This window comes from Amycolatopsis sp. NPDC051371 (assembly GCF_040682155.1).
Lineage (GTDB): Bacteria > Actinomycetota > Actinomycetes > Mycobacteriales > Pseudonocardiaceae > Amycolatopsis.
The window spans coordinates 1-56,940 of sequence record NZ_JBFBAG010000026.1 but is presented as its reverse complement, the minus strand read 5'-3'; the positions used below and the strand labels follow the sequence as shown (position 1 = coordinate 56,940).

The following is a 56,940-nucleotide window of genomic DNA, read 5'->3' as shown; positions in this document are numbered from 1 at the left end:
TTGTCGGCACCGGCTTCGAGGCCGACGACCACCGGGCACCCCACTGTCCCGGCGGCGGGGTCGTCGCCGCGGACGACGACGAGTGGTCGTTCGGAGTGCTGCGAGAGCCCGGCGGCCGTGGAGCCGAAGACGGCCCCGGCGAGCGGGCCCGTTCCCGGCGGGCCGACGACCAGCATCGCCGCCTCGGAGCGGGTGGCGTAGTGAGCCAGCGCCGGGCCGGGAAAGTCTTCGAGCAGGACAGTTCGCACGTCGAGGTCGGGGTAGGAGTGCCCGATCTCGCGCACGACCTCCTTCGTCTGCGTCCCGGCTTCCCGGCGCAGCCGCTCGGCTCCGCCGCTCAGCGGCGCGAACGCGACCTCCGGGTAGGCCCCGGCCGGCCAGCTCCAGTCGAGGGCACGCGCGACCACCAGGGCGCACTCCCGGCGGGCGGCCTCCGCTGCGGCCCAGAACACAGCCCGGAACGACGGCCGGGTGCCGTCGAAGCCGGCTACCACTGCGGGCGGCTCCACGATGGTCACGACCGCCCATCCCGTCCGGCGTCGCGCAGTGTACGGCCCAGGACAGCCACTCCGATCCCCCACAGTGCGAGGACTACGGCTCCGGCCGCGACATCGCTGGCGGTGGTGGCCGGCGCCGGGGTTCCGTGGTTGTAGCCGAGGGCGATCGGCGCCACCACCAGCCACGCCCCGGCGAGCGGGAGCACCGGGCGCCAGACGTGCGCGGTCGCCGGCGTCACAATCTGCGCCGCCCCGCACACCAGCACGACCGTCCCGACGAGCACGTCGTTCCAATAGCCGTTGAAACCACCGCCGCTGAACTCCTGGTCCAGCTGGAAGGGCGAAAGCGCCAGCCACAAGCCGGTCAGGAAGGTCAAGGCGTTCACCACGGCCAGCCCCAGGCTGTACGCGGCCACGCCGTGGCTCGTCCGGGTCCGGGTCCTCATGGGTCTCGGCTCCTTTCGTCACGCGTGCGGCTCCAGCCTCTCGCGGACGAGCGCCGCTGCACCTGACGATCAGCTTGCGATCCGCCTCAGCCGCGTTCGAGCACGGCTTTCAGGAATGTCCGCGTGCGCTCCTGGGTGGGTGCCGTGAACAGTTCGTCCGGCGGGGCGTCCTCGAGGATCCGGCCGTGGTCGAACATGAGGACCCGGTCGGAGACGTGCCGGGCGAACTCCATCTCGTGGGTGACGCAGAGGATCGTGATGTCGGTGCCCGCGGCGATTTCCTTGAGCACAGCCAGTACTTCGGCGACCAGCTCGGGGTCGAGCGCCGAGGTGACCTCGTCGAGCAGCAGCACCTGCGGACGCATCGCGAGGGCGCGAGCGATCGCGACCCGCTGCTGCTGGCCGCCCGACAACCGCGCCGGGTGGGCGTCCATCTTGTCGGCCAGCCCGACCAGCTGCAGCAGCTGCGCCGCCCGCGCGTCGGCCTCCTCTTTGGACAGACCGAGAACCCGCAGCGGTGCCTCGACGATGTTCTGCCGGACGTTCATGTTCGGGAACAGGTTGAAGTGCTGGAAAACCATGCCGATGCGCTTGCGCGCCGACCGGAGGTGGCGCTCGTCGGCCGGGACGAGCCTGCCCTCCTTGACCCGGTGGCTCAGGCACTCGCCGCCGACGTGGATAGTGCCGCCGTCGACCCGCTCCAGGGTCATCAGCAGCCGAAGGATGGTCGTCTTGCCCGACCCGCTCGGCCCGATCAGCGACACGAACTCACCCCGCCCGACGCGGAAGTTCAGCTCGTCCAGCACGACGAGCTCGCCGAACCGCTTGACCACCTGGTCGAACCGGATCATCTCAGAGCTGTCCGACACGGCGCTCCACCTTCCGGACCAGGATCGACGCGGGCAGGCTCACCACGAGGAACAACAGCCCGGCGAGGGTGTAGGGCTCGATGACGCGGAACGTCTCGGCCCCGACCTGTTTTGCCCGGTTGAGCACGTCGAGCACGCCGATGGCGAGCAACAGCGGAACCTCCTTGAACATCGAGATCGTGTAGTTCCCCAGCGCGGGCACCACCCGTGGGATCGCCTGCGGCAGCACGACCCCGGTCCACACCCGCCGCCGGGGCAGGTTCAGCGCCACCGCCGCTTCCCACTGACCCGCCGGGACGGCTTCGATCCCCGCGCGGTAGACGTCGGCGGTGTAGCAGGCGTAGTGCACGCCGAGCGCGATCACCCCGGTCACGAATCCGGAGAGCTTCAGCCCGATGGCCGGTTCGATCAGGTAGTAGAGGACGAAGATCTGGATGAGCAGCGGCGTGCTCCGGATGAACTCGACTACTCCGGCCGTGACCGGGCTCAGTACCGGGATGCGGGCGCGGCGCAACAGGGCGAACACGATGCCCAGCGCGTAGGCCAGCACCGAACCGAGCAGGGTGAGCTCGACGGTGACAAGCAGGCCTTCCAGCAGCAGCGGCAACGACGCAGCCGCGCTGTCCCAGTCCCAGTCCACGTCACACCCCCGCGATCCGGGCCGGCCGGCGGCCGAGCCGTCGTGCTCCGGCGTGTTCGAGCACTCGCATGCCGTACTTGATCACCAGCGCCAGCAGCAGGTACAGCACGAGCTCCGTGCCGTAGATCCAGACGATGTCGCGCCCGAACACCGGCCGCAGGAGCTCGCCGTGCTCGGTGATGTCACCGGCCGAGATGAACGACAGCAGCGCGGTGCTCTTCAGCAGCTGGATGAACAGGTTAGTGAACGGCGGCAGCGTGTCGACGACGGCCTGGGGCAGCAGCACCCGCCACATCCGCTGCGCGGGTGACAGGTTCAAGGCGACCGCGCCCTCGTACTGGGCCCGGGGGATGGAGTTCACGGCGCCGCGGACGATTTCCGCCCCGTAGGCGCCGTGGTTCAGGCCCAGCACGAGGATGCCGGCGAACAGCGGGACGAGTTTGAAGCCCACCAGGGCGGGCAGCACGAAGTAGAGCCAGAACAGCTGGACCACTTCGGACGTGCCCCGGAAGACCTCGACGTAGACCCGGCTGATCACACGGACCACCCGTGAAGGGGAGACCATCGCCAGCCCCGCGGCGAACGCCAGGACGATCGTGAGGGCGATCCCGCCGGCCGCGGCGGACACCGTCGTCGTCAAGCCCTGCAGGACCGACGGCAGGATCGTGCCGTAGGAGTCAGGCAAGGCGGTCTCGCATCACGCGGTGCACAGCTTCTCGGTGGTGACGTCCGGCTTCGGCAGGTTGCTCTCGTCGAAGCCGAACGGTGACGCGATCTTCACCCACTCGCCGCTGTCGTGCAGCTTCTTCAGCTCGGCGTCGAACGCGACGCGAAGGGTGTCGTCCTCCTTCCGGAAGACGAATCCCCCGGCCGATATCACGGGCTTTCCGTCGGCCATCGGAATGAACCCCGGCGTCACCTCGACCGCGGCACCGGGATTCTGCTTCACCAGCCACTTCAGCGAGATGTCGGTGAGCGCGGCGGCGTAGACACGACCGTCGGCGACCGCGCGCAGCATGTTGTCCTGCGTGTCGAGCGTCTGGATCTGGTCCTCGGCCACGCCGGCACCGGTCAGATAGCCCTTCTCGACCGCGGCCGAAAGCACCGCCACCTTGACCTTCTTCGCGGCAACGTCCTCGAGCTTCAGCACTCCTTGGGGGTTGCCCTTGGGCACGAGCAACGCGGTCAGGGCCGAATAGTCGGGCGCCGAGAAGTCCGCGGCCTGGCACCGCTTGGCGGTGATGTTCATCCCCGCGGCCACGACGTCGAACTGCTTCGCGGTCAGAGCCGGGATGAGCTGGTCGAACGGGACCACGCTGGCCTGCAACGCCGAGATGCCCAACTCGGTGAACGCCGCCCGCGCGACCTCCGGCGCTTCCCCGGTCGTCCGGCCGGAGCTGTCGGCGAATCCGTAGGGCGCCTCGTTCGCGATGCCGATCCTGATCACCTTGGCGTCCTTGGCGGCCTGCAACGCGTCCTTCCCGCCGGAACCGCCCGTGCTTTCACATGCCGACAGCGCCATGGCACCGCCGAGCACAGCCGCCGTCGTCAGCGCCGTCCGCCGCAACATGTCGCGACGGCTCCATCCATCGTGCGTCATTCGCACCCCTTCGCGATCCGAGTGGCCATGAACCTAGGTCGGCCGTTCGGGTGACAGCAACGGACTCCTTTGTGTCCGTTACGCGAACGTGACGCGAGAGTGGGTATTCGACAAACGGCGAACCGCTCAGTGTTGTACTTCATGGAGGGGGTGCACCTGACGATCACCTTACGATTTCCCGGACGCAAGGGTATGGTGTGCCCCGCGTTCTCTCGGGTATTCGGTCACCGTGAACGACAAACATCAGGAATGGCAGCAGTTCCCGCCTCACGTGCTGCGCGAATACGCTCTTCTCGCCGACGGCGAGCGCGGTGCCCTGTGCGGACCGCTCGGCGACATCGCCTGGCTGTGCGCACCGACTTGGGCCGACGATGCTGTGCTGTCCGCACTGATCGGCGGCCGCGGTGTCTACTCGGTCCGCCCGGCGGTCCCGTGTGTCTGGGGCGGCGCGTACGAACCCGGCACGCTGATCTGGCGCAGCCGCTGGGTGACCATCGACACGATCGTCGAGTCCCGCGACGCGCTCGCCTACCCTGCCGATCCCCACCGGGTAGTCGTGCTGCGCAGGATCGAGGCCGGTGAGCGGGATATCCCGATGCGGATCGAGCTCGACGTGCGCGGCCGCTTCGGGACCCGCTCCTTGCGGGAACTCCATCGCGCCGACGACGGGACGTGGACAGCCCGGACGGGTGAACTCCGCGTCCGGTGGCAGGGAGCCGGCGACGCCCGCCCGGACGCAACCGGACGCCTCGTCCTCGATCAGCTCGTCACCGCAGGTCGCCGGCACGACCTGGTCCTCGAGATCAGCGACGAGACCTTGCCGCCGCCCTCGGACCCCGACCGGCTGTGGACCGAAACCGCACACAGCTGGAGCACCGCTGTCCCGCACTTCACCGGCAGCGTGGCACCTCGAGACGCGCAGCACTCCTACGCGGTGCTGCGTGGCCTGACTTCCGGTGGCGGTGGCATGGTCGCCGCGGCCACTCTGGGCCTCCCCGAGCGAGCGGAAGCCGGGCGCAACTACGACTACCGCTACGTGTGGCTGCGGGACCAGTGCTACGCCGGCCTCGCGGTATCGGTCGACGAACCGCATCCGCTGCTCGACGACGCACTCGCGTTCGTGACCGCCCGCGTGCTGCAAGACGGCGACCGGCTCCTGCCCGCCTATCGGACGGACGGCCGGCCACCGCCGACGGAAACCGCATTGGGCTTGCCCGGATATCCGGGCGGCGCCGCCGTGCTGGGCAACCACGTCCGCGGCCAGTTCCAGCTCGACGCGCTGGGCGAGATCCTCCAGCTCTACGCCGCGGCGGCCGGCCACGACCGCCTGACGCCGGACGCCCGGAACGCTGTCGGCGTCGTGGTCGACCTGATCGCCCGGAAGTGGGATGAGCCGGACGCCGGTGTCTGGGAACTCGGTCGCGCCTGGTGGACCCACTCGCGGCTTGCCTGCGTTGCGGGCCTCCACAGCGTCGCCCGCCACTTTCCGGCCGGCCGGGCCGCCGAACTGGTGACGCTCGCCGACCGCCTGCTGAGCGAGACCGCCGGCCGCTGCGTCGACTCCCGCGGCGCCTGGCGGCGCAGCCCGGCGCACGACCACGTCGATGCCGCACTGCTGCTCCCGCCGGTGCGTGGTGCGCTGCCCGCCGACGACCCGCGCACGCTGGCGACGCTCGACGCAGTACGCGCGGAACTCACCCAGGACGGTTACGTCTACCGCTTCTCCCCCGACCACCGGCCGCTCGGTGATGCCGAAGGAGCCTTCTTGCTCTGCGGGTTCGTCATGGCGCTGGCCGAATGGCAGCAGGGCGACCAGGTCGCGGCGTTCCGCTGGTTCGAGCGCAACCGCGCCGCCTGCGGTCCGCCAGGCCTGCTCGCCGAAGAATACGACGTCCGCCAGCGGCAGCTCCGCGGCAACCTGCCCCAGGCCTTCGTGCACGGCCTGCTCCTCGAGACCGCCCAGCGGCTCGCCGCCCCGGCGCGTGGCGAGGCAAGCGGTGACTGACCGGGCCGGAAACCTCACCGCATCTCACCGAGAACAAAGCCGGCTGCCGACCTGAACTCAATACCCTCCGGAGCGACGATCGCAAGGCAATCGTCAGATACCCAGGTCAAAACGGCAGAACGGATAACCCCAAACGCTGTCGTACGGCAATTTTCGGCAGCAACGTCAGGCATGCATCGGTAGCCTGGTGGACGGGAACAAATGAAAATACTCTTGAACCGGGCCGACTACCAAAGAGGCCAAATGACGAAATCATGGCTTTCGGCCACGTGCGCCGCGGCAGCTGGCGCTCTTTTGCTCACCTCTTGTGGCGGGACCGGCGCCTCGCCGGCAACCACCAGTCCGTCGCCGGCTTCCCCGGCGTCGAAACCTTCAGTGACGACACCTTCAGTGACGACTTCCGAAGCCGGCAGCACGGACTCGTCCAGCACCGTTCCCGCGTCGACCACTCCCGACGGAGGCCACTTGTGCCAGGCCGGCGACGTCAAGCTGGCACTGGGCCGGGGAGACGCCGGTGCCGGATCGGTCTACCGGCCGTTGCTGATCACCAACGACAGTTCGGCGCCGTGCGAGATCCAGGGGTTCCCCGGCGTGTCGTACGTCGCCGGCGACGACGGCCACCAGGTGGGTGAAGCCGCCTACCGCGAAGGGACGGAAGGCGCCCCGGTCCGGCTGGCTCCCGGCCAGACCGCCGCCGCGGACATCCAGTTCGTCAACGTGCACAACTACCCGGAGAACGTCTGCCGGCCGAGCCCGGTCCGAGGCCTGCGGATCTATCTGCCGCAGGAGACCGAGTCGAACTTCGTTCCCATGCCGGGAACGGGCTGCGCGAACACCGACCTCCCCGGAAACCAGCTCGCGGTCAAGACGGTGCACCGGGCCTGATCACCGGCGGGCGCAGCGACCGGTTTACGCACGGCGGCGCGCCGCCGCCTTGCGGCGAGCAGCCACAGTGACCGCCGTGACCGAGAAGATCGCGACCAGGATTCCGGCCACCAGAGCATTCGTCTTCGCCGCGTCACGGTGTCCTTCGACTGGGTAGCCGAGGGCGAACGGCGAAACGATCAACCAGAATCCGACGACGACGTTGACCAGTCCCAGCCACGCGGCCGCCCGGGGAGCCACCAGCCGTACCGCGGCCACGACCGTCACGACCGCGCCGCACAGCAGCACGTTCCAGAACCCCGCGGAACCGGCCAATGTCACCGAGTAGCTGAACACGAAAGCCGCGACTACCAGCCAAACCCCCACGAGGAACTCCGCGGCGAGGGGCAGCCGGCCTTCCCGCATCTTCTGATCGCGAGCGCCCTGCTTCGTCGCGGTGCCGATCTTGGTCATCCGACCTCACCTCCATCGCTTCGATGACACCGCATACCCCCTCCACGAGGCAGGAAACACGGCACGGACAGCAGCAGATTTCGACAAGGTAACAGTTGTGTCAGCCAATGGTTGGGGCACGAGCCCCGGGTACCCGGGGCTCCGGAACAGCGGCCAGCACGAGAGGAGCCTCAGCCCGATGTCCCAGAACACACCCGTGGTCGTGGTGACCGGCGCAAGCGGCGGGGTCGGACGTGCCGTCGCCCGCGGCTTCGGGCGGCGGCCCGCTCGCGTCGCTCTCTTGTCCCGGGGCAGGAAAGGCCTGGACGGCGCCGCCGAGGACGTCCGCGCCGCGGGCGGCACGCCCCTGCCGATCCCCACCGACGTCGCCGACTATTCGCAGGTCGACGCGGCGGCGAGCAAGGTGGAAGCCGAACTCGGCCCGATCGACGTCTGGGTCAACGTCGCCTTCAGCTCGATCTTCGCACCGTTCACCGAGATCGAGCCCGACGAATTCCGGCGCGCCACCGAGGTGTGCTATTTCGGCTTCGTCCACGGCACCAAGGCCGCACTGAACCGGATGAAACCCCGCGACCACGGCACCATCGTCCAAGTGGGCTCCGCCCTGGCTTACCGGGGTATTCCGTTGCAGTCCGCGTACTGCGGAGCAAAACACGCGATCCAGGGTTTCAACGAAGCACTGCGTTGCGAACTGCTCCACGACCGCAGCAAGGTCCGCACGACCATGGTGCAGCTTCCCGGGATGAACACGCCGCAGTTCTCCTGGGTGCTGTCCCGGCTCCCCCACCACGCCAAGCCGGTTTCGCCGATCTACCAGCCGGAGATCGCGGCGCGGGCCGTATTGTACGCCGCCGACCACCCGCGTCGGCGCGAGTACTGGGCCGGAGCGAGCACGGTCGGCACCCTGCTGGCGAATGCGGTCGCTCCCGGGCTGCTCGATCGCTACCTGGCCCGTACCGGCTACCAGGGTCAGCAGACCAGCACACCGACGTCCCCCGACCGGCCGGCGAACCTCTGGCGCCCGGCCGACGACAACGACGGCCGGGACTTCGGTGCCCACGGCGAGTTCGACGACCAGGCCTTGCCGCGCAGCCCTCAGCTGTGGTTCAGCCATCACCACGGGCTTCTCGCCGTGGCCGGGGCCGCAACCGCGGCCGCCACCGGGGCCTTCGTTCACCGGCGTGGCAACCGTGGAGGACACCCGCGGTGAAGGCAATCGGAGCGACTGCTCCGATCGCCTTCACCAGCCCCACTGCCGCACCTCGCTACCGGCTCGCCGAACTCGAACTGGATCGTGCGTTTAGCCTCGCGGCCGGCGACGTTCGTTCTGACTGCTTGCCACTGCCGGTGTACCAGGCGAGCACCGCAGAAGCCAGGAGGAAGTACCCGGCAACCTCAGAATGGACGGCGCCGCAACTGGACTGAGGTTGATGTGCGTGTTCGCGCCAGAACGAGTACTTCGCTCCGTCACCACCGACGGTCGCGCCGTCGGGTGAGCCGGGTGCTTCGTGTCATCGCCTTTCTTTCCTTCCCAGGCCAGCGAAGTCGGCTACCGCGCGCGGCAGTCGCCAAGCGCTGTGAGGCGGGTCTGTTACAGGCTACGGAACGTCGCATTTGACACCGTCGAAAGCGGGTATCCGACCTTCCGCTACCACACCGACCGACGGAGGACACGTGAGCGGAATCGAGTCGTTCGGCCTGACTCTCCTGATCGTGTCCGCGGTCATTTCGCTGGCCCTGGTGTCCAACCGGATCAGCTCCGCCCTCCGCGTGCCCGCGCCGGCGATCTTCCTGGTCGCCGCGGCCGCGGCGTCGGACCTCGTGCCGTCGCTGCGGCAGGTGTCGCTCGGCGTCGTGGAAAACGTCGTGACCGTCGCCCTCGTCGTGATCCTTTTCGACGGCGGCATGACCATCGGCGTCCGGAAACTGCGCGCCGCCCTGGGCGCGGTCGTTTCGATCGGCGTGCTGGGCACCTTCCTCACCGCGGGCGCGCTGGCCGTGGCCGCTCACCTGCTGTTCGGTCTGCCATGGTTGCTCGCCCTCCTGCTCGGCGCCGCTCTCTCCCCCACCGACCCGGCCGTCGTGTTCTCCGTGCTCGGCAACCGCGAGATCACCGGCCGGGCGGGAACGACCATCCAGGGTGAGTCCGGCGCCAACGACCCGGTGGGCATCGCGTTGCTACTGAGCCTGGCCGGCGTCACCACCAGCGCCGGGTTCGGGGACGCTTTTCTCGGTGTGCTGGGGAAGTTCGCGGTGGAAATGGCGGTCGGGGCGGCCGTCGGGCTCGTGGGCGGCTGGCTGCCGCTGCAGCTGGTCCGCCGGGTCGAAATGCCCTCCGAAGGACTTTACCCTCTGCGGACCCTCGCAATTTCGTTCGTGCTCTACGGCGCCGCCACCCTCGCCCACGGCTCCGGTTTTCTCGCGGTGTTCATCGCAGGCGTCCTCGTCGGTGACGCCGCGGCCCCGTTCAAACGCGAGATCGAACGGTTCCACTCCTCGCTGGCAAGTCTCGCCGAGATCGTCGCGTTCGTGATCCTCGGGTTGACCGTCTCGTTGTCCTCACTGTTCACGACCAACGCCTGGTGGATCGGGCTGGTGCTGGCCATCTTGCTGACGTTCGTCGTCCGGCCCCTGGTGGTGGGTCCGCTGCTGCTGGCCACGCACATGCCGTGGGGCGAACGGGTGTTCGTCATCTGGTCGGGACTCAAGGGTGCCGTCCCGATCCTGCTCGGTACCTACATCCTGGCCTCCGGCCGGGGTGCGGACGTCGTGGCCTACGAGGTCATCTTCGTCGTCGTACTGTTTTCGGTCGTCGTCCAGGGTGGCCTGATGCCCATGGTCGCCGCCCGGTGCGGGATCGGGATGCGGGAGCGGCCGCCACGCCCCTGGGCACTGGGCATCCGCACGAACGAGGAGCCGGCAGGGGGTCGGCGGTTCCGAATCTCGCCGGGGGCGCCGGCGGCCGGGCGCACCGTGGACGACCTCCACCTCGGCGAAGACATTTGGGTCAGCCTGGTCGTGCGCCGTGGCAGGCAACTGCGAATTCGGGGCGACCTTACGCTCGAGCAGGACGACGAGGTGCTGGCCGACCCGGACAGCGAACGGAAAGCGGCGGCGCTGTTCACGGCACGTTCCCAGCAGTGACTCCCTCAGTGGGTCTTGCTCACCCTCGGAGTCCATGTCGGATCACGGAGACTTCCCGGCCGCACCCGGCGCCCAGCTTATGTTTTCGCCAGCGGTCATCGAGCCCGATTGTCGCCGAACTACTGCTGTGCAACTATAAATTTCTCACTACAACAGTTGCACCTGGTACGCCTGAGTGGTTCGCTCGGTAGGGTAAGCGAAACGAAGTCACCGGCCGCAGGCTCGTCACGAGCCGGGAGCTTGCCTGCCACGGGCAGCTCGCGAACGCCGCGCATCCGCGCCGCGTTGCCCCGGAGCTGGGAGGAGACCAGACGATGCACACCGAGTCCGGGGCAGCGGCCGGCCCAGCAGGCCTGGCAGCGGGGGACGACACCCGCCTGAAGAAGCACTTCGGCACCGTGGGCCTGCTCTTCACCGCCGTCGGCTCGGTGATCGGGTCGGGCTGGCTCTTCGGCGCCTTGAACGCCGCCCAGCTGGCCGGCCCGGCGGCGATCGTTTCCTGGGGCATCGGCGCGGTGATGTTCGTCCTCATCGGAATGAGCTACGCCGAGCTCGGTACGATGTTCCCGCACTCCGGCGGCGTCGCGCGCTTCCCGCACTATTCCTTCGGCTCGTTCGCGAGTTACTCGATGGGATGGGTCACCTGGATCGCCGCGGCCGCGGTTGCCCCGATCGAGGTCCTCGCGGTGGTCCAGTACGCCACCAACTACCTTCCGTGGCTGGAGCACCTCGACGCGGCCGGCGAGCCGACGCTCACCGGTGCCGGCACCGCCGTCTCCGTCGCGTTGCTCGCCCTGTTCGTGCTGGTCAACTTCTTCGGCGTACGCTGGTTCGCCCGGATCAACAACGTGCTCGTCTGGTGGAAGCTCGCGATCATCGCGCTGGTGATCGTCGTCTTCCTGGTCGTTGCCTTCGACGGCACCCATTTCTCGGGTTTCGGCGGTTTCGCGCCCTACGGGACCCACGGCATCTTTTCCGCGGTTGCGAGCGCAGGCATCGCGTTCTCGTTCTTCGGGTTCCGGCAAGGGGTCGAACTCGCCGGGGAGACCGACAACCCCCGGCGCAACGTACCTCTCACCCTCATCGGCTCTGTCGTGCTGACCGGCGTTCTGTACGTGCTCCTCCAAATCGCCTTCATCGGCGCAGTACCGTCCCGAGCCGTCGCACCGCAGGGCTGGCAAGGCGTCGGAGCCAACTTCAGCGCCGGTGCGGATGTGATGGCCACCTTTGGGCCGCTCGCCGCGATCGCGACGATCATCGGTACCGGCTGGCTGGCCGCGCTGCTCTACGCGGACGCCATCATCTCCCCCGGCGACACGGGCCTCATCTACACCGGCGTCACCGCCCGCATTTCATACGCCATGGGCCGCAATCGCAACGCCCCGGCCGGCTTGGCGAAGGTCACGCCCGGCGGGGTGCCGTGGGTCAGCCTGATCCTGGCCTTCGTCGTCGGCTGCTTCTTCTTCCTGCCATTCCCCGGCTGGAGCAAGCTGGTCGAATTCGTCACGAACAGCACCGTGCTGTCTTTCGGGTCCGGGCCTCTCGTCCTGCTCGCCATGCGTCGCCAGCTGCCCGATCGGCACCGGCCGTTCCGGCTCGGCCGCACCAGCGTGTGGATCATCGCCTTCCTCGCGTTGTTCTCGACGAATTTGATCATCTACTGGACAGGCTGGGACACCAACTGGAAGCTGCTGGTCGTCATCCTCGCGGGCTATGTCCTGCTGGGCGTGCACGAACTGGTCGCGAAGGGGCGGACCGCCCGGATGGACTTCCGGCACGGCTGGTGGGTGCTCGTATGGTTCGCCGGGCTCGCCCTGATCAGCTACCTCGGCGATTACCCGGCGCAGAACGAGCACGCCGGCAACCTCGGCGTCCTCGATCTGACCCTGGGCGCCATCGCCTCGCTGGTCCTCACTGCCGTCGTCATGGCGCTGGCGCTCACGAGTGCCCTGCCCCGCGAGCAGGTCGAGACAGCTTTCCCGACCGCAGCGCGGCCGGACGCATAACGACGGCCGGTGCGGGTAAGCGGAAGCACGACAACGGACCGGGAGGAAAGGTCATGGCCGAACCGCACCACACGGACCCCGTCGGAGGCATCGCGGACCAGATCGCCGAGCTGGTCCGGCGGGAGATTGCCCATGCGAAGGAAGAGCTGCGTGAGAGCGCGAAGTCAGCCGGGCTCGGTGGCGGCATGATCGGCGCCGCGGGCGTCGCGGGCCTCTACGGCGGCGCCTCGATCACCGCAGCAGCCGTACTGCTGCTGTCCCGTCGCCTGCCGCCCTGGGTGTCCGCGGCGATCGTCGGCGCCGGCGCTTCGGCCGCCGGGGCAGTACTGGCCAGGCGAGGCATCGGCAAGGTGCGCGAAGCATCCGCGCTTCCCCGCGAGACGATTCGCGAAACCAAGGAAACGCTCGACGGCACCGACGGTGGCCCCACGCTGTGAAGTGTTCCAGCGTGAAAGCTTCGTACTCGGCATGCGCGGCCGCAACCCGGGCGTCCCCGTCGAAGCCTGCCCTGCCGGGTGGAAGGCGTTTCCCGGCGATGAACCCCGCATGGGCGCCGCCGCTTCGCTCCCGATGTTTGTCCACCGGAGAACGAGGTAGGCGGGATCCATGATGTGGTTCTTCAGCGGCTGGGGCGTGGTCGGGGAAGCGTGCGGCAAAACCGCACTGCTCGTCCTGACCGCCTTGGCCGGTCTCCGGCTCGCTCCCCGCCGGACGCTGGCGGAGCTGCGTATCTTCGACTTCGTCGTGGCCGTCGCCGTTGGCGCGATCATCGGCCGGACCGCCACGGCGGCCGGAACGTCCTTCATGGTCGGTTTCGGCGCGCTCGTCACCTTGCTCGTCCTGCACACGCTCGTCGGACGCCTTCGGTCCGTTCCCCGACTCAAGCGCCTGCTGGACCACCCGGTCCGCAAGCTGGTGACCGACGGCCGGATCGACGAGGCCACCATGCGTGCGACCCAGCTCACGCGGGACGACCTCGACGGGGCCCTCCGGCAACAGGGCGTCGACTCGCTCAGCGAGGTCGAGTCCGTGCTGTACGAAACCCAGGGTGCTTTCACCGTCCGCCGTCGCGACCCGATCCAGGAGCAGTGATGACCGAAACCGGACACATCACCAGATCGAGAGCGCTGCTCGTGCAGCGCACCACAATGGTCGTCGGAGTCGTCTTCCTGATCGTGGGCGTGCTGGGGTTCATCCCCGGAGTCACGACGCACAACGACCAGCTGCAGGTCGCCGGCCACCATTCGATGGCACAACTGTTCGATGTGTTCACCGTGTCCGTCCTGCACAACCTCATCCACCTGCTGTTCGGGATCGTGGGGCTGGTGGCGGCGCGCTCCCCCGGCGGGTCTCGGGCCTACCTGACGATCGGCGGCCTCGTCTACCTCATCCTATGCGTCTACGGCATGGGCACCGACAGCGCCGGCGCCCCGAACTTCGCGCCGGTGAACGACGCCGACAACTGGCTGCACCTCGGGCTCGGCGTCGGCATGGTCGCGCTCGGCATCGGCGCCACCGCGCTCGACCGGCAACGCGGCGACTTCCCGCCGCAAGACGTGCGGAAGGTCTGATGTGATGGCGACCCGGCAGCAAGTACAGCAGATGACCGCGCTCGGCCTGGACTACGCCGAAATCGGGCGCCGGCTCGGCATCCCGCCGGGGCTGGCCCACCTCATCGGCACCGGGCTGCCCGCGGACGGCGGGGACGCGCCGAGCCCGGAGGAACGCCGGGCTCGCGGGCTACCGCCGTCCGGACAGGACCTGTCGAATCCGCGGCACGAGAACCCAACCGGCCGCGAGATGGTGCACCGCTGGATCGCCGAGCGGGTCCGCGCCGACGCGCAGATGCGGGCCGCGGGAAGCCAGGTTTGATCCCGGGAACACATGGGTACGCGCGGACAGAGCAACGGAGGTGAGCGATGGGGCTGAAGCGCTGGGTCTCGGAGTGGCCGGTCTACCGGCAGCTGACCGAAGGCGACCCCACCGGCCGCGGTGCCGCGGCCAAGAGCCGGATCAGCCTCGAACTCACCCCTCGCACCACGGGTGCGGACAAAGTGGTCAAATCGGTCTGCCCGTACTGCGCGGTCGGGTGCGGGCAGAACGTCTACGTCGAGAACGAAAAGGTCACCCAGATCGAGGGCGACCCCGACTCTCCCGTCAGCCGCGGCCGCCTCTGCCCCAAGGGCTCGGCGAGCCTGCAGCTGACCACCGGCTCCGCCCGGGAACACCAGGTCCTCTACCGGAAGCCCTACGGCACCGAGTGGGAGACCCTCGACCTCGAGACCGCGATGGACATGATCGCGGAGCGCACCATCGCCGCCCGGGCCGAAGGCTGGCAGTGGGAGGTCGACGGCAAGCGCACCCGGCGCACCATGGGCATCGCCAGCCTCGGCGGCGCCACCCTGGACAACGAAGAGAACTACCTGATCAAGAAGCTCTTCACAGCGCTGGGCGCGATCCAGATCGAAAACCAGGCCCGCGTTTGACACTCCGCCACCGTTCCCAGTTTGGGGACTTCCTTCGGTCGTGGCGGGGCCACGACGTTCCAGCAGGACCTGGCGAACGCCGACTGCATCGTCGTCGAGGGCTCGAACATGGCCGAGTGCCACCCGGTCGGGTTCCAATGGGTGATGGAAGCCAAGGCACGCGGCGCGAAGGTCATCCACGTCGACCCGCGGTTCACCCGAACGAGCGCACTGGCCGACATCCACGTGCCGCTGCGCGCCGGGACGGACATCGCGTTCCTCGGCGGGATCGTCAACTACGTGCTCCAGGAGGAGAAGTACTTCCGGGAGTACCTGCTGGCCTACTCGAACGCGGCCACGATCATCGCCGAAGAGTTCGCCGACACCGAGGACCTCGACGGCGTCTTCTCGGGCCTGAACCCCGAGCAGCGCAGCTACGACACGCAGACCTGGCAGTACGAAGGTTCCGACATGCAGGCGGCGTCGGGGCAGCGGGATCAGCAGTGGAAGGAGCGCACCGGCGAAGGCAGTTCGGTAAGCGAAGCGGCCCGCGGCGAGGCACACGGCTCCGGTGGCGCGGAAGTCGGCGCCGAACCTCAGACGGACCTCACCCTGCAGCACCCGCGGTGCGTGTTCCAAATTCTCAAGCGGCACTTCGCCCGCTACACCCCGGATATGGTGGAGCAGATCTGCGGCATCCCGCAGGCCACGTTCCGGCAGGTGTGCGAGCTGCTGGCGGAGAACTCCGGGCGGGATCGCACGAGCGCGTTCGCCTACGCGGTCGGCTGGACCCAGCACACCGTGGGTGTCCAGTACATCCGGACGGCGGCGATCCTGCAGACGCTGCTGGGCAACATCGGCCGTCCCGGGGGTGGGATCCTCGCGCTGCGCGGGCATGCGTCGATCCAGGGGTCGACCGACATCCCGACGTTGTTCAACCTGCTGCCCGGCTACATCCCGATGCCGCACGCACACACGAACGAGGACCTGGACACGTTCGTGGAAGCCGAAGGCACCAAGAAGGGCTATTGGGGCAACATGAGGTCGTACCTGGTGAGCCTGCTCAAGGCGTACTGGGGTCCGGCGGCCCGGCCGGACAACGACTTCTGCTTCGACCACCTGCCCCGGCTCACCGGCAGCCACAGCACCTACGAAACCGTCATGGAACAGCTGAAGGGCACGTGCAAGGGCTACTTCCTGCTCGGGGAGAACCCGGCGGTCGGGTCGGCCAACGCGAAGATGCAGCGGCTGGGCATGGCCAATTTGGACTGGCTCGTGGTGCGGGACTTCTCGCTCATCGAAAGCGCCACGTGGTGGAAGGACAGCCCGGAAATCGAAAGCGGAGAGCTGCGCACCGAGGACATCGCCACCGAGGTGTTCTTCCTGCCCGCCGCCGCCCACACCGAGAAGGACGGCAGCTTCACCAACACCCAGCGGATGCTGCAGTGGCACCACCAGGCGGTCGAACCGGCCGGGGACGCACGCAGCGACCTGTGGTTCACCTTCCACCTGGGCCGCAAGATCCGCGAGAAGCTCCTCAAAGCCACGATGGAGGCGTCCACTTCGGACGAACAGCGCGAACGCGACCAGCCGGTGCTGGAGCTGACGTGGGACTACCCCACCAAGGGGCGGCTGGCCGAGCCGGAGGCCGAGGCGGTGCTGGCCGAGATCAACGGCTGGAACGCCGACGCCGAACCACTGTCCAGCTACGAACAGCTCAAGGACGACGGCTCCACCGCCTGCGGCTGCTGGATCTACTGCGGGGTCTACCAAGACGGCGTCAACCAGGCTTCCCGGCGCAAACCGACCACCGAGCAGAACTGGGTCGCCCCTGAATGGGGCTGGGCCTGGCCGGCCAACCGCCGGATCCTCTACAACCGGGCCTCCGCCGACCCCGACGGCAAGCCGTGGAGCGAACGGAAGGCCTTGATCTGGTGGGACGCCGACGAGGGCAAGTGGACCGGCCACGACGTACCCGACTTCAAACCCACGAAGGCGCCGGACTTCCAGCCCGACGAGGACGCCACCGGCCCGGACGCGCTCACCGGCACCGACGCGTTCATCATGCAGGCCGACGGCAAGGCCTGGCTCTACGTGCCGGCCGGGCTGACCGACGGACCGCTGCCCACCCACTACGAGCCGCAGGATTCGCCGTTCCCCAACCTGCTGTACCCGCAGCAGCGCAACCCGGTCCGGCAGATGATCCGGCACAAGCACAACCGGTTCCAGCCCAGCGGCACCGAACCGGGCTCCGAGGTATTCCCCTTCGTCGTGACCACCTACCGGCTCACCGAGCACCACACCGCAGGCGGGATGAGCCGCTGGCAGCCCTACCTCGCCGAGCTGCAACCCGAGCTGTTCTGTGAGGTTTCACCGGAGCTGGCGCGGGAGCGCCACCTCGAGCACATGGGCTGGGCCACGATCGCCACCGCGCGAGGTGTCATCGAGGCTCGGGTGCTGGTCACCGAGCGCCTCACGCCGTTGAAGATCCAGGGCCAGACGCTGCACCAGGTCGGCCTCCCCTACCACTGGGGCCAGAACGGCCTGACCACCGGCGACACGGTCAACGAGCTCATCTCTCTCAGCCTCGACCCGAACAGCCACATCCAGGAGACCAAGGCCGCGGCCTGCGACATCCGGCCGGGCCGCCGTCCCCGCGGCCCGGAGCGCCTCGAGCTGGTCCGGAAGTACCAGGAGCAGGCCGGGATCACCCCGGAAACCGGAACGGAGGTGTGAGTTGACCACGACCGATCCCGCGTCGGCCACCGGCTACCGCGACCACCCGCCACGCATGGGGTTCTTCACCGATACCAGCGTGTGCATCGGCTGCAAGGCCTGCGAAGTCGCGTGCAAAGAATGGAACGCCGTCCCGGAAGACGGCATCGCACTCACCGGCATGTCCTACGACAACACCGTCGGGCTCGGTGCCGACACCTGGCGGCACGTCGCGTTTATCGAGCAGCGCAAGCCGATCGCGCAGCAGGACACCGGGCTGCACCACGACACCGACGTGCTGGCGATGGCTGCCGACGCGTCGTCCACCGACTTCCGCTGGCTGATGTCCTCGGACGTGTGCAAGCATTGCACCGAAGCCGCGTGCCTCGACGTCTGCCCGACCGGTTCGCTGTTCCGCACTGAGTTTGGCACGGTCGTCGTGCAGGAGGACATCTGCAACGGCTGCGGCTACTGCATTCCCGCCTGCCCGTACGGCGTCATCGACCAGCGCGAGGGCGACGGCCGCGCGTGGAAGTGCACGCTCTGCTACGACCGGCTCGGCCAGGGACAGGAGCCGGCCTGTGCGAAAGCGTGTCCCACCGACTCCATCCAGTTCGGCCCGCTCGACGAACTGCGCGAACGCGCCCAGCACCGCGTCGAGCAGCTGCAGGACGCCGGTGTCGCCGACGGCCGCCTCTACGGCGAGAGTCCGGACGACGGGGTCGGTGGCGACGGCGCGTTCTTCCTGCTGCTGGACGAGCCCGAGGTCTACGGCCTGCCGCCGGACCCGAAGGTCACCACCCGCGACCTGCCCGCGATGTGGCGGCACGTCGGCGCGGCCGCCGCCACCCTGGTCGGCGGCGCGCTGGCCGCGTTCGCCGCGACGGCACTCGGAAGGCGGAAATGAGCGATCAGGACGTACGCCCGGGACGCGAAGCCCTCACCGGCGTCGCCACCGGCCGCAAACGCAAGCGCAAGCGCGGCGAACAGCCGATGGTGCCCGACGCGGAGTTCGGCTCCTACTACGGTAAACCGATCATCAACGGGCCCGTCTGGCACTCACCCGACATCCCCGGCTACCTCTTCCTCGGCGGCTTGGCCGGCGCGTCGTCGCTGCTCGGCGCCGGCGCTCAGGCGACCGGGCGCACGACGCTGGCCGTCACGGCGAAGACCGGTGCGTTCGGGGCCATCGGCCTCTCGCTCGTCGCGCTGGTCCACGACCTCGGCCGTCCCGAGCGCTTCCTCAACATGCTGCGCGTGTTCAAGGTGACCTCGCCGATGAGCGTCGGCTCGTGGCTGCTGTCCGCCTACGGCCCGCTCGCCGGCGCCGCGGCGGCCTCGGCCGTCACCGGCAAGCTGCCGAAGGTCGGCGCGGCCGCCACCGCGGGTGCCGCCGCCCTCGGCCCCGCTGTCGCCGCATACACCGCCGCCCTGGTCAGCGACACGGCCGTGCCCGCCTGGCACGACGGCTACCGCGAGCTGCCCTACCTGTTCGTCGGCTCCGGCGCGAGCGCGGCCGGCGGCCTGGGGCTGCTCGCAGCGCCGGAGCGCGAATGTGCCCCGGCCCGCAACCTCGCGGTGTTCGGCTCGGCCCTCGAAATCGGCGCGCTGAAACGCATGGAGCACCGGCTCGGCATGGTCGCCGAGCCCTACCACTCCGGCGCGGGCGGCAAGTACCTGCGCGCGGCCGAGATCCTGTCCGCGGCCGGGGTGGCCGGGGCCGTGCTCGGCCGGGGGTGGGTGCGGCGACTGTCCGGCGCCGCGCTGATCGCCGCCTCCGCCGCGACCCGCTGGGGCATCTTCCACGCCGGGTTGGACTCCGCCGACGACCCGAAGTACACGGTCGTGCCGCAACGGCAGCGTGTAACCGCGGCCGCCGAGGGTAGTTCTTCCGAGTGACCGAAGACAGCGCCGACGCCGTCGTGGTGGGCGCGGGCCCGAACGGGCTCGTCGCCGCCAACCTGCTCGCCGACCAGGGGTGGGACGTCCTTGTGCTGGAAGCCACCGATCACCCCGGTGGCGCGGTCCGCACGGCCGAGCTGATCGAAGCCGGCTTCCGCAACGACGTCTGCAGCTCCTTCTACCCACTGGCCGCTGTTTCGCCGATCATCGCCGGTCTCGGCCTCGATCGCTACGGGCTGCGCTGGCGGCACGCCCCCGACGTCGTCGCCCACGTCCTGCCCGACGACCGCTGTGCCGTCCTGTCCCGCGACCTCGACCGCACGGCCACCTCGGTGGCCACGTTTTCCCCCGCCGACGGCGACGCCTGGCGAGCCGAGTTCGACTTCTGGTGCGGCATCCGCGACGACCTGATCGACGCCCTCTTCACGCCCTTTCCCCCGGTGCGGGCGGGCGCGAAATGGCTGCGGCATCAAGGGATCGCCGAGCTGCTGCGCTTCCTGCGCATGACGCTGATGCCGGCCCGCGCGCACACCAACGAACGCTTCGCCGGCGAAGGAGCGAAACTGCTGTTCGCGGGCAACGCCTTCCACGCCGACCTCGGGCCGGGCCACGCGGGCAGCGCCGTGTTCGGCTGGCTGATGGGCATGGTCGGCCAGGAGGTCGGCTTCCCGGTGCCGGAGGGCGGCGCGAGTGCGATCACCGACGCCCTCGTGCAGCGGCTCACCGACCGCGGCGGCCGCATCGCCTGCGGCCGGGAAGTGGCGCGGGTGGTGGTGGCCGACGGTCGCGCGCTCGGCGTCGCGGACACCGAAGGCGGTCTCGTACGAGCCCGGCGGGCTGTGCTCGCCGCCGTTCCCGCCCCGACGCTCTACCTGAACCTGGTCGGTGCCGACCACCTCCCGCGCCGCTTCCTGCAGGACGTCCAGCGGTTCCACTGGGACGACGCGACCGTGAAGGTCGACTGGGCGCTCTCTGGGCCGATCCCCTGGCGCAACCCCGACGCCGCCGGCGCCGGAACCCTGCACCTCGACCACGACCTCGCCGGACTCGGCCGCTACAGCGCGGAACTCGGCGGCGGAACGGTGCCCGACCGCCCGTTCCTCATCGCCGGGCAGATGACCACGAGCGACCCCAGCCGCTCCCCGGCGGGCACCGAGTCGGCGTGGGCCTACACCCACGTTCCCCGCGGCCACGACTGGTCCGGTGACAAGCTGCGGCACTTCACTGACCGCGTCGAAGCTGTCATCGAACGGCACGCCCCGGGTTTCACCACCCGCATCCGCGGCCGGTCGATCTACGGACCGCACGACCTCGAGGAGCACAACCACAACCTCGTCGAAGGCGCCATCAACGCGGGCAGCGCCGCGGCCCACCAGCAGCTGGTCTTCCGGCCCGTGCCGAGCCTCGGCCGGGCCGACACACCCGTCGACCGCCTCTACCTGGCCGGTGCGTCCGCCCACCCCGGCGGAGCCGTCCACGGCGGCCCTGGCGCCAACGCCGCACGCGCAGCCCTGGCCCGCAACGGCTTGGGCGGCGGGCTCTACCACAAGGCCATCGACCAGGCCCACCGCCTGCTCTACCGGTAGCGGCCGACGATCCCGAAACGCGAACACCTCCGCAAGCGGCGGCCCGGCAATCGGCTCGCCCGGTGAGTTCGCCTGAAGTCATTCCGCGCCGGCGAGACGCAGCAAGCTGATTCGCAAAGCCTCCTGGGCTTCGGCGGCCGAGAGCCGTTCGGCCGCGAGTTCGCCGCCGGCGGCGTGACCGAGTGCGATGACCGCAGCGGCGAGCCAGCCCGCCGACAGGGTTCTGTCGAATTCCCCGGACCGCTGTCCGCGCTCGATGATCCGGGTCAGGCGCAGGACCACCGGATGGTGCCGCTCGGCATCCCCGGGTACATCGGCCACTTCAGGCCGCAGAAGCACCGGATACCGGTCCAAGATCTGCCAGCTGATCCCGATGATCCGCAGCAACGCGTCCGCCGCCGACCCCTCGTCCAGGCCGGCCGCGTCCAACGCGGCGACAACCTCGACGGTCGCATGATCCACCACGGCCGTCAGCAGGTCGTCCCGCGAGGAGAAATGTGCGTAGACCGTTTGACGGGTCACCCCGGCAGCCTGCGCAATCACTTCCATGCCCGCGTCGGGCCGCTCACCCAGCAGCCGGGCCGCAGCTTCGAGGACCGCGATCCGGCTACGCACGGCATCAGCGCGGCGAGCGCGCGGCTCTTCGGTTAACTCAGACATCCTTGTCAAGGTTAGCGGAGAGCTATATCTTACAGTCATGTCAGATTTACGCTCGTACAGCTCAGTTGACCCCGCGGTGTTCGTCCGGGACTTCTTCACCGGCTTCACGCGCGAAGCACTGGACGAAACGAACGACCCCGCCGACGTAGTCGACCGGTACTACTCCCCCGACATCGTGCAGAACAGCGACGGCATCGTCCTGGACCGCGCCAAGCTCATCGCGCACGTGCGGCCGCTACGCAAGAACCTCGAGGATTACCGGTTCGACGTGCACGAGGCGGTCATCGACGGCACGAAACTCGCCGCACGGCTCACCATCCACGCCCGCATGCGCCGCGACCGGACCGTCGTCACCGAAGTCCACCTGTTCGGCGAACTCCTCCCCGACGGCCGGCTCCGGCGCACCGATCAGCTCACCCGTACGATCACGACCGGTGCGCCCCCTCAGCCGAACACGGCGCGATGAAGGCGACCGCCTACGCGGAGACGGGTTCGAGGGCCTCGCCGACCGGGCGGGATTCGGCCGCCGGGGCGCAGTCGCCACGGCCGAGGAAGCCGTAGCCAGCGCCGACGAGCACGCCACCACCGACCAGGTTGCCCAGCCCGGCCAGGACCAGGTTGACCGCGAGGGCCCCGAAGGTCGCGCCCGGCACGTCCTCGAACATCCCGAGGGAAAACACCGTCATGTTGGCCACCACGTGCTCGAACCCGGAGCCGATGAACGCCAGCAGGCACCAGAAGATCAACGTCAGCTTCGCCCCGTCTGATTTCGTCCGCGCGGCCATCCACACCGCGAGACAGACCAGGAAGTTGCACAACACGCCACGGAAGAACAGCATCGCCGCCGGCTCCGCGACCTTGGCCTTCACCGTCGCCGCCAGCAGCGCCGCGGCGGGCGCGGCGTGCCCGGGGGTCGCACCGACCTGCAGGATCCCGCTCTCGTGCACCAGCCAGGCGAACACCACCGAGCCGGCCAGATTACCCACGAACGACCCAGCGATCACCGCGAACCCGGCACCCACCCCGCGACGGCGCGCGAACATCCCCTGCACCATCGTCATCATGTTCCCGGTCGACAGCTCCCCACCGGCGAACACCACCAGCGTCAAGGCGATCCCGAACACCAGCCCCTGCACGAGCTTGGTCCACGGCGACTGCGCCGCGTTCAGCGGCCCCGTCACGGCGAGCAGCAACACGACCGCGACACCGATGTAGGCACCCGCCAGCGCCGAACCCACCAGGAAACGGCCCGGTCGGCGCAGTCCGGCGATCTTGCTTCGCGCGGCGTCCGCCTGGACACTGAGGGCTTCGGAAATCGGGACTGGCACGGTGACTCCTCCTGGCGCTATCGGCTACGGCGATCACACGATCTCTTGCCCAGTCGAACTGTTGCCAGGAACATGACAGTGACGCGGTGATCACACTCTCGTGAGCGGAATCGCACCGTCGCGGCTTGGCCGCGTGAGGACGCCCATACGCCCCAAAGAGGACGCCCGGCGTGGAGCTGGGGTTCAGGCGGAACGCTCGTCGGCCTCGAGCCGTCAAGCGTCGAGCGAGCCGGCGCGAGGCTCTGCTGGATCTGTCGCCCGCAGCAGTGTCCGGCCCGAGGGGCAACCCAAGCAGGTCCGCGGCCTCCTGAAGCGACAGGTGGTGGCCGTGCACCGCATGCACGATCCGCCGCTGGACTTCCGGCTGCGCCTCGTATTCGTCGAGCAGGACAGCGTCCGCCAGCGCAAGCCGGAGCCGTGCGCCGTCGACCCGCGCGCTCAACACGGTCCGCAAGGCGCTCACCAAGTCATGGCGCACGGCACGGCTGAAGTCACCGGCCGGCAGCAGGCCTTCCCGGCGCAACTGCCGGCAAACCCGCACCACGTGACGCCGCGAGATGCCGACGCCGGCCGCAATGCGGCACACCAGCGCGAGGGCCCGCTCACAATCCGGAAACGGCCTCCTGGTGTCGAAAACGCTGCTCGCGACGCCACCGAGGTGACGGGTTCCTGCGGCGGTCATCCAGGGCCTCCTCAGGTTGTCCCGCGTTCGACGGCCGGATACCCCGCCGCACCGGTTCCGACCGGCGCCGATCGCTCACGCTGGCGTCATCCGTCCGGGCCGCAGCTGCGTGGCCACCGTCCTCCGGTGGTGCCGTGGCGGCGTTTCCGGATCAGGGCCAAGTGGCCGCGCGGCCGTGCTTGGCGCGGACTTGTTTGCCGGTGCCGCGAGGGAACCCGTGTTTCATGAGGCGGACCTCGGCGAGCTCGTCGGCGCTGGTCATGGTGAAGAAGAGACTCAGGAACAGGCTCAGGAAGAGCGCAACCAGGACCGCGGGGACCGGCAGCGGCGTCACTGTTACCAGCAGGATGAACGCGGCGGCCAGCCAAGGCAGCGCCTCGAAGCACACCCGGATGGCGAAGCGCAGAAGCCAGGTGCGGGCTGTCGCGTCGTGGAGGACCCACTCGCGATAGCGCTTCGGCAGCCGAGCGCCGTAGACGTAGCGGATCCACCGCCAAGGGCCAGGTCGGTGCATCTCCATCCAGGCTGGGTACCCGTTGGTGAGGACCGAAACCACGGAGACGCCGGATCGCGCGGAGGTGGGCGAAGATGTGAGCCGCGATCGGCCGGACACTGGCGATGGCCGGCTCGATGCTGTGGGAGATCCTGTGGGCGCTGATCCTCGGATTCGCGTTGTCCGCGGTCGTGCAGGCCGTGGTCCGCAAGTCGGCCGTGGTGCGGCTGCTCGGTGACGACCGACCGCGCACCTGGCTGTGGCGTCTCGACGCCGCCGCGTCGTCGTGTTCCCACGCGGCTCGCGCTGGCTGGCTCGCTCTTCCTCAAAGGCGCCCACTCGCGGCGGCGATAGTTTTTGAGATCGGTTCGACCAACCTCGTCGTCGCGGACCGGGGTTTGCCGTCACGCTCGCCCGGGCATCTTGATCGGCTAGAGCACACACTAGCGGATTGGAGTACACCGTGACCCGGATCGGAATCATCGTCGGCAGCACCCGCCCGGGCCGGAAGGCCTCGACCGTGGCGACCTGGGTGCACCAGCTCGCCGAGGACCACACTCACGCCACCGTCGAACTCGTCGACCTGGCCGACCACGACCTGCCGCTGCTCGACGAACCGGTGCCACCGTCGCTGGGCGACTACCGCGGCGAGCACACCCGCAAGTGGGCGGACACGATCGCCGGTTTCGACGGTTCGTGTTCGTCACACCGGAGTACAACCACGGCCCGCCCGCCGCGTTGAAGAACGGCCTGGACTACCTGTTCGCCGAGGGGAACGACAAGGCGGGCGGGTTCGTCGGCTACGGTTCGGCCGGTGGCACCCGGGCGGTGGAGCAATTGCGGCTGGCGGTGGGTGAGCTCCGGATCGCCGACGTGCGTTCGCAGGTCTCTTGTCGCTTTTCGACGGCTTCGAGAATATGAACTCCTTCGCACCACGGCAGCACCAGAGCGACGCAGTGCACGCGCTGCTCGACGACGTGGTGTCCTGGAGCGAGGCGCTGCGACCGGTCCGGGAAAGCCCATGACCACCGCGCTGGTCGTGGTCGACATGCAGAATGCCTTCGTCGCGCCCGACGGCGGCGCCGCGGTCGACGGCGCCGAGCGGGCGGTGGCCGTGGTGAATCGGCGGGTCGCCGCGGCCAGCGCGCGAGGATGGCCGACGTTCTACACCCGCGATGTCGACCCCACCGGACGCCGCGGTCCTGCGGCCGACCACGACACGGCCCTGCATCCCGGCCTGGACGTCCGCGGCATCATCGTCGACAAGGGCTCGGGTTCCGCCGCGGGGTTCACCGGGTTCGCCCTGGCTTCCACCGCGGCCGGGGGCACGCCTGGTGGTGGCGGGCTCAGCGCCCTGGCCGGACTGCTGCGCGAGGCCGCAACCGACCGTGTCCTCGTCGTCGGGCTGGCGGCGGACGTGTGCGTCGCGGCCACCGCCCGCGACGCCCGCCGCCTCGGCTATGCCACCGCGATCGACCTCGACGCCACCGCGTTCGTGCACGCCCACCCCGACGGCGACGACGCGGCTCTCGCCGACCTGCGCGCGGCCGGCGTACGCCTCGAACACAGCACCGAATAGAATGAACAAGCCGCCGCACCGGCCGGCGAATTGGCCGTCAGCAGGCACCTATGTCTCCGGCAGTGGCCGTTTCGCCGACTCCCGCACGAAGAACGTGCAAACGGCGCCGATGATCAACAGCTAGCAGGCCGGCCAGTTCAAGTCGCCCGTGCCCGCCACCAGCGCGCTCATGACCGTCGCCGTGGTGCCGCCGAACAGCGAAACCGACAGGTTGAAGGCGATCGACAGACCCGGCCCGGACGTGCATGGGGAACAACTCCGGCAGCGTCGACGGGAGCACGGCCGAGAACAGCACCGGTGTCACCCCATCACCAGCAGGCCGAAGAAGGTCGGCGTGGCACCCCCGCCCGGATCAGCAGGACCGCGGGCAGGGACAGCACGACCAGCCCCGCGCAGCCCACCATGATCACAGGCCTCCTGCCCACAGCCTTGCCAGCGATGTCACGGCAGCGGGCACCACGTGGGCACAATCTTCGCCGATGCGGTCCGGCCGTCCGGGGTCGTAGCGGATGCGGAGCTGGCCCCCGGCGCGCAGTCCCGGCCCCGGGGAATCGTCAAGGAGTGCGGCGACCTCACGGCCGGTGGCTGCGACGAACCGACCTTCACGTCGTAGCCGCCGCGGATGGCGATGTCTCCGTGACCGTGGCGGGCGCTTCCAGGCTCGTTCCGCGTAGCTGGGTTTCGTATCGTTGAACGGCGACGGCATCGAGGCCGACCCCAACGCGAGGACGAGCCCGATGATGGTGATCCCGGCGGCGACCCGAGCGCTCAGGCTCGCGGGCGGCCTCGCCGACCCATGACCCGGCCGCACTAGGGGGCAGGGGCAGGCTCGGGATCGCTCACAGGTCCAGTCTGGGCGATCCGGCGCGCGAGACGGTCGCCGCGCGGCGGAGCGTCGGCGAAGGTCAACGTCGTCGTGGGCTGGATCACGGGAGCCAAGCTGCTCGCGCTGCCGCTGTTGGTCTAATTCAGACTGATGTGGCCGGTTCCTACGCGTTCGGCAAAGCCGTGGACCTGTCCTACGAACGCACCACGACGCTCGCGTTCACCGCCGCGGGCAACAACTTCGAACTCGCCATCGCCGCGCTGGCGCGACCCGACGCCCTGCTCACCACATCGCCTACGTCCGTCTACAGCAGAAGCTCAGCGAGCCTGCCGAGCAGGGTGGACACCTCGTCGGCCCGGGCCCGGTCGACGGCCTGGCCGAGGACATCATCGACAGACCGACCGGCCCGGCGGGTGATCGCGGCGAGAGCATCTTCGCCGATCCGCACCCGAGTGCGCCGCCCGTCGGCCGGGTCGGACGCGGTCGTGACCAGCGCCCGTTCGGTCAACCTGGCCACGGAGACCGACACGTGGCTTTGCGCGAAATCCGTGCGCCGCGCAATGTCGCTGACTGAGCTGTCCGGATGCATGATCACGTCTTCCAGAACGGCTGCTTCTCCCGGCGTCAGAGTCAGGTCACCGGGCTCGGCGGTGGCCTGACGAGACAGCTCGATCAAACGCCTGCCCAGCCGGTGTAGTTGCCTGCCGTCCATACCGAACACACTACATCGCTACCGAAGTATCGTTGGAGATGTATCGTTGCCGATACATCCAGCGCCGGGTCAGAGAAGGGCAGACGACATGACCTCAGCATCGCCGAGCACACCGAGCGGCGTGGGCAAAACCGCGCTGGGCGTCGCGGCCGTGCGGGCCCAAGAAAGCCAACGCCCGAACAGCCTGTTCGACGACCCCTACGCCCAGGCATTCCTCGACGCGGCCCCCGGCGCCTTCGCCGCAGAACACGCCACCGCGAACGACCGCAGGCCGATGGCCGCGTTGGGGGCGGCGTTCGCCTTCCACGGGGTCCTGCGCACCCGGTTTTTCGACGACTACCTCCTCACCGCGACCGCCGCCGGGTGCGCGCAAGTAGTGCTGCTGGCCGCAGGCCTCGACACTCGCGCGTTCCGACTGCCCTGGCCCCCAGGCGTCCAGGTCTTCGAACTCGACCTTCCGGACGTGCTGACCTTCAAAGAACGCGTGCTCAACGAGCAGGGCGCCCGACCGCAGTGCACACGCACGATCGTGCCCGCCGACCTGCGCGCGAACTGGGCCACAACACTGACCCAAGCCGGTTTCCGCGCCACCACACCAACAATATGGCTGGCCGAAGGTCTACTGCTGTACCTCTCCGCCGAGGACGCCACCGCCCTGCTCGACGAGGTCGGCGACCTGTCCGCGCCCGGAAGCCATCTCGCCTTCGAACGCGGCGACATCGCGGACAATTCGCTACTGGCGCACGCGCGCACGACGCCGTCGATGGACCAGTACACCGCACTCTGGAAAGGCGGACTCGGCCCAGACACTCCCGAATGGCTGACCCGCCACGGCTGGCGCGTCGACACCCACGACCGGGCCATACTCGCAGCCTCGTACCACCGAGCAGTACCCGACTCCTCCAGCGGAGAATTCATCACGGCCGAACGTGCATGACGGTGCCATGAGCCTGCTCAGCCGTTGTAGTCGCCACGCCATCACATAGCCACGCCGGCCGGGCCACGTCTCGAACATCCGATGCGATCTGCGCAGACACACCGGCGACCCGGCACACCTCCGCAGCTGAATTGATGCCGCCCGCAAGCATTCCCGTCGTGCTGACCGGCGACGGAACTGACGCCCGAGCCGGGATCCGCGCCATCAGCCATTGCGGTGACACCGTCTTCGCCCAAGACGAAACCACCTCCACCCACTTCGGCATGCCCAGCGCCGCAGTCGATACCGGACACGTCCACCGCGTCCTCGCCCTGCCCGACATCGCCCCCCACCATCGTGGCCACCACCCGCCTCCACTGACCATCCCGCGGCAGGCACCGCCGGGACTGCGAACGAGGTCGGCGCCGACCTCGCCGGCTGGCGAGGCGGTGCCGCCGACGCGTACCGGTCCGCAGCTGGGAGCCTGCACGAGGGGTTGGCCACCTGCTCGCTCGTCGCGGACGCGATGAACGCGCTCGTCAGCATCGCTTCGGAGCTGGTACAGGCCGTGCACGACGCGGTACGGGACCTGATCGCCAACACCGTCGCGGAGATCATCGAAGACGTCATCGAGGCGGGATGCGGGCCGATCGGCTGGGCGGCGATCGCCGAAGAGTCGATCGGCTACATCGCGCGGCAGATCGGGAAGGGCACGAAGCTGGTCGATGACCTGGTGGAGGTGATCGGCGACCTGGCCGACGAGGCAGGAAAGCTCCTCATCATCCTCGACGAGGCCCGCAAGATCTGGCCCGCGCTGCAACGCCTGGCCCAGGAGGGCGGGAAGCTTGCCGCCGGTTGACCGGCTGGCCAGCACCGGAGAAATACCCGGATGTCCGCGGCACGCGAGGTCCCTCACGTCGGCGCATGATGCGGCGGATGATCCGGATGTTTCTTCGGCACGGCTGCCGTCTGTGGGGTCCCGTGGACGGACCGGCTGCCGCTCGGCAAATCCGGAGACGACTTCGTGCGGTGGCCGATCCTGGTCGGAATCGAATCGCCGGAGGGCACGGTCCCGCCAGGGTCGGCCGCTTCCAGCACGAGAACCCACTCGCTGCGACCTGCCCGAAGTGCCGGATATGACGTCCTTGTCACCGAAATGTCCAACACTCGCGAAGCCGGCCTGCTCGTCGCGGCTTCGAAAGTAAAGTCTATTTCGGCGCGGAACCCGTCGATCTCGGCCAGAATGGCGGTTGAGCTTGCGTTGCAAGAGACTGGGCCGGTAAGGAAATGGCATGGTTATCCCTTCCGATGGCCAGCAGACGGCCGCTGAAGGTGCTGACGGCGGCTTCGATGAGGACGGATTCACCGTCCACGGTTCGCCGCCACGCCGGACCTTCACGGTGCTCAATGACGCGCCCGTCGGGGTCTCCGATGACGATGACCTGCTCGGCGCGGTAAGGACCGGGCGCCGCCTGGCCCAGCTCCTCGTGGATTCGCGGGACGCGGCACCGTTCACACTCGCGATCGACGCGGCGTGGGGCACCGGAAAAAGTAGCCTGCTGCACGCCGTCGACCGGGCGCTCTCCGACACCCCCGGCGTGCGGACGGTGTGGTTCAACGCATGGACCGCGGAGCGAGTCGGCGCATTGGAGGGCCTGATCAAGTCGGTCCTGCTCAGCTTCGACCGCAACGTGCTCCGGCGCGCGGTACGGAAACTGGCAGGCCAGGAACAGCTTCTCGGCGTGCTCAGGGCCGCAGTGCTTCTGGCGGTCAGCGTCGTCGGACTCGGCCGGGTCGTGGATGAGCTGTGGCGACGACTCGCAGCAGACGCCAAATCCCGCAACCAAATCCGTGACGTGGTGCGCGGGATGGCGGAGAACTGGCTGGCCCGCTCACGACCCGACGAGACGAGACTGCTCGCCGTGTTCGTCGACGACCTGGACCGCTGTTCCAGCGCGCAGATCGTCGAGGTCTGCGAGGCGATGAAGCTGTATCTCGACGTGCCGGGCGTCGTATTCGTGCTGGCATGCGACGGGGCGGTCGTACTACGCGCCGTGCGAGATCGCCCCGGCGGTGACCGCGAAGGCGGGGAAATCGGCTACCTCGACAAGATCATCCAGATCAACTACCGGGTCGCACCTCCGTCCGAGCGGCGTGCGCTGCGGCTCATCGGGGGCTACGCGGCTCGGTCCGGCACTGCGGACCTGTTCGACGTGGACATGCGATCACTGCTCGTCGAGCACACAGGCGGCAACCCGCGCGCGATCAAACGCCTCATCAACAGCTTTGTGCTCGAGTACCGGCTGCGGCCCGACTGGGACGAGGCGGGCGCTCAGAACCTGCTCAAGATCATCCTGCTTCAACAGTTCTACCCGGTGTTCTACAGTTTGTTCGTCGACTCACTCGACGCTGACCCCATCGGGGACTTCCTCGCCTACCGTGAATTCCGCCTGGCCGTCGGGATCGGCGACCTCACCGAGCCCGATGTGGCAGCACGAACCCGCGAATTCTTCGTCCGAAAGCACATCGCGCCGCCGGAGCCACACAGCACTGGTCCTGCCCTCGACGCAGCATTGCACCGTCTGGAACAGCGGCTGCCGCCCGAGTTCGTCCGGCTCGGCGACGACACCGAGTTCACCTCTCTCCTGGCGGGCTTGGTTGGACCCGTGAACACCTCCCTGGTACGAGCGGTGCTGCACCTGCGTCCGCTCGCGTCCGCTCCGATCGGACTGGCGCAGAATCGATCCGCCGAGCTCGCGGGCACGCGCATCCTGTGGGTCGATGACGAGGCGAACGACAGTTTCTACCTCGCGCAGGAGGCCCGGGCGCGCGGCGCGCGGGTTGCGATCGCCAACGACGGCGAGAACGCCAGACTCCGGTTCGAGCTGTTCCGGCCGACAGTGCTGGTGTCGGATATCCACCGCAACGGCGACGACGAGGCCGGCTTCACCGATCTTGAGGCCTTTCGCGCACGTCGGCTCTATGACGGCCCGGTGATCTTCTTCACCCGCACAGCCACCGAGGCGCGGCAGCAGCGCGCCACCGCTCTCGGCGCACGAATCACGGACCAACTCGAGGACGTTCTAGCCTGGCTGCCCAGTATCTGATGCCACCCGATCACTTGCGGCGCGTCCGGCCATGTGCCGAGCCTGCTACGCCACCCGCGCCGACCTGCTGCGCCGACTGGTACGCAGTCGACAAAGTCGCGCGGCGACCGACAAAAGCCATTGAGCTGGCGGGCAACACCGTCGAGGCGAGCACCTGACACGTCGCCCCGACCAACTGCGGTAGCGCCCAGGGAACCCGATCGACACGCCGCGAGCAGCGCCGGCCAACCCGGCGCAATCAGATCGGCTCGATACCCTCATGAAGTCGTGAGCTTCCGACGCTCAGCACTGCTGTGTCGTCGGCCATTGCGGTCAGCTGTCACGATTCCCGGTCACGAGGCGTCGTCGAACGAGCCGAACACCGTAAGCACGTGCTCCGGGCCTTCCGCGCTGATCGGCCGTTGCGCCATATCTCTAGGGCCGCCCCGCACGGCCGTGTTCTCGTCGTTGCACTGGTCTACCTCGGTGAGGACGGACAAGCCGGCGCAGGCCAGCGAGTTTCTCTCGACGTCGGTGTCGGTCTGTTCTATAATTCATAGAACAGAGGCGGGAGGTGGTCAGGTGATCCTCAATCTCGACCTGGACGGTGAGACACCGATCTACCAGCAGTTGCGGGACCAGATCGTGGAGGCGATCGCCGACGGTGTGCTGCCCGAGGGCAGCTCATTGCCGTCGACCAGGGTGCTCGCCGCGGATTTCGGGATCAACTTCCACACTGTGAACAAGGCCTACGACCTGCTGCGCCGCCAAGGCCTGCTCCAGCTCAACCGCAAGTCCGGCGCAGTGGTGACCCCGGCGGTCGCCAACCCGCAGTTCCCCGCGGAGTGGGCCGCGAAAGCACGGACTCTCCTGGCCGAGGCCGTCGCCAAGGGGATGCCGGCCGACGAGGTCCTCGCGACCTGCCGGTCCGTGCTCGATTCGTTCGGTTCCGCACTGCCGGAGGACACACCATGACTGTCGCCATCATCTTGAGCGCCGGATTGTCCGCATTGGTGCTCCTGCTCGCACTGGTGCTGCCCGCGATCACCAGCCCGACCGTGCCCTTCGGGGTCCGGATACCGGCCCGGCGGGCCGACGAGCCGGCGGTGCTGCGGCAGACCCGCGTCTACCGGTGGCGGGTACTCGCCAGCGGGATCGTCACCGCCGCACTCGGCGTCGTCCTCTACGGCGTGACCGGGGAAACCCTATTGCTGCCGTTGACGGTGATGGCGATCGTCGGCGTCTGGTACGGCTGCTTCTTTCTGGCCAACCACGAGATCCGGGCCGCCAAAGCCGCCGGAGTCTGGTACGACGGCGTGCACCAGGGCGTCGCGGTGGACACCGGGCTGCGCACAAACCCGCCGCGGTTCCCGTGGCTCTGGCTGGCACCGGCAGTGGTCGTCACCCTCGCCACGGCGGTGATCGGGGTGCTGAGCTACGCGTCGATGCCCGAGACGCTCGTCGTGCACTACGGCGCGAACGGCGTGCCCAACCGGGAGGCCGCCAAGTCGGTGGGAACTGCGTTCTCCCTGGTGTTCGTGCAGATCGGCGTGACCGCGCTGCTCGCGGGCATTGCGACGGCCATCGTCCGGGGCGGCCGGTTCGACCTCGACCCGGCCCGCCCGATGAGTTCGGCGCGATGGCACCGCCGGTACATGTCGTTGACGGCCAAGGCGTTGCTCGGGCTGGTCGCGCTGATCGACTTGGGGATGCTGGGGTCGTCGCTGCTGATGTGGACCGGGACGGTCACGGCGTGGGCGCCGCTGGTGGTCGTGCTCCCGATCTTGGCCGGCGTCGTGGTGGTCATCGTGGTCCTGGCCAGGAACTCCCGCGCGCGGGACGAGGGCGAGCCGGAGACCGGCTTGACCCACCGCGACGACGACAAGTACTGGCGGGGCGGCCTGTTCTACATCAACCGCGACGACCACGCGCTGTGGGTCCCGCGCCGGTTCGGTCTCGGGTGGACGCTCAACTTCGCCAACCCCAAGACCGCGATGCTGCTGGCCGGCGTGGTCGCACTGATCGGACTCGTGATCACCCTCCGGTTCACTGGCTGACCCATGCAGGACGGTGCCCCGGGGACCAGACCGGCGAACCATGCACCCGCTCGCGCCAGGCTGACGTTTCCTGCCGACCGGCGACCTGGGCGTCCACCAAACCGTGCAACGGCACTGGGGCCTGCCCTCACCGCTCTTTTCGACACTCGTCCGTTTCTACCGGCCGCGTAGCACCGCGCGGCATGATGATCGCGGCAGACAGGCGCCGAGCGTCTTTGCAGGCCCCGAGCATTCGGCGCACCGGGATCGATATCCGCTGGCATCCGCTCGGTCGGATGTTGTCTACTCTTCGCCATGGGGGACGGCATTGACAGTTTTGAGCCGTCACGCCGCCGAGCAGGTCGAGCCGGTCGCGGTGGAGGAGATAACCGCCGAAGGGATGATCGGCATCCGGTGCTGTGCTGCGACATCGGACTGCACATCTTCGTCAGCCGGCCGACCTGCCCCTGGCCGGGTGGCCCAACGTGTCGCTCTGTACGCCGGGAGCTGGGTGTTCGTCGAATTTCACACTCTCCCGTCCGCGGACCTGCTCGGCTGCCTGGAGAACGCGGGGCTGAACGGAGGTTGTTATGCACAAGCTGATGGTCCTGTATCCCGAGCCCGCCGATCCCGACCACTTCCGCGACTACTACGTGAGCAACCACCTGCCGCTGGTCACGCGCATGCCCGGCCTGCTCGCGTACCGCTACAGCTTCGAGGTGGCAGCGACGCAGGGACCGACGCCATACTTCGCGGTCTTCGAGGCCGAGTTCGCCGACGCTGCGGCAATGACCGCGGCGAGGGCGTCTCCGCAGGGCCAGCAGCTGGCTGCCGATGTCGCCAACTACGCCACCGGTGGTGCGGTCGCCATCCACTATCCGGTGCAGAACGGCACCTGCTGAGCCTGGCCCTGAGGCACCGCCGTATCCGGTGAGCCATGTTCGCCACATCCTCGCGGAATCGGTCCCCGCACTCCCTTCGGCTACGAGAGTGTGTCAATGCGTTTCATGTCCCCTCGGATCGTCGTGGCCGAGCCGTTCGGCAAGGAAGGCCAGGATCTCGTCCCTGGCGCGCAGTGTGGGGTGCCCCCGCTGGTCGACGAGGTGGGCTGTGACGACGCTGTGGGGACAGCCGACGACATCACGGAAGAATGGGGGTGGCTCGGGGTTGGCCGTCTCGCCCGGGATGACGCGTCCGTCGAACGCGCCGCCCAGGAGCGCCTGGTAGGCGGCGAACCGTTGGCCGGTGCACCACCGGTCGTTGTCGAAACGGTAGGCGAGCACCTTCAGCCCATCACGCTCGATGCGCTCGCGCACCATCGCGGCGTCCTCGTCGCTGATCTCCAGTCCGGCGGGGTCGTCCAGCGGCAGCGAGGGATGGTTGACCACAGGCGCGATGACGGCCGGTTCGAGTGTCATGGTGAGCGCGAAGTTGCCGGTGAAACACAGCCCGATCGCTCCCACGCCAGGCCCGCCGCACTCGGCCAGCGCCGTCCTGGCCAACCCTCGAAGCCAGGCCGTGATCGGGCTTGTGCCGCCACCGGCGAACGCGCGGAACTCGGCGCTGACGCAGGCACGGCGGACGACCTTCTCCCCGTCGGCGGTGGTGGGGAAGACGCCATCGACACCGAACAGCGACGGAAGGTAGACCGTGAATCCCGCGTCTCGAATCCAGCGCGACAAGCGAACAACGTCCGGGCTGATACCGGGCATCTCCGGCATCAGCACGACAGCCGGCCCGGACCCACCGACGTAGACGGTCTTGCTGACACCCCCGGTGTCGATAAGCCGCGTCGAGAAGTCCGCGAGAGCGTCGTCCGCTTGCGGTTCAGTGATCGCCATAGCGGCATCGTCGAGCGGGAGTGCCTGCTCCGGCCAGTGGCGGGATCGCCAGATGTCCAGGTAATCTCGCAACCATGGTGGCTCCGCTTCGTGTCGGTGTGCTCGCCTATCCAGGATGCTTCGCGTCGGAGGTCTTCGGGGTTCCCGACCTCCTCACGATGGCCTCGCACATCGCCGCAGCCAACGCGACCAGGGATCCCGCGACCAGAGATCCGCTGTACGATGTGTCGATCCTGTCGCCGCGGCGGCGCGTGGTCGCCTCCGGCGGCGCGGCGATCACGGTCGTGCCGGTGCGGCAGGTCGATGTCCTCGTCGTACCCGGGTTCGAGCTGTGCCCCGGACTCGACCTGGACGCGACACTCACGTCGCTCAAGCCGGAAATCGAAACCATCAGATCCAGCTCGCAATCGGGAGTCGCGCTGGTTTCGATCTGTGTCGGCGCGTTCCTGCTGGCCGACGCCGGCCTGCTCGACGGGCGAGAGTCGACAACCTCGTGGCTGTTCGCCGACCGACTGGCAGACCGTTGCCCTGGCACCGACGTCAGACCGGAGAAACTCGTGGTCACCGACAGCGGGGTGACCACGACAGGCGCGTTCAGCGCGATGTACGACTTCGCCCTCGGCCTCATCCGCGAGCACAACGGCAGCCGCGTCGCCCGCGCCACCGCGCGTGTCGCGCTCGTCGACGACGCGCGGTCGAGCCAGGCTCCGTACGTCGACGCGGAGTTGTTGCCGGCCACGGGCAGCCAATTCTCGCAAGGCGTCAAACGCTGGCTGGGCCAGAACATGCGCGAGCGCTACGACCTCGGGCTGCTCTCCGCGACGTTCCACGTCAGCACACGAACCCTCCTGCGGCGGTTTCGCGACGAGACCGGCCAGACCCCGCTCGGATACCTGCAGGCGGAACGGGTGCGCAGGGCGAAACACCTGCTCGAGACCACCGAGCGGACAGTCGCCGGCATCGCCGCCGATGTCGGCTATCGCGACCCCGGGACGTTCAGCGCCATCTTCACCCGCCTGGCCGGGCGCCGGCCGCGGGACTACCGCGCGACGTTCAGGGGAAGCGCCGAACCCATCAGCTGACGAACCGAACCACAACGTCCACCCATCGGCAGTAGCGGACGTTCGAGCCGGGTCGGCGCCGACGGCGCAAGACGATGCACGAGCTGGTCGGTCCAGAGACCGCCGGCCATCCACGACCGTGTTGACAGCGCCCGCCAGGTCCTCGTCTCCGGCGGGGAATAGGGCACGGTCGGAATAAGTGCTCTCCACCAGTAATCAAGCACATCCGCCGCGGCGGCGTCACGACGCTGCACGACAGCACCGGCGCCGCCTACCGATGGCGGCTGACGAGCAGAGTCTTCAAAGGACAACGCGATCCCGCCGGCACACCCGAAACCTGGATCATCGGAGCACCCGCCGCGCGTGCGGTAGCGGTCCTCGAGGAACTTCAGCCATCAGGTGAAGACCTGCTCTTCGCCCGCACAGCCGCACCCAAGGCCGCGCGGCCGACGTCGTCGATACACCATCGATCAACCGGCAGCTCAACGAATTCGTCATATGGGTCAACGCCTACTGCGCCCGCGCCGGACGCGCCGACGTCATCACCGACACCGACGGCGGCGTCTTCCGCCTGCGTAGCAGCCAGTTCCGCCGCTTGCGTGCTTTATCGCGCGTCGCCCCGGCGGCTCGATCGCCGGTGCCATCCAGTACAAACACCACGGCATTCAGATGTTCGAGGGCTACGCCAGCACGTCGCGCTCCGGATTCCGCGCCGAGGTCGAAAGCGAACAGGCCCTGCTGCGCGGCGAGCACCTGACCGACATCGCCACGAGCTACCGCCACGACCTGGCCGGCCCGGCCGCAGAGGAAGCGCGACGACGTCTCGACATCCTCACCGCGAACCCGGACTTCCCCGGGCTCGTGCTGGCCGACCCGGTCCGAACCCGCCGGTTCCTCGCCCGCCACCTACCTCGGCACCTACGCGACCTGCGTGTTCACCGCAGCCACAGCGCGGTCGCCGCGGCCGACCCCGTCACCCACATCAAAGCCGGCGCCCCGCCGTTCGTGCTCTTCCACGGCAACGCCGACACCCTCATCTCGCCGAGCCAGACCCTCGAGCTGCACAACGCTCTGCGCGCCGCCGGCGTCACCAGCACCCGGTACGTCGTCGACGGCGGCGGCCACGGCGACCTGGCCTTCACCGGCGACGCCAAGGCTGCCGCGCTGTGGACCACCCCCACGGTCGCGGACCCGCTGATCGCCTTTCTGAACCAGAGCCTCAAGAAGTGACGTGACCGCGGTCAGCGGCCGACCGGCAGGTGTACCCGGGAATCCGGGCACTCGATGACGTAGCCGGCCGGCTCCTGGCTGTGCCCGTCGCGCGGGAACGCCCCACCCGAGACCTGCAGCCGGATCCGGTGCCCGGCCCGGAACCGGTGCGCGCACGGGCTGTTGTCGACCACGAGGGTCCCCGCCTCGGAGACGACCTTCCGGAACACCTCGGAGACGTTCCACGAGCGCCCGCGCGGATCGACGTCGCAGATCCGCACGAAAACGCCACGGTCCCCGGCGTCCGGGTGCAGCTTCAGGTCCACCCGCGGAGATCCGAGCACCTCGACGTCGCCCGGCAGCGGGTCCGACGTGAACGTGACGACGTCCGCGCGCTCCTCCAGCTTCCGGTTGTCGCGGCTGCCCGCACCGGGCGACATGTGGTGGCCGCCGACCGCGGGCGTCGGGTCTTCGGGGTCGTGGCGGAACTCGATCAGGCCCGCACCTTCGGCTTCGGTGAGCCGCCCGTCCGCGTTCGGGTGCACCGTCCAGTCGGCCGTCTTCGGCGGCCAGCTCGGTAAGTCACGCCATTCGCCCGCGCCGCTGACGTGAATCCGCACTCCGGCGCTTCGCTGCCCGCCCCGCTCCCCGAGATGCCGGTCGAACCACGCGAGGGCTTCGGCGTCGATCACCTTGGCCGCCTTGACCGCGGTGTCGAGGTGAGTCCACGGCCCCATGGTGAGGGCGACGGCGGGGTTGTGCTCGGACAAGGCGTGGTACTGCTCGATCGTCTGCTCGACGAAGAAGTCCTTCCAGCCGCCGATCAGCAGCGTCGGCGTGCTCGCGCGCGCCAAGGCGGACGAGGCGTCGTAGGGCGCCCAGAACGGATCTTCGAGATCGGTGTGGTCCAGCCAGTCACCGAACCACGACCCCCGGCCGTCCAGGGGCGGTCGCCACGGCGTCCGCGATCGGCCCCGGCTTCTTCAGCGCCGCGGCCGTCCGCCTGCGCGCGGCGACCAATGCACGGATTCCCTTCAGCCCCGCCGATCCCTGCGACTCGACCGTGGCGCTCCAGCCGAGGAAGTCCGCCAGTGCCAGGGCGCCGGTGCCGCGAATCCCCCGGCCGAAGTCGTGCGGCGCCACGATGACGACGCTTGCCCGGAGTTCGGGCGGCGGGTCCTGCAGCAGGGCCCATTGCGTCCAGCCGAGGTACGAACCGCCCAGCGTCGCGAGGCGGCCGTCGAACCAGGGCCGGTTCCGCAACCACGCGACGGTATCCTGCGCGTCCTGCGCCTCCTGGACGATGGGCCGGAACTCGCCGGTCGAGCCCCCGGTGCCGCGGACGCTCTGCACGAGGACGTGGTAACCGCGCGCGGCGAGCATCCGGCCGTGGAAGAGGCTCTCGGGCACCCCGCGCCCGTACGGGCTCCGGACGAGGACCGTCCCGTGCCCGGCGGTGACCGGCGCGTAGTGATCGGTCACGAGGAGCGCGCCGTCGCGGGTGGGCACCTCGAGACCACGCTCGACGGTGTACCGGTTCCGCGCCGGCCCCAAGCCGAAGGCTTTGCTCTGGAGGCGGTCGACGGCGCGGGCCAGCGGTCCGGCGGTCTTCGGCTCGGACAAGGTGCTCTCCTTCGGGTCGTGCCGGACCATCAGTGAGCCGATCATACACCGGTTAACTACTTGGCCGGGGCAGGCCGAGCACGTTCTCGAGCGCGTCGTGCCAGGAGTCTTCGTCGGGAGCGCAGAGGAGACCGCCGGTCATCCGGCCGGGGTCGAAGGACGAGCCGTCGAAGTGGGCGCTGAAGCCGCCCGCTTCCCGGTGCAGCAGCCAGCCCGCGGCGTGATCCCACGGCTTCAACCGGTGGTAGCACAGCAGATGGACCTGGCCGGCCGCCGCCAGCCGGTATTCGTGGCCGGCACAGCGAAACCAGGTGTACCCGGCCAGCTTCAGCAGGTTCGCGGCCAGCCGGCCGCGCAGCGGCTCGGGAGCGAACCGGGCCCCGGCGACGGCCTCCATGCGTCCCAGCGGCATGGGGTCGGCGACCTCCAGCCGCTGCGCCGCTTCGCCGGGCCGGCGCAGCCACGCCCCCGCTCCGGCGACCGCCATCGCGGAGGTCCGCGTCATCGGGTCGTGGATGACGCACCCCACGATCCGGCCGCGGCGCATCGTGGCGACCATGACCGCGAACAGCGGAAGCCCGGACACGAAGTTCTTGGTGCCGTCGAGCGGGTCGAGCACCAGCGCGGACTCCGAACGCAGCCGCGCCCGCACCACCTCGTCCGGGTCACCGGCCTCTTCCCCGACGACGACCGTCGCCGGCCACCGCGCACGGACAGCTGCGGAAATCGCCGCCTCGGCCGCCCGATCGGCGACCGTCACGACGTCGAACTCGGAGGTCTTCTCGGCGATGTCGCTCGCGGCGAGACGCCCGAACCGCGGAACCAGCTCGCGCGCGGCGACGCCGGCGACGATGCGTTCGAGGAGTTCGATGTCCATCGCGTGAGTGTGCCCCGTTCCGGATGTCGTTCGAAGTGACGATCACTACCCGGTGAACCGGGGCTTCTCCTTGGCCAGGAAGGCTTTCACCGCGTTCCGGTGGTCCTCGGTCCGGCCCAGCCGGGTCTGGGCGGACGCCTCCCGGCCGAGCGCGTCGGCGAGCTGGAACGACGCCAACAATGCCGCCTTGATCTCCGCGTACGCCCGGGTCGGGCCCGCCGCCAGCCGCTCGGCGACGCGTTGCGCCGTGTCGGGGAGGTCTTCCGCCGGGACGAGGAACCCGACGACGCCCCACGCCAGCGCGTCCGCCGCGGTGAACGGCTCGGCGAGCAGGAGCAGTTCGCTCGCCCGCGCGACGCCCACCGCGCGTGCCAGCGTCACCGACAGGCCGGAGTCCGGCGTCAGGCCGATCCCGGTGAAGGCCGTGCCGAAGCGCCGGACTCCGCGGCGATCCGCACGTCGCAGGCGAGCGCGAACCCGAGCCCGGCGCCGACGCAGGTGCCGTTGATCGCCGCGACCACCGGTTTCGGCATGGTCGCCAATGCCGTGACGATCCGGTCGTAGTCCTCGTCGAGCGTCACGAACGCCATGCCCGGATCGGTCTCCAGCGCGACGGCGTGCTCGGCCAGGTCCTGGCCCACGCAGAAGGCATTCCCGGTGCCGGTGAGCACGACGGCACGGACCGTTTCGTCCGCGGCGACGTCGGCGAGCGCGCCGCGCAGCGCCTTCTTCACGCTGGCGGACAGCGACGGCCTGGTCAGCGTCACCACCGCCACGCCGTCGCGCGCACCGACCTGGATTTCCGCGTTCCCGGTGTCGTCAGCCATCCGCCCACGCTACCACCACAACCTGAACGTTCGGTCGGTATTCGCGGGGAGCGCGTCAGCCCTGCCGGAGCAGGAAGCGCTCGATCTCCGCCGCCGTCGCGATCGGCACTTCGTCCTGCGCGTAGTGCCCGGCGTCCGCGAACACGGTCAGCTCCGAGATGAGGAACCACCGCATCGCACAACCCGGAACGGGGCCGATAGTGCAGAGTTCTTACGGTGGGTGTCAGGAAATCGCACGCCTCGGCGAGCGGTTCGCGCGGCCGTGCCTCGGCCGCCGCGACGGGCGATCGGCACCTCGCCGTCAAGCCGCCACCACGTCGAGACTGAGCAGAACCGCGGAAACCGCCAGGAACGCCGCGGCCGGGAACCACGCCGCGAACCGCGTCAGGCCGGCGCGGAACAGGAACACCAGTGCACCGGTGAAGTACGCGATCAGGCCGACCGCGGCCGCCGTGCCCAGCGGCCGCCAGGCGAGTCCGGCCAGCAGGCCAGCCACCGCCGCCAGCTCCGCCGCGGCGAGCCAGCCGATCCGCTCGACCGGGAAACCCACCGCGCGCATGCCGGCGAGCTGTTTCTCCTGCCCGGCGAGCTTCCCGTGGGCCGAGTGCGCGACAAGACCGCACAGCGGCAGGGAAACCAGCCAGCTCACGAAGGACACGAGCACCTCGCGATCAGTCCGCGTAGAAGAGCCGTCGAGGGGCTTCGACGAGGATCCCGTGCCGGTCCGCTTCCCCGGGAGCCCAGTCCGCCAGCAGGTCGAGCAGCTCGCCGGTGTCCCGCTGCCCGTTGGGCAGGTGGGGCCAGTCGGATCCCCAGACCAGGCGGTCCGGCCGCGCCTCGACCAGCGCGCGGCCGAGGTGCTCGACCGTCGACAGCGGCTTGTCCTGGGCGATCCGGTACGGCCCGGACAGCTTGACGTAGCCGTTGCCGCCGCGGAGGACGTCGAGCAGCTGGCCGAAGTCCGCTTCGGTCAGGCCGTCCGACGCCTTCATATATCCCATGTGGTCGATGACGAAGGTGTCTTCGAGCTGGGCCAGGAACGGCAGCAACGCCTTGACGACGGTGCCGGGGCTGTAGAACTGGAGGTGCCAGCCGCGCGGGCGGGTGTGCTCCGCCATCGCGCGGACGTAGGCGACCAGGTCCTCGACCGGCCAGTCCGCGCGCGCGAATAGGTCGAGCCGCAGCGCGCGGACGCCGGCTTCGTGGAACCGGTCGAGCTCGGCGCCGGTGATGTCGTCGCCGATCCGAGCGACACCACGGCAGCGGGGGCCGATCTTCCGCAGTGCGTCGAGCAGCAGCGTGTTGTCGGTGCCGTAGTAGGTCGGCTGGACCAGGACCATCCGGGAGATGCCGAGCCGGTCGGCGACCCGCAGGTAGGCCTCGATCGTGCCGTCGGGGAACGTGTAGAGCGGGTCCGGCACCGCGGGGTAACCGGGCTCGAACACGTGGAAGTGCGTGTCGCAGCTGTCCGCCGGAAGCCGGTACCACGGCAGTGTGTTCGTGTCGGCCGGGCGCATCGGAAGCGTGTGGGCGAACGGCGGTCGCATGGCTTCGTCCTCTTCGGTCGGTCGGTGGCGCGCGGCCGGGCCGAGCGCCTTGGTGAGCTGTTCGGCGCGCCGTGCGGCGCCTTCGTACAGCAAGCCGTTGTCGTTGCCGGTCATGACGAGCGGGCAGGCGCCCAGCGCCATCAGCTCCCGTTGCAGGCCGGGATCGCCGATCCCGCCGACCATCAGCAGCTTGCCGTGGTTCCGGCACGCCTCGGCGAGCGCGGCCACCGCGTCGCGGACCCGGTGGTCGCCGTACTGCCCCGGAACGCCGAGTTCGGCGGTGAAGTCGTTGGCCCCGAACGCGATCAGGTCGACCCCGTCGACCGCGGCGATCTCCCCCGCGTTCGCCACCCCGGCCGGGGTCTCGACGAGGATCTGCACGACCACGCGGGCGTCGAGCGCGCCGTTGAGCTCGCGGGCCGGCACGGGCCGCATGCCGGATTGCGGCACCATCGCGGTCTGCGAACGCACGCCGCGCGGCGGAAAGCGGCACGCGCGGGCGACGTCGCGGGCCTGCGCGGCGTTCTCGATCCGCGGGGCGATGATGCCGTTCGCGCCGCCGTCCAGCAGCCGGCCGATCATGCCGTACTCGCGTTCGGGCACCCGGACGAAGTCCATCAGGCCGGCCGCGGTCGCCGCGCGGCACAGGGCCGCCGCGGTGTCCACGGACATCGTGGAGTGTTCGAGGTCGATCATGACGCAGTGGTGCCCGGTCGCCGCCGCGAGGAGCACGACCTCACTGCTGCGAGCGCCCCGGACGGCCAGCATCAAGGTCAGCTCGCCGGCCGCCAGCCGATCGAGGAAGTCGTTGCCGCGCAAGTCGTCCATGCTTCCCGCCGGTTCAGAGGTGAGTGGGGTAGGTGACGCCGGTGAGGCCGGGGACGACGACGCGCGCCGGGTCCCAGCCCGCCGCGGCCAGCGCCGCCACGGCGACGTCGATCACGGCGCCGGAGAGCAGCTGCCGCGGGTCCTCCATGACGACCCGCAGCCGCGTGACCAAGGCCCGCATGTCTTCCGGCGACCGGACGACCGGCATCTCCCCGACCTCGGTGACCGCCGGGTCGGAGACGTCGGGGAAGGCGATCCCGGCCGGGCTGTAGCGCGGGTAGCCGTCGAACATCAGGCCGCCGAGCTCGACGGTCGCCCGGGTGGCGCACCACATGCTCCGCAACGGTTCTTCGAGCGCGGCGGCCTCGGACAGGTCGCCGTCGACCGGTGTCTCGAACGTGGGCGCGTGCGGCGCGAGGTACATCCGTTCGAGGGGCAGCCGGTGGTCCGAAGCACCGAGGATCATCGTCGCGACGCTGCTGGTGGTCCACGTGACGCCGGCGGTGGCCCGGCCCTGCCGGCCCGCGATGATCACCATCGCCTCGGCCCAGTCGATCCGCTGCGCCCGCAGCCAGCGGCCGATGCGGAAGCTGATGTCCAGCCCGGCGAGGAAGAACGTCGCCACCATCATGTGGTTGACCGGCACCGGGAGTTCGACGTCGCCGCCGCCTTCGAGGTAGTCCGACCGCAGCGTCTCCCAGCCGAGGTAGTCCTCGTCGGCGAGCGCGGTGGTGAGGTAGCGGGCGGTGACGGCGCAGGAATAGTCGACCAGGTCGGCGATTTCGCGTTCGCGGCCCTGGTAGGCCTCGACCGCGATGCGGTCACGCCACAGCGCGGCGGAGTTGGCGGCCCGGGTGTTCTTGGTTTCGGCGAGCAGGCGCTCCGCTTCGGCCCGCCAGGCCGGGTCCCGCAGCTCCGCCCGGAGGTAGACCAGGCTGGCCACCGCGGGGCCGAGGTGCGAAACAGCGGTCAGCTCCTTGAAGCCGCGAGGCGAGAGCCGGTAGCCCTCCACCACCGGTGGCTTTCCCCCGCCCGGGTACAACGCGAAGTCCGCGCCGGTCGCCACGACGAGCGGGGTGTCCCGCGTGTGCTCGGCGAAGGAGCGGGCGAGCCGGCGTCCGATGCCCTCGGGGTGGGAGGTGTACGTGGTGAACAGCCTGACCAGTTCAGGACTCTGGTGGGCGGTCATGCGGCAGCCACGATACCGACAGTTGTCACATCAACCTCCATCGTGACTTCCTTGCCATTGCTCAATTAGAAGTCCTTTTTCCGAGGCGACGCAAGTAAGGCGCCGTTACCATTCCCCGTCGTCACCGTTAGCGGAACTGACTCCGCGCGCGCTAGGCTTCGGCGGTGTCCGCTGATCCCCACCCCGTCACCGCCGCCGACGTCGACGTCGATGACACCGTCCGCTCGGCCGTCGCGACGCTGAACGAAGCCCGGAATGCCGACTGGGCGGCCAAGGCAGGCCCGCTGGAGTGGACCTGTTGGGAGACGGCCGAGCACATCGCCGACAACCTGTTCTTCTTCGCGGCGCAGCTCGGTCCCGGCCGCGCCAGGGACAGCGCGGTGCCGTTCGCCTGAGCGCGGCACCGCACCGGCGGGCCGGGCCTGGTCATCTTCGTCGACCGCGCCGGTGGGCCGGCCGGCCTGGTGCGGGTCGCGGCCGCGTGCGGCGCCCTCTTGACGGCCGTGGTTGCACCACGCCCGCGGAGGCCCGCGCGTTCCACGACGACGGCGTGCTGGACACGACGGGGTTCGCGGCGATGGGCGTCGCGGAGACCCTGGTGAACATGCACGACGTCGCCGGCGGGCTGGGTCTCGCCTGGACACCGCCGGCCGGCGTGTGCGGCCGGGTCCTCGCCCGGCTGCTGCCCGGCGCGCCGGCCGACACCGACCCCTGGCCGACCCTGCCCTGGGGGACGGGCCGCGGCGAGCTGCCCGGCCGCCCGCGAGTCACCGGTGGCAGTGGCACGGCGGTGCCTGACCGTGCCCGCCCTCGGCGGGTGACCGCCGGCCGGTGCCCGGGCGTCACCGCCCGGCCGGCACGGGCCTGGCGGCGGGTAACTTTGGCGTCATGGCCGCTTCCGCTGGACTCACCGCCGACGAGACCCACATCTGGCGCTCGCTGCTCAGGCTGTCGGACCTGCTCCGGTTCCGGGTTTCGGCCGACATGCGGGAGGCGTCGTACCTCTCGCCCGCCGACCACAGCGTGCTCCTGCACCTGGCCGAGGTCGACGCCGGGCGCATGTTGCAGCAGGAGCTCGCTTCGGCGATGTTCTGGTCGAAAAGCCGCATGTCGCACCAGCTGGCCCGGATGGAGGCCCGCGGATTGGTCGCCCGCGCGCCCGATCCGGCCTCGCGGCAGGTGGCTGTCTCCATCACCGCGGAGGGGCGGGCGGTGATCGAGGCCGTGGCGCCGGTGCACGCCGCGGCCGTCCGGCGGCACCTCCTGGACCGCGCGACGGCCGAGGAGCTGACGGTCCTGGTCCGGCTGGCGCAGCGGATCAAGGACGACGTGGACGCGGCCGTCCCGTACTGAGCGCCTAGGGCACCAGGGCCTGCACCGCGACGCGGCTGCCGGCACTGCGCACCGCGGACACCACGGCGGCGATCGACGGCGAATCCTCGTCGCCGTCGCGCATCAGCAACACGCTGTGGCGGAACGCGTCGACGTCCCGGAGCGCGACCCGCCGGAGCCCGTCGGCCCCGCGGCTCGACGGCGTCAGCTCGGGGGCGATCGTGATCCCCCACTCCGCTTCGACCAGGCCCAGCGCGGCCGCGACGTCGTGCACCGTCGCCGCCACCGCCGGCTGGAACCCCGCACTGGAGCAAAGCCCGAGGGTGAGCCGCCCCAGCGGGGACATCGGGCTGATGACCCACGACTCGGCGCTGAGGTCGGCCACCCGGCAGTCCGGCGCGGCCGCCAGCCGGTGCCGCCGCGACACGCACAGCCGGAGCGGGTCGCGGCTGAGCACGCACTGCCGCAGGCCCGGCTCGGCCGGCCCGGGGGCGGGCCCGAACCGGGAGACCACCACCAGGTCCAGCGTGCCCCGCCGGACCTCCTCCGCCCCCGTGCCGTCGGTGGTCGAAGCCAGCGTCAGCTCGAGCTTCGGGTGGCGCCGCCGGACGCCGGTGAGCGCGTTGCTCATCAGCGGCGGCCCCTCGCGGAACGGCACCCCGACGCGCAGTTCGCCGGCGATCTCGCCGGCACTGCGCTGCAGCGCCGCCTGGGCCGCCCGCAGCTCGACGAGGATCCGCTCGGTGTGCTCGAGCAGCGCCCGCCCGACCGGCGTGACGGTGACGCTGTTGCCGCTGCGCAGCAGGAGGGCCGTGCCTGCCGCCCGCTCCAGCGCCGAAACCTGCTGGGAGACCGCCGACCGGGTGTAGCCGAGCTCGCGCGCCGCGGCGGCGATGGTCCCGTGCGCGGCGACCGCACGCAAGGCGAGGAGCTTCTCGATGTCGAGCATGCGTCACATCCATTTACGGCGGCTGACCGAAAGCGTCACTCAAGTTTACTTGTCAACCAACTTAATGTCGAGTTGAGTTTTCCCATGGCCGATGTCGCTCAGGAGGAGTCCGTCATGGCAGGAAAATTTCTCCGGCGTTTCAGGATCCTTCGGGTGGCTGCCGTGGCCGCCGTTCTGCTCACGTCCGCGTGCGGTCTCTCCGCCGAAGCCCCGTCCACCGGGCCACTGGTCATCGGCATGTCACTGCCGCTGACCGGACCGGTCGCCGACCGGTCCAAGCCCGGCATGGAGGGCTACCAGTACTGGGCCGACGAAATCAACGCCGACGGCGGTCTGCTCGGCCGGCAGGTCCAGCTGAAGGTGCTCGACGACTCCTTCGACCAGCAGACCGCCATCTCCGACTACAACCGGCTCCTCTCCCAGGACAAGGTCGACCTGTTGCTGGGCACCTTCTCCTCCGACCTCAACCTCGCGGTCGCGCCGGTCGCCGAGCGCTACCGCTACCTCTACGTCCAGCCCTCCGGCGGCGCCGACGAAATCTTCGAGCGGAACTTCACGCACCTGTTCTTCGCGCAGCCGGCCACGACGCAGCGGCTGCCGAACCAGTTCGTGAGCCTCGTCGAACGGATGCCGGTCGCCGACCGGCCGAAGACCCTCGCGCTGGTCCAGGTCGACGACCCCAACACCAGCCAGGCCGCCGGGATCTTCGAAAGCAAGCTGGCCGCGCTCGGCGTCAAGACCGTTTACGACCAGACCTATTCCCCGGACGCCAACAGCTTCGACACGATCGCCAACTCGATCAAGCAGGCCGCCCCGGACCTGGTGATCAGCGGGGCCGTGGCGGGCGACGGCTCCGCGCTCGTGCGCGCGTTCCAGAAGATCGGGTTCTCGCCGAAGATGCTGTACCAGGAGAACTCGCCCACCGAGCCGTCGTACCCGCAGACGGTCGGCGCGGCCAACACCGAAGGCATCTTCACCCCGATCGCCTACAGCACCGAAGCCGGCTTCCCCGGGAACAAGGCGTTCGTCGACGGCTACACGCGCAAGTACGGGACACCGCCCGGCGAAGACGCCGCGAACTCCTACACCGCCGGCCAGGTGCTCGCCGCCGCGGTCAAGGCGGTCGGCCACCTCGACCAGGACGCGATGGCGGCCTGGCTGCACGGCAACGCCGTCCCGACGATCTCCGGCGAGCTGCGCTGGGACGCGACCGGCCGCCCGCAGGGCGAGCTGCTGCTGGGGCAGTTCCAGGCCGGCGCCATCAAGATCGTCGCGCCCGCGCCGGCCGCGACCGCACAACCCGTGCTCAGCAAGCCGGACTGGCGCTGACGCACCGACCGAAGGGGTTCTCGTGCTTCTCCTCGTCCAGACGCTCGTCCTGGGTCTGCTGGCAGGCGGCGTCTACGCGTTGATGTCGTCGGGGTTCACCCTGATCTTCGGGGTGATGAAGGTGCTCAACCTCGCGCACGCCGCGACGATCGTGCTCGCCGCGTTCCTCACCTGGTGGGTGTGGCGGCGCACCGGCCTCGACCCGCTGCTCGTCGGCGTGCTGGTGTGCCCGCTGATGTACGGCGTGGGGTGGCTGCTCTACCGCGGCGTCGTCGCCCGGGTCCAGCGGATCGACCACGAGCTGACCCTGGTCGCCTCCTTCGGCGTCGCGACGGCCCTCGGCGGCGTCATGGCCCTCGTCTGGGGCACCGACGCGAAAGCGGCGACGCCGTCGTACTTCAACGGCTCGTTCCGGATCGGCGAGCTGGTGGTGCCGACCGCCCAGCTGTACGCCTGCGCCGGGGCGGTGGTGCTCCTGCTCGGCCTATATGGCCTCCTACGCGGAACCTTCGTCGGCAAGGCGATCCGCGCCTGCTCCGCGGACCGCGACGGCGCGGCGCTCGTGGGCATCGACGTCGAGCGCACGATGACGCGGATGTTCGCGATCGGCGTCGCGACGACGGGATTCGCCGGGGCCGCGCTCTCGGTGCTCTACCAGTTCGTCCCGGACTCGCATTTCGCCTGGATCGGCCGCGTCCTGTGCGTCGTGATCCTCGGCGGCCTCGGCAGCTTCGCGGGCGCCGGCCTCGGCGCGGCGATCCTCGGGGTGAGCGAGGCGCTCACCGCGTCCTATATGGACACCCGGTGGGCGACGACGGTCCCCTACCTGCTGATCGTCGCGCTGCTGCTGGTCCGGCCGCAGGGCCTGCTCGGCGGGCGCGGGCGTATGGACGGGGCGCTGGCATGACCGGCCGGATCCGCCGGCCGGCACTGGCCGCGGCGGTCGTGCTCGTCGCCCTCGTCCCGCTGCTGACGCCGGACGCCTACGTCCACAACGTCCTCATCCTGACGTTCCTGGTTGCCGTCGTCGCGTCCGGCTGGAACATCATGGCCGGCTTGACCGGGTACATCAGCCTCGGCCACGGGATGTTCGTCGGGGTGGGCGCCTACACCGGCGGCATCCTGGCCACGGCCTGGGACGTTTCGCCGTTCGTGGTGGCGCCGCTGGGCGGGGTGACCGCGGCGCTGTTGGCCGTCGTGCTCGGCCTGCTCACCCGCCGCACGCGCGGACCGGCGTTCGTGATCGTGAGCTTCGCGGTGCTGGAGCTGCTCGGCCTGCTCACCCGGAATTGGGCGTCGGTCACCGGCGGCAGCCAGGGGCTCCCGATGCCGCTGCCCACGTGGGACGTCCGGTTCCACAACTGGCCGTTCTACTACGCGCTGTTCGCGCTCGTCCTACTGAGCGTCGGGCTGACCGTCGCCATCCGGCGCTCGAAGCTCGGGCTCGGCCTGCTGGCCATCAAGGACGACGAGGACAAGGCGTCGGGCATCGGCGTCGTCACGTCCGTCTATAAAGGACTCGCCTTCGTCGCGAGCGCGGCGCTCGTCGGCGTGGCCGGCGCGGTCTACGGCTACTACGTCAGCTCCCTGTCGGTGAACACCATGTTCGACATCGTGCTCAGCATGCAGGTCGTGCTGGCCGCGCTCCTCGGCGGCCGCGGCACCGTCTGGGGTCCGGTGCTGGGCGCCTTCCTCGTGGTGCCGCTCACCGAAGCGACGAACACGACCCTGGGCGGCGCCGACGCCGGGGCCATCCGGCTCATCCTGTTCGGCGGGCTCGTCCTCGGCGTCGCCCTGCTCCTCCCCCGCGGCATCCTTCCCACCGTGCGGAACGCGCTCATGCGCCGGCGCGGGGAAACCGGCCGCACCGGTGCCCGCCTCGACGACACGCCGGTCCCCGCCGCCCCACCGCGGCGGCGGCCACCGTCGACCGCGCCGGACGCGCTCCGGGTCTGCGGCGTGACCATGCGCTTCGGCGGCTTGACCGCGCTGGACGACGTGACCTTCACCGTCCCGCGGAACTCGACGACCGCGTTGATCGGCCCCAACGGCTCCGGGAAGACGACCCTCTTCAACGTGATCGACGGAACCTACCCGGCCGCCTCGGGAACGGTCGAAGTCGGCGGCGTGCCGATCACCCGGGCCACCCGGCCGCGGCGGGCGTTCCTCGGCCTCGGCCGCACCTACCAGCTGCCACGCCTGTTCGGCGAGCTGACGGTGCTGGAGAACGTCGCCGCCGCCTGTGCCGAGTTCGAGCTCTGGCGGCTCGCCCGCAGCGCGATCTCGGGCCCGGAGGCGGCGCGGGCACTGGAGCTGCTCGAGTTCGTCGGCCTGCGCGCCTACGCCGACGCGAAGGCCACCGACCTGTCCTACGGGCAGCGCAAGCTCGTCGAGCTGGCCCAGGTGCTGATGCTCGACCCCGACGTCATCCTGCTGGACGAACCGGCCGCGGGCATCAACCCGACGCTCCTGCGCCGCCTGTCCGGCCTGATCCGCGCACTGAACGCCGCGGGGAGGACCTTCGTGATCGTCGAACACGACATGCAGTTCGTGCTGTCCCTGGCCGGCCAGGCCGTGGTGCTCGCCCGCGGCCGGGTGATCGCCACCGAGTCCCCCGCCGAGGTCGGCTCCGACCACGCAGTGCTGGAGGCCTACCTGGGCGACGACTTCGTCCTGGCGCCGGACATGACGGGATCCGAGCGATGATCCGCCTGGAGTCGGTGTACGCGGGCTACGGCGGCGGCGACGTCCTCCGGGGCACCGACCTCGAGATCCGGCCGGGCGCCGTCACCTGCGTCGTCGGCCCGAACGGGGCGGGCAAGTCGACCGTCCTGCGCACGATCAGCGGGTTGCTGACCCCGCGCGAAGGCCGGGTCCACCTGGGCGACCGGATGCTGAGCGGGCTCACCCCGGCGGCCGTCATCGAGGCGGGCGTCGTCCAGGTCCCCCAGCAGGGCGGCCTGTTCGGCCGGCTGTCGGTGCGGGACAACATGCTCCTCGGCGGCTACCCGATCCGCCGGGACCAGCCCCGGCTCCGCCGCCGGCTCGCCGAGCTCGGTGAGGCCTTCCCCATCATCGTGGACCGGGCGCGGGACAAGGCGTCCGACCTGTCCGGCGGCCAGCGGCGGATCGTCGAGTTCGCGCGGGCGCTGGTGACCGAGCCGCGCGTGGTCCTGCTCGACGAGCCGACGCTCGGGCTCGACCCGAAGGCGTGCGAGACCGTGTTCGAAACCACCCGGCTGCTGCGGGACCTCGGCGTCACCGTCCTGATGGTCGAGCAGAACGTCCGCTTCGGACTGCGGCTGGCCACCGACGGGATCGTGATGGAGAGCGGCCGCGTGCTCCTCGCCGAACCCGCCGCCGACCTCCTCGCCCGGCCGGACATCTCGGAGCTGTTCTTCGGCTCGGGCCCGCGCGCGGCGGCCGAGCGCGAATGACCGGCCGGATCCTCGTCGTCGACGACCACCCGGTGGTCTGCGACGGCGTGCGGCTGCTGCTGCGCTCGGACCCCACGCTGTCCGTCGCCGCGTCGGCGGAGTCCGGCCGCGCGGCGATCACCCGGGTGCGCGAGTTCGAACCCGACATCGTCCTGCTGGACCTGCGGTTGCCGGACATGCCGGCCACCGACGTGATCTCCCGGATCCGGTAGGCCACCCCGAAGGCGCGGATCGTGGTCTTCACGGCCTACCCCGACCACACCGCGCTGAAGTGCGCCCTCGACGCCGGCGCCGACGGGGCGCTGCTCAAGGACATCGCCGGGATCGGGCTTTCCTCGGCGCTGCGGCGGGTCCTGCGGGGCGAACGCGTCGTCGACCCCAGGATCGCCGACGCCGAGACCCGCCGCTCGGGCGCGCTGGCCCGGCTGGGCCTGGCCCGCCGCGAGTACGAAGTGCTGCGCCTGGCCACGGAAGGCAAGACGAAGCCCGAGATCGCCGGGTCGACCGGCCTGACCCGCAACACCGTCAAGACTTACCTGCAGTCGACGTTGCACAAACTCGGGGCCAGGAACCGGGTCGAGGCCATCACCAAAGCGGCGAGGCCGGGCTGCTGTGACCGGGCACCCCGGGCGGCGCATTTTTTCCCGGGACCGTACCGCGAAATGTGTTGACATGTACACCAGCTGTTTCTTCGCGACGTATTCGTGTGCCATCGTGGGGCGATGCGGTCACGGAAGTCCTCGAACCGGCGCTCCCTGGAACAGTTCACCGCGCTCGACGCGCTTCTGCGCGAGCGGGCGGGACTCCTGGCGGTGCTGGACCGCATCGCGGTGCTGCACGGGACCGCCCAGCTCGTCCGCGCGGCGGTGGGCGCCAGTTCCGGGTTCGTCGCCGAGCTGACGGCGCCCGACCGCGCGATCGTCCGCTGGATGTCGGGAGCGCGCACCGAGCAGCTGCGCGACCTCGTCGTCCCGCTCGGGCAGGGCATCGGCGGCAAGGCCATGGCGCTGGGAACCGTCGTGCGGGTCAACGACTACCTCGCGTCGTCGTCGATCACCCACCACTTCGACGACGAGGTCCGCGACGAGGGCCTGGGCGCGATGCTCGCCATCCCCATCGTGGACCAGCGCGGCCTGGAACCGCACACCATCGCGATCGCGTACGCCGGCATGCACGGCTCTGCGCCCTTCGGCGACATCGCCGTCGAGCGGATGCGCGCGGTCGCCGGTCAGGCGGCGGCGGCCGTGCGCATCGCCGACGCCGCCGAACTGACCAAAGTGGACGCCGTGTACGCCGAACGGCGGCGCATCCAGGACTCCCTGCACGACTCGGTGGGGGCGATACTCTTCGCCATCGGCGCGCAGATCCAGGCTCTCCAGGACGAAATGGCCGACCAGCCCGGCCTGAGCAGCAACCTGCGCCGCCTCGAGTCCGACGTCTCCGCGGCCACCTCGGCGCTGCGCGAGTCGATCCTCGCACTGGAGGACGCGACGCCGGCACGCGCGCTGCCGATCGAGATCATGGAGCACACGCGGTCGTTCGAACGCCGGACCGGCGTGTCCGCCCGGTTCGTCGAGCTGAGCGACGTCCCGCCGCTCGACCGGGAACGCACCGCGGTCCTGCTCGCGGTGCTCCGGGAAGGACTCGTCAACGTCGAGAAGCACGCCAAGGCGCACGCCGTCATCGTCAGCCTCGGCTCGTCGGACGACGGCGTCCACCTCGCGATCGCCGACGACGGCGCGGGTACGCGGGAAGCGGGCATCCCGGGAACGCGCCTGGGCCTGCGCTCGCTCGCGCGGCGCGCCGCCAGGGTCGGCGCCACCGTGCAGCTGCTAGGCAACGAAGACGAAGGCTGCACGCTGCGCGTGTGGCTCCCGGCCGTCAACGGCCCGGCACCGGGACCGGCCCGCCGAATCCGCTGAGATTCAATTCTTCTCTCCATCCGGAGGTGTACATGTCAACGACGCGCCTCCACAATTGCGGGGATGGCCTGCCGGCCCGCTCCCGGCGGGCGCGCACGTCACCCGGTTCGCGGGTCCCAGCGCGCGTACTCACCGAGTACCCACCCGGACCGGCGTTTCGCTTCTCTCTTGTGAACGAAGGAGTTCGCATGAGGAAAGCCACCTCAGCCCGCCGCGGCCGGTGGCCGGCCGGCTCGTGGCGGCGGCACTGCTCGCGCTGGCCGCGGTCACCGTCGTCCCGGACCCCGGCCGAGGCGAGCTGGCTGCCCCAGCCGGCACCGGCGGCCTACGGGCACAGCGAGCCCGTGGCCGCCTCCGTCACGATGGACGACGGCGTCGTGCTGTCCGCGCAGGTCGTCTACCCGACCGACTTGGTGACCGTTGCGCGCGCACCGGGGACCTTCCCCGTCCTGCTCACCCAGAACCCGTACGGAACTTCGCGCGACCCCACGACGGCCGGCGGCTACTTCGTCGAGCGCGGGTACATCTACATCGCCGCTTCGATCCGGGGCACCGGGACGTCTGGCGGCCAGACGGGCTGGTTCGGCGCGCGGCAAGGTCGCGACGGCGCCACCCTGGTCTCCTGGGCCGCGCACGCCCTCGCCGGCTCCGACGGCAACGTCGGCCTGGACGGCTGCTCGTACCTCGGCGTCGACCAGTGGTACACCGCGGCCGAGGTCGGGCCGGGCTCGGCGTTGAAGGTCATCGCGCCGTTCTGCACGGACTCCGAGATGTACAACGACCTCGCGACGGTGGGCGGGGTGCCGACGAGCTTCATCGCGTCGATCGCCCGGGCCCTGCCCCGCGGGCCAGCGGACAACGCGCAGACCGACCCCCTGTCCGGCACGGTCAACGACCTGAAGAACGGCGGCGCCCGGTCGTACGACAACGAGTACTGGCACCGGATCGATGTCCAGCAACTGATGCCGCGCATCGTCGCGAACGGCGTCCCCGCGCTCAGTGAGGCGGGCTGGAGCGACCTGTTCCCCGGCGGCAACATCGGTGCCTACGTCGCCGCCCAGAACGCGTCATTCGGCCGCCCGGTGACCGCACCGATCGCGGCCGGGCAGCGGGCGACCGGCCGCTACCAGGCGATCGTGGGGCCGTGGACGCACGGGAACGAAGATGTCCTGGCCAACATCCGCAAGGAATGGTTCGACACGTGGCTGAAAGGTCGGCCGACCGGGATGGCCGACACCGCGAAGCCGTTGCACATCTTCCAGAACGGCGGCAACCTCTGGGTCGACACGGCGGCTTGGCCGCCAGCGACGAGCACCGGCACGTACTACCTCAACGCCGCCGGTTCATTGACGCCGACGCCGCCGGCCACCACCGGGGCCGACACCCTCTCCTACGCCAACCCCGACCGCCCGCTCACCTACACCACGGCGCCGCTGACCCGGGCGAGCGTGCTGGACGGCCCGATCGACGTCCATCTGTTCCTGAGGTCGACCACGCGCGACGCGTACGTGGCGGCGACCGTGAACCTCGTCTCGCCGTCCGGCGTGGCGACCAAGGTCTCCGACGGCGGGCTCCTCGCGAGCATGCGTGAGCTCGACCCCCGGCAGAGCTGGTACGGCCGGGGCGGCGCGCTGATCAAGCCGAGCCATCCGTTCACCCAGGCGAGCCGGCTGTCCAGCACCACGATGCTGTTCGTCGGGATGGTCGGCGCGGTCGCCTGGGGCATCTTCACGCTGCTGGCCGGCCGCTGGTCGGACACGTGGGGTCAGCGGCGGACCTACCTCGTCGGCACCCTCGCACTGGCCGCGTGGACGTTCCCGTTCTTCCTGCTGTTCGACACCCGGTCCGTCCCGCTGCTGCTCCTGGCGGTCGTCGTGCTGGCGTTCGGCCTCGGCCTGACCTACGGCCCCCAGGCGGCGGCGTACGCCGAACTGTTCCCCACCGCGATCCGCTACAGCGGGGTCTCGTTCGCCTACGCCTTCGGCGCCGTCCTCGGCGGCGGCTTCGCCCCGCTGGTGGCGGCGTGGCTGGTGGGCCTGACCGGAACTTCGCTGTCCGTCTCGGCCTACATGCTCGTGGCCTGTCTGGTCACCCTGGCGGCGGTGCTCGCGTTGCGGGAGCGCCCGGCGGCGGAGCGGGAAGCGTTCGTCGTCGCCACGGACTGACGGCCCGGCTCAGTCCGCCGGGCCGTCAGTCCGTGGCGATACCGTCCACGGCTCAGTCTCTCGGTCCGTCGGCCTGGTCGACGACGCGCAGGCGTTCAGCGCCGTGACGATCTCGGCCAGGTCCTGCGGGCTGCGCAGCGAGCGGCCGGTGAGGTCTTCGATACGCCGCAGCCGGTAGCGGATCGTGTTGGCGTGGCAGTGCAGCACTTCGGCCGTGCGGCCCGGCGAACCGTCGTTCGCGCACCAGACCCGAAGGGTGCGGGTCAGCACGGCGCTCTCGTGCGGCTTGAGCTCCAGCAGTGCCCCGAACACCTCCCGGGCGACCCGTTCCGCCTCTGCGGGTGCCGCGCTGACCAGCATCGCCAGTGGCGTGGTGTCGTACTGGACGACCCTGCGCCCCCGGTGGCTGAGGGTCGTTAGGGCGATGCGGGCGCCGTGGACCGCGCCCGGGGTGTCGCGCAGGTTCCCGAAAAGACCGCTGACGCCGATGTCGCGGTCGCCACGGCTTCCAGGTCGGCGAGGACGGCCGCTTTCGTGACCGCGGGACCGAGAACTATCAGGCAGGCCAGCGCGTCCGGCCGCCACCGACAGGTGGCCCGGACACCCCGGCGCTCGCCAGCCGGGCGAACATCGCCGAGAGCTGCAGCTCTTCCAACAGGTCGAGGTCGTCGTTGGACGCCGGGCCTTCGGTGCCGAGCCCGACCGCCACACCCGCGGCGCGCAGGTCTGCGAGCCACGCGAACCCGGAGGCGAGCTTCCCGTTCGAGCCCGGGCAGTGCGCGATCCCGGCGCCGTGCGCGGCGAGCAGCGTGATGTCCTCATCGGACAGGTGGATCGCGTGCGCCGCGAGCACGCGGCCGTCGAGCATGCCGAGCTTCTTCAACAGCCTCGGCACGGAACCGTGGGCTTCCCGGACGGTGATGTCTTCCGCCGCCCCTTCCGCCACGTGGATGTGGACGAGCGCGCCCCGATCCGCGGCCGATTCGGCGGTCGCGCGCAGGCCGTCTTCGGAGAGCATGTACGCCGAGTGCGGGCCGTAACCCAGCTCGATGCGCTCGCCCGGGCCGAAGCGGAGGCCGTCGGTGTCGATCCAGCGCTCGATCGCGGCCAGCTGGGCACGCCAGTCGAGGCCCGGCAGCTCCATCACCGGCGGCGCGACCAGCACGCGCCCGCCCGTCGTGAGGACCGCGTCGACCAGCTGCTCGCCTTCGAAGTACATCTCGGCGCTGGTCGTGACGCCGTGGCGCAGCATCTCGACCGAGCCCAGCAGCAT

General features: G+C 69.9%; 54 protein-coding genes and 4 pseudogenes (1 of these 58 only partly in view). 36 read left to right on the top strand and 22 right to left on the bottom strand.

Annotated features, from left to right (window positions below; all coding sequences use genetic code 11):
- From AB0M59_RS29095 to ehuB, 6 genes are all read right to left on the bottom strand, one after another.
- Positions 1-518, bottom strand: the 5' portion of a protein-coding gene (locus tag AB0M59_RS29095; protein WP_364621162.1) for a universal stress protein. It extends 340 nt beyond the left edge of the window; the window shows 518 of its 858 coding nt (coding positions 1-518); it begins with the start codon at positions 516-518; its stop codon lies beyond the left edge, outside the window.
- Positions 515-943, bottom strand: coding sequence for a hypothetical protein (locus AB0M59_RS29090; RefSeq protein WP_364621159.1), 429 nt, complete (start codon positions 941-943; stop codon positions 515-517). The genes AB0M59_RS29095 and AB0M59_RS29090 overlap by 4 nt, the downstream gene beginning before the upstream one ends.
- An 86-nt stretch (positions 944-1,029) precedes the next feature.
- Positions 1,030-1,794, bottom strand: coding sequence for an ectoine/hydroxyectoine ABC transporter ATP-binding protein EhuA (ehuA, locus tag AB0M59_RS29085; RefSeq protein ID WP_364621395.1), 765 nt, complete (start codon positions 1,792-1,794; stop codon positions 1,030-1,032).
- A 1-nt stretch (position 1,795) separates the two neighbouring features.
- Positions 1,796-2,452 (bottom strand): ectoine/hydroxyectoine ABC transporter permease subunit EhuD, encoded by a 657-nt coding sequence (gene ehuD / locus AB0M59_RS29080; RefSeq protein ID WP_364621156.1) that lies wholly within the window; start codon positions 2,450-2,452, stop codon positions 1,796-1,798.
- A gap of 1 nt (position 2,453) precedes the next feature.
- The gene (ehuC, locus tag AB0M59_RS29075; protein ID WP_364621154.1) at positions 2,454-3,137 is read right to left on the bottom strand and encodes an ectoine/hydroxyectoine ABC transporter permease subunit EhuC; all 684 of its coding nucleotides are present in this window, start codon (positions 3,135-3,137) and stop codon (positions 2,454-2,456) included.
- 12 nt (positions 3,138-3,149) lie between these two features.
- Positions 3,150-4,052 carry an ectoine/hydroxyectoine ABC transporter substrate-binding protein EhuB gene (ehuB, locus tag AB0M59_RS29070; protein WP_364621151.1) on the bottom strand — a complete coding sequence of 301 codons (903 nt, stop codon included), beginning with the start codon at positions 4,050-4,052 and terminating at the stop codon, positions 3,150-3,152.
- Positions 4,053-4,281: 229 nt separating this feature from the next.
- On the opposite strand from ehuB, the gene AB0M59_RS29065 reads away from it, so the two are divergent.
- Together AB0M59_RS29065 and AB0M59_RS29060 are read left to right on the top strand one after the other, a co-directional pair.
- Positions 4,282-6,057: a glycoside hydrolase family 15 protein gene (locus AB0M59_RS29065; protein WP_364621148.1), complete on the top strand. Its 1,776-nt coding sequence runs from the start codon at positions 4,282-4,284 to the stop codon at positions 6,055-6,057.
- Positions 6,058-6,447: 390 nt separating this feature from the next.
- Complete coding sequence (locus AB0M59_RS29060) at positions 6,448-6,942, top strand: DUF4232 domain-containing protein (RefSeq protein ID WP_364621146.1); 495 nt, start codon at positions 6,448-6,450, stop codon at positions 6,940-6,942.
- A 24-nt stretch (positions 6,943-6,966) separates the two neighbouring features.
- On the opposite strand, the gene AB0M59_RS29055 is transcribed toward AB0M59_RS29060, so the two are convergent.
- Positions 6,967-7,395 (bottom strand): SPW repeat protein, encoded by a 429-nt coding sequence (locus AB0M59_RS29055; RefSeq protein WP_364621143.1) that lies wholly within the window; start codon positions 7,393-7,395, stop codon positions 6,967-6,969.
- Between the two features lie 178 nt (positions 7,396-7,573).
- Here AB0M59_RS29055 and AB0M59_RS29050 point away from each other — a divergent pair, with 178 nt between their 5' ends.
- The 11 genes from AB0M59_RS29050 (at position 7,574) to AB0M59_RS29000 (ending at position 21,213) form a co-directional block, all read left to right on the top strand.
- On the top strand, positions 7,574-8,605 hold the full coding sequence (locus AB0M59_RS29050) for an SDR family oxidoreductase (protein ID WP_364621140.1): 1,032 nt from the start codon (positions 7,574-7,576) through the stop codon (positions 8,603-8,605).
- Positions 8,606-9,069: 464 nt separating this feature from the next.
- Positions 9,070-10,539 carry a cation:proton antiporter gene (locus AB0M59_RS29045; RefSeq protein ID WP_364621137.1) on the top strand — a complete coding sequence of 490 codons (1,470 nt, stop codon included), beginning with the start codon at positions 9,070-9,072 and terminating at the stop codon, positions 10,537-10,539.
- A gap of 314 nt (positions 10,540-10,853) precedes the next feature.
- The gene (locus AB0M59_RS29040; protein ID WP_364621134.1) at positions 10,854-12,545 is read left to right on the top strand and encodes an APC family permease; all 1,692 of its coding nucleotides are present in this window, start codon (positions 10,854-10,856) and stop codon (positions 12,543-12,545) included.
- Positions 12,546-12,598: 53 nt separating this feature from the next.
- Positions 12,599-12,982 carry a phage holin family protein gene (locus AB0M59_RS29035; protein ID WP_364621131.1) on the top strand — a complete coding sequence of 128 codons (384 nt, stop codon included), beginning with the start codon at positions 12,599-12,601 and terminating at the stop codon, positions 12,980-12,982.
- Positions 12,983-13,151: 169 nt separating this feature from the next.
- Positions 13,152-13,637, top strand: coding sequence for a YetF domain-containing protein (locus AB0M59_RS29030; RefSeq protein WP_364621129.1), 486 nt, complete (start codon positions 13,152-13,154; stop codon positions 13,635-13,637).
- The gene (locus tag AB0M59_RS29025; protein ID WP_364621126.1) at positions 13,637-14,116 is read left to right on the top strand and encodes a DUF4383 domain-containing protein; all 480 of its coding nucleotides are present in this window, start codon (positions 13,637-13,639) and stop codon (positions 14,114-14,116) included. Before AB0M59_RS29030 ends, AB0M59_RS29025 begins: the two co-directional genes overlap by 1 nt.
- A gap of 4 nt (positions 14,117-14,120) precedes the next feature.
- The gene (locus tag AB0M59_RS29020) at positions 14,121-14,417 is read left to right on the top strand and encodes a hypothetical protein (protein ID WP_364621123.1); all 297 of its coding nucleotides are present in this window, start codon (positions 14,121-14,123) and stop codon (positions 14,415-14,417) included.
- 47 nt (positions 14,418-14,464) lie between these two features.
- Positions 14,465-17,746, top strand: a complete 3,282-nt coding sequence (gene fdh, locus AB0M59_RS29015) for a formate dehydrogenase (protein WP_364621120.1) — start codon at positions 14,465-14,467, stop codon at positions 17,744-17,746.
- A gap of 55 nt (positions 17,747-17,801) precedes the next feature.
- Entirely contained in the window at positions 17,802-18,632 is an 831-nt protein-coding gene (locus tag AB0M59_RS29010) for a 4Fe-4S dicluster domain-containing protein (RefSeq protein ID WP_364621393.1), read from the top strand.
- Positions 18,629-19,624, top strand: coding sequence for an NrfD/PsrC family molybdoenzyme membrane anchor subunit (nrfD, locus tag AB0M59_RS29005; RefSeq protein ID WP_364621117.1), 996 nt, complete (start codon positions 18,629-18,631; stop codon positions 19,622-19,624). Before AB0M59_RS29010 ends, nrfD begins: the two co-directional genes overlap by 4 nt.
- Complete coding sequence (locus tag AB0M59_RS29000) at positions 19,621-21,213, top strand: NAD(P)/FAD-dependent oxidoreductase (RefSeq protein ID WP_364621114.1); 1,593 nt, start codon at positions 19,621-19,623, stop codon at positions 21,211-21,213. Before nrfD ends, AB0M59_RS29000 begins: the two co-directional genes overlap by 4 nt.
- Before the next feature lie 78 nt (positions 21,214-21,291).
- Here AB0M59_RS29000 and AB0M59_RS28995 read toward each other — a convergent pair whose 3' ends face one another.
- On the bottom strand, positions 21,292-21,873 hold the full coding sequence (locus tag AB0M59_RS28995; protein WP_364621112.1) for a helix-turn-helix domain-containing protein: 582 nt from the start codon (positions 21,871-21,873) through the stop codon (positions 21,292-21,294).
- A gap of 37 nt (positions 21,874-21,910) precedes the next feature.
- Between AB0M59_RS28995 and AB0M59_RS28990 the strand changes: the two genes are divergently transcribed.
- Positions 21,911-22,339, top strand: coding sequence for a nuclear transport factor 2 family protein (locus tag AB0M59_RS28990; protein WP_364621109.1), 429 nt, complete (start codon positions 21,911-21,913; stop codon positions 22,337-22,339).
- Positions 22,340-22,349: 10 nt separating this feature from the next.
- On the opposite strand, the gene AB0M59_RS28985 is transcribed toward AB0M59_RS28990, so the two are convergent.
- Both AB0M59_RS28985 and AB0M59_RS28980 read right to left on the bottom strand, forming a co-directional pair.
- Entirely contained in the window at positions 22,350-23,201 is an 852-nt protein-coding gene (locus AB0M59_RS28985) for a formate/nitrite transporter family protein (RefSeq protein ID WP_364621107.1), read from the bottom strand.
- 833 nt (positions 23,202-24,034) lie between these two features.
- Positions 24,035-24,397 (bottom strand): DUF5313 family protein, encoded by a 363-nt coding sequence (locus AB0M59_RS28980; RefSeq protein ID WP_364621105.1) that lies wholly within the window; start codon positions 24,395-24,397, stop codon positions 24,035-24,037.
- Between the two features lie 104 nt (positions 24,398-24,501).
- Here AB0M59_RS28980 and AB0M59_RS28975 point away from each other — a divergent pair, with 104 nt between their 5' ends.
- The 4 genes and pseudogenes from AB0M59_RS28975 to AB0M59_RS28960 all read left to right on the top strand — a co-directional run.
- Positions 24,502-24,843, top strand: a complete 342-nt coding sequence (locus tag AB0M59_RS28975; RefSeq protein WP_364621102.1) for a permease — start codon at positions 24,502-24,504, stop codon at positions 24,841-24,843.
- Positions 24,840-25,297, top strand: a pseudogene (locus AB0M59_RS28970) (NAD(P)H-dependent oxidoreductase). The gene AB0M59_RS28975 and the pseudogene AB0M59_RS28970 overlap by 4 nt, the downstream one beginning before the upstream one ends.
- 100 nt (positions 25,298-25,397) lie before the next feature.
- Entirely contained in the window at positions 25,398-25,955 is a 558-nt protein-coding gene (locus tag AB0M59_RS28965) for an isochorismatase family cysteine hydrolase (RefSeq protein WP_364621099.1), read from the top strand.
- Between the two features lie 943 nt (positions 25,956-26,898).
- A pseudogene (locus tag AB0M59_RS28960) lies at positions 26,899-27,038 on the top strand (arsenical-resistance protein); the annotation flags it as partial.
- A gap of 47 nt (positions 27,039-27,085) precedes the next feature.
- Here the strand turns inward: AB0M59_RS28960 and AB0M59_RS28955 are convergent.
- Complete coding sequence (locus AB0M59_RS28955) at positions 27,086-27,493, bottom strand: MarR family transcriptional regulator (protein WP_364621096.1); 408 nt, start codon at positions 27,491-27,493, stop codon at positions 27,086-27,088.
- Between the two features lie 121 nt (positions 27,494-27,614).
- On the opposite strand from AB0M59_RS28955, the gene AB0M59_RS28950 reads away from it, so the two are divergent.
- The 7 genes from AB0M59_RS28950 to AB0M59_RS28920 all read left to right on the top strand — a co-directional run bounded on the left by AB0M59_RS28950 (position 27,615) and on the right by AB0M59_RS28920 (position 34,433).
- Positions 27,615-28,430, top strand: a complete 816-nt coding sequence (locus AB0M59_RS28950) for an SAM-dependent methyltransferase (RefSeq protein WP_364621093.1) — start codon at positions 27,615-27,617, stop codon at positions 28,428-28,430.
- An 86-nt stretch (positions 28,431-28,516) separates the two neighbouring features.
- Entirely contained in the window at positions 28,517-28,939 is a 423-nt protein-coding gene (locus tag AB0M59_RS28945) for a chemotaxis protein CheB (protein WP_364621391.1), read from the top strand.
- Complete coding sequence (locus AB0M59_RS28940) at positions 28,906-29,268, top strand: hypothetical protein (protein WP_364621091.1); 363 nt, start codon at positions 28,906-28,908, stop codon at positions 29,266-29,268. The genes AB0M59_RS28945 and AB0M59_RS28940 overlap by 34 nt, the downstream gene beginning before the upstream one ends.
- Before the next feature lie 433 nt (positions 29,269-29,701).
- Positions 29,702-31,516, top strand: coding sequence for a P-loop NTPase fold protein (locus AB0M59_RS28935; RefSeq protein WP_364621089.1), 1,815 nt, complete (start codon positions 29,702-29,704; stop codon positions 31,514-31,516).
- 465 nt (positions 31,517-31,981) lie between these two features.
- Entirely contained in the window at positions 31,982-32,470 is a 489-nt protein-coding gene (locus tag AB0M59_RS28930; RefSeq protein ID WP_364621086.1) for a GntR family transcriptional regulator, read from the top strand.
- Positions 32,467-33,552, top strand: a complete 1,086-nt coding sequence (locus AB0M59_RS28925; RefSeq protein WP_364621083.1) for a DUF5808 domain-containing protein — start codon at positions 32,467-32,469, stop codon at positions 33,550-33,552. The genes AB0M59_RS28930 and AB0M59_RS28925 overlap by 4 nt, the downstream gene beginning before the upstream one ends.
- 569 nt (positions 33,553-34,121) lie before the next feature.
- Positions 34,122-34,433: an EthD family reductase gene (locus tag AB0M59_RS28920; protein WP_364621080.1), complete on the top strand. Its 312-nt coding sequence runs from the start codon at positions 34,122-34,124 to the stop codon at positions 34,431-34,433.
- A gap of 93 nt (positions 34,434-34,526) precedes the next feature.
- Here AB0M59_RS28920 and AB0M59_RS28915 read toward each other — a convergent pair whose 3' ends face one another.
- Complete coding sequence (locus AB0M59_RS28915; RefSeq protein WP_364621077.1) at positions 34,527-35,372, bottom strand: dienelactone hydrolase family protein; 846 nt, start codon at positions 35,370-35,372, stop codon at positions 34,527-34,529.
- A 74-nt stretch (positions 35,373-35,446) separates the two neighbouring features.
- On the opposite strand from AB0M59_RS28915, the gene AB0M59_RS28910 reads away from it, so the two are divergent.
- On the top strand, positions 35,447-36,454 hold the full coding sequence (locus tag AB0M59_RS28910) for a helix-turn-helix domain-containing protein (RefSeq protein ID WP_364621075.1): 1,008 nt from the start codon (positions 35,447-35,449) through the stop codon (positions 36,452-36,454).
- 648 nt (positions 36,455-37,102) lie between these two features.
- Positions 37,103-37,663 carry a prolyl oligopeptidase family serine peptidase gene (locus AB0M59_RS28905; protein WP_364621072.1) on the top strand — a complete coding sequence of 187 codons (561 nt, stop codon included), beginning with the start codon at positions 37,103-37,105 and terminating at the stop codon, positions 37,661-37,663.
- 11 nt (positions 37,664-37,674) lie between these two features.
- On the opposite strand, the gene AB0M59_RS28900 is transcribed toward AB0M59_RS28905, so the two are convergent.
- From AB0M59_RS28900 to AB0M59_RS28870, 7 genes and pseudogenes are all read right to left on the bottom strand, one after another.
- Entirely contained in the window at positions 37,675-38,553 is an 879-nt protein-coding gene (locus AB0M59_RS28900) for a CocE/NonD family hydrolase (protein WP_364621389.1), read from the bottom strand.
- 4 nt (positions 38,554-38,557) lie between these two features.
- Complete coding sequence (locus AB0M59_RS28895; RefSeq protein WP_364621070.1) at positions 38,558-39,310, bottom strand: CocE/NonD family hydrolase; 753 nt, start codon at positions 39,308-39,310, stop codon at positions 38,558-38,560.
- Positions 39,311-39,317: 7 nt separating this feature from the next.
- Positions 39,318-40,142 carry an inositol monophosphatase gene (locus AB0M59_RS28890; protein ID WP_364621067.1) on the bottom strand — a complete coding sequence of 275 codons (825 nt, stop codon included), beginning with the start codon at positions 40,140-40,142 and terminating at the stop codon, positions 39,318-39,320.
- A gap of 45 nt (positions 40,143-40,187) precedes the next feature.
- A pseudogene (locus AB0M59_RS28885) lies at positions 40,188-40,969 on the bottom strand (enoyl-CoA hydratase-related protein).
- A gap of 301 nt (positions 40,970-41,270) precedes the next feature.
- On the bottom strand, positions 41,271-41,627 hold the full coding sequence (locus tag AB0M59_RS28880) for a DoxX family protein (protein WP_364621064.1): 357 nt from the start codon (positions 41,625-41,627) through the stop codon (positions 41,271-41,273).
- A 13-nt stretch (positions 41,628-41,640) separates the two neighbouring features.
- Positions 41,641-43,344, bottom strand: coding sequence for an aldolase/citrate lyase family protein (locus AB0M59_RS28875; RefSeq protein ID WP_364621061.1), 1,704 nt, complete (start codon positions 43,342-43,344; stop codon positions 41,641-41,643).
- A gap of 13 nt (positions 43,345-43,357) precedes the next feature.
- Complete coding sequence (locus tag AB0M59_RS28870; protein WP_364621058.1) at positions 43,358-44,533, bottom strand: DUF5624 domain-containing protein; 1,176 nt, start codon at positions 44,531-44,533, stop codon at positions 43,358-43,360.
- A 164-nt stretch (positions 44,534-44,697) separates the two neighbouring features.
- Here AB0M59_RS28870 and AB0M59_RS28865 point away from each other — a divergent pair, with 164 nt between their 5' ends.
- On the top strand, positions 44,698-44,928 hold the full coding sequence (locus AB0M59_RS28865; RefSeq protein WP_364621055.1) for a hypothetical protein: 231 nt from the start codon (positions 44,698-44,700) through the stop codon (positions 44,926-44,928).
- A gap of 493 nt (positions 44,929-45,421) precedes the next feature.
- Complete coding sequence (locus tag AB0M59_RS28860) at positions 45,422-45,886, top strand: MarR family transcriptional regulator (protein WP_364621052.1); 465 nt, start codon at positions 45,422-45,424, stop codon at positions 45,884-45,886.
- 4 nt (positions 45,887-45,890) lie between these two features.
- On the opposite strand, the gene AB0M59_RS28855 is transcribed toward AB0M59_RS28860, so the two are convergent.
- Positions 45,891-46,814, bottom strand: coding sequence for a LysR substrate-binding domain-containing protein (locus AB0M59_RS28855; RefSeq protein ID WP_364621049.1), 924 nt, complete (start codon positions 46,812-46,814; stop codon positions 45,891-45,893).
- A 153-nt stretch (positions 46,815-46,967) separates the two neighbouring features.
- On the opposite strand from AB0M59_RS28855, the gene AB0M59_RS28850 reads away from it, so the two are divergent.
- The 7 genes and pseudogenes from AB0M59_RS28850 (at position 46,968) to AB0M59_RS28820 (ending at position 55,667) form a co-directional block, all read left to right on the top strand.
- Positions 46,968-48,143, top strand: coding sequence for an amino acid ABC transporter substrate-binding protein (locus AB0M59_RS28850; protein ID WP_364621046.1), 1,176 nt, complete (start codon positions 46,968-46,970; stop codon positions 48,141-48,143).
- 22 nt (positions 48,144-48,165) lie between these two features.
- Positions 48,166-49,050: a branched-chain amino acid ABC transporter permease gene (locus AB0M59_RS28845; RefSeq protein WP_364621043.1), complete on the top strand. Its 885-nt coding sequence runs from the start codon at positions 48,166-48,168 to the stop codon at positions 49,048-49,050.
- Positions 49,047-50,849: a branched-chain amino acid ABC transporter ATP-binding protein/permease gene (locus AB0M59_RS28840; RefSeq protein ID WP_364621040.1), complete on the top strand. Its 1,803-nt coding sequence runs from the start codon at positions 49,047-49,049 to the stop codon at positions 50,847-50,849. Before AB0M59_RS28845 ends, AB0M59_RS28840 begins: the two co-directional genes overlap by 4 nt.
- On the top strand, positions 50,846-51,580 hold the full coding sequence (locus AB0M59_RS28835; protein ID WP_364621038.1) for an ATP-binding cassette domain-containing protein: 735 nt from the start codon (positions 50,846-50,848) through the stop codon (positions 51,578-51,580). Before AB0M59_RS28840 ends, AB0M59_RS28835 begins: the two co-directional genes overlap by 4 nt.
- Positions 51,577-52,251, top strand: a pseudogene (locus tag AB0M59_RS28830) (response regulator transcription factor). Before AB0M59_RS28835 ends, AB0M59_RS28830 begins: the two are co-directional and overlap by 4 nt.
- Before the next feature lie 51 nt (positions 52,252-52,302).
- Positions 52,303-53,502, top strand: a complete 1,200-nt coding sequence (locus tag AB0M59_RS28825; RefSeq protein ID WP_364621035.1) for a GAF domain-containing protein — start codon at positions 52,303-52,305, stop codon at positions 53,500-53,502.
- A 188-nt stretch (positions 53,503-53,690) separates the two neighbouring features.
- A complete protein-coding gene (locus AB0M59_RS28820) occupies positions 53,691-55,667 on the top strand; it encodes a CocE/NonD family hydrolase (RefSeq protein WP_364621032.1) in 1,977 nt (658 codons plus the stop codon).
- Between the two features lie 9 nt (positions 55,668-55,676).
- On the opposite strand, the gene AB0M59_RS28815 is transcribed toward AB0M59_RS28820, so the two are convergent.
- Positions 55,677-56,027, bottom strand: coding sequence for a helix-turn-helix domain-containing protein (locus tag AB0M59_RS28815; RefSeq protein WP_364621030.1), 351 nt, complete (start codon positions 56,025-56,027; stop codon positions 55,677-55,679).
- Positions 56,028-56,223: 196 nt separating this feature from the next.
- A partial coding sequence (locus AB0M59_RS28810; RefSeq protein ID WP_364621027.1) for an amidohydrolase family protein occupies positions 56,224-56,940 on the bottom strand: 717 nt, incomplete at its 5' end.

Coding starts and splice junctions, on each gene's coding strand:
- AB0M59_RS29090 (WP_364621159.1), bottom strand. CDS start 943: ATGAGGACCCGGACCCGGACGAGCCACGGCGTGGCCGCGTACAGCCTG.
- ehuA (WP_364621395.1), bottom strand. CDS start 1,794: ATGATCCGGTTCGACCAGGTGGTCAAGCGGTTCGGCGAGCTCGTCGTG.
- ehuB (WP_364621151.1), bottom strand. CDS start 4,052: ATGACGCACGATGGATGGAGCCGTCGCGACATGTTGCGGCGGACGGCG.
- AB0M59_RS29055 (WP_364621143.1), bottom strand. CDS start 7,395: ATGACCAAGATCGGCACCGCGACGAAGCAGGGCGCTCGCGATCAGAAG.
- AB0M59_RS29050 (WP_364621140.1), top strand. CDS start 7,574: ATGTCCCAGAACACACCCGTGGTCGTGGTGACCGGCGCAAGCGGCGGG.
- AB0M59_RS29040 (WP_364621134.1), top strand. CDS start 10,854: ATGCACACCGAGTCCGGGGCAGCGGCCGGCCCAGCAGGCCTGGCAGCG.
- AB0M59_RS29035 (WP_364621131.1), top strand. CDS start 12,599: ATGGCCGAACCGCACCACACGGACCCCGTCGGAGGCATCGCGGACCAG.
- AB0M59_RS29030 (WP_364621129.1), top strand. CDS start 13,152: ATGATGTGGTTCTTCAGCGGCTGGGGCGTGGTCGGGGAAGCGTGCGGC.
- AB0M59_RS29025 (WP_364621126.1), top strand. CDS start 13,637: ATGACCGAAACCGGACACATCACCAGATCGAGAGCGCTGCTCGTGCAG.
- AB0M59_RS29020 (WP_364621123.1), top strand. CDS start 14,121: ATGGCGACCCGGCAGCAAGTACAGCAGATGACCGCGCTCGGCCTGGAC.
- AB0M59_RS29010 (WP_364621393.1), top strand. CDS start 17,802: ATGGGGTTCTTCACCGATACCAGCGTGTGCATCGGCTGCAAGGCCTGC.
- nrfD (WP_364621117.1), top strand. CDS start 18,629: ATGAGCGATCAGGACGTACGCCCGGGACGCGAAGCCCTCACCGGCGTC.
- AB0M59_RS28995 (WP_364621112.1), bottom strand. CDS start 21,873: ATGTCTGAGTTAACCGAAGAGCCGCGCGCTCGCCGCGCTGATGCCGTG.
- AB0M59_RS28990 (WP_364621109.1), top strand. CDS start 21,911: ATGTCAGATTTACGCTCGTACAGCTCAGTTGACCCCGCGGTGTTCGTC.
- AB0M59_RS28980 (WP_364621105.1), bottom strand. CDS start 24,397: ATGCACCGACCTGGCCCTTGGCGGTGGATCCGCTACGTCTACGGCGCT.
- AB0M59_RS28975 (WP_364621102.1), top strand. CDS start 24,502: ATGGCCGGCTCGATGCTGTGGGAGATCCTGTGGGCGCTGATCCTCGGA.
- AB0M59_RS28965 (WP_364621099.1), top strand. CDS start 25,398: ATGACCACCGCGCTGGTCGTGGTCGACATGCAGAATGCCTTCGTCGCG.
- AB0M59_RS28955 (WP_364621096.1), bottom strand. CDS start 27,493: ATGGACGGCAGGCAACTACACCGGCTGGGCAGGCGTTTGATCGAGCTG.
- AB0M59_RS28935 (WP_364621089.1), top strand. CDS start 29,702: ATGGTTATCCCTTCCGATGGCCAGCAGACGGCCGCTGAAGGTGCTGAC.
- AB0M59_RS28925 (WP_364621083.1), top strand. CDS start 32,467: ATGACTGTCGCCATCATCTTGAGCGCCGGATTGTCCGCATTGGTGCTC.
- AB0M59_RS28920 (WP_364621080.1), top strand. CDS start 34,122: ATGCACAAGCTGATGGTCCTGTATCCCGAGCCCGCCGATCCCGACCAC.
- AB0M59_RS28915 (WP_364621077.1), bottom strand. CDS start 35,372: ATGGCGATCACTGAACCGCAAGCGGACGACGCTCTCGCGGACTTCTCG.
- AB0M59_RS28910 (WP_364621075.1), top strand. CDS start 35,447: ATGGTGGCTCCGCTTCGTGTCGGTGTGCTCGCCTATCCAGGATGCTTC.
- AB0M59_RS28905 (WP_364621072.1), top strand. CDS start 37,103: ATGTTCGAGGGCTACGCCAGCACGTCGCGCTCCGGATTCCGCGCCGAG.
- AB0M59_RS28895 (WP_364621070.1), bottom strand. CDS start 39,310: ATGATCGGCTCACTGATGGTCCGGCACGACCCGAAGGAGAGCACCTTG.
- AB0M59_RS28890 (WP_364621067.1), bottom strand. CDS start 40,142: ATGGACATCGAACTCCTCGAACGCATCGTCGCCGGCGTCGCCGCGCGC.
- AB0M59_RS28875 (WP_364621061.1), bottom strand. CDS start 43,344: ATGGACGACTTGCGCGGCAACGACTTCCTCGATCGGCTGGCGGCCGGC.
- AB0M59_RS28870 (WP_364621058.1), bottom strand. CDS start 44,533: ATGACCGCCCACCAGAGTCCTGAACTGGTCAGGCTGTTCACCACGTAC.
- AB0M59_RS28860 (WP_364621052.1), top strand. CDS start 45,422: ATGGCCGCTTCCGCTGGACTCACCGCCGACGAGACCCACATCTGGCGC.
- AB0M59_RS28855 (WP_364621049.1), bottom strand. CDS start 46,814: ATGCTCGACATCGAGAAGCTCCTCGCCTTGCGTGCGGTCGCCGCGCAC.
- AB0M59_RS28840 (WP_364621040.1), top strand. CDS start 49,047: ATGACCGGCCGGATCCGCCGGCCGGCACTGGCCGCGGCGGTCGTGCTC.
- AB0M59_RS28835 (WP_364621038.1), top strand. CDS start 50,846: ATGATCCGCCTGGAGTCGGTGTACGCGGGCTACGGCGGCGGCGACGTC.
- AB0M59_RS28825 (WP_364621035.1), top strand. CDS start 52,303: ATGCGGTCACGGAAGTCCTCGAACCGGCGCTCCCTGGAACAGTTCACC.
- AB0M59_RS28820 (WP_364621032.1), top strand. CDS start 53,691: ATGAGGAAAGCCACCTCAGCCCGCCGCGGCCGGTGGCCGGCCGGCTCG.
- AB0M59_RS28815 (WP_364621030.1), bottom strand. CDS start 56,027: ATGCTGGTCAGCGCGGCACCCGCAGAGGCGGAACGGGTCGCCCGGGAG.